This is a genomic window from Virgibacillus sp. NKC19-3 (assembly GCF_019837165.1).
Taxonomy (GTDB): Bacteria; Bacillota; Bacilli; order Bacillales; family Amphibacillaceae; genus Virgibacillus_L; species Virgibacillus_L saliphilus.
The window spans coordinates 2,363,887-2,421,557 of the sequence record NZ_JAGYHC010000001.1; the positions used below are offsets into that span (position 1 = coordinate 2,363,887).

Here is a 57,671-nt window from a genome sequence, read left to right on the forward strand (position 1 = left end):
ATTTTTACAGTAAAATCAACATTGATGATTTCAGGAAAAAACTCTTCCACTAGTTCAAGGATAATCGTTCCTAGCTCTGTTGGTATAAATCGTTTATTGTCTATACTAACGTATCCCCTGCGCTGGATGGTATCCAATGTAGGAGCATAGGTAGAAGGACGTCCAATACCCAACTCTTCCATTGTTCGTACAAGTCTAGCTTCCGTAAATCTCGGTGGCGGCTGGGTAAAATGCTGATTTGGTGTAATCTCAGTCGCTTCCACTTCCATCCCTTCGGATAAATCGGGCAACGTTTTATTTTCATCTTTTTTGTTATCATCCGTACCTTCTACATATACTTTCATAAAACCTTTGAACTTAATTTTCGAACCGGTTGCACGAAATTCTACGCCATTATTTAATAGATGTACCGTCATTGTATCCATCACTGCCGGTGCCATCTGGCTAGCTAAGAATCGCTCCCAAATCAGTTTGTATAATCGATACTGATCTCTTGATAAAATAGGCTTTAATGATCTTGGATCACGTAGTGCAGATGTAGGGCGCACAGCTTCATGGGCGTCCTGCGCACCTTCCTTTTTCTTATCTTCCTTGTTATGTCCAAGGAATTCTTTGCCGTATTTTTCCTCAATATAGGCTTTTGCTTCCTGCTTGGCCGATTCAGAAATCCGTGTTGAATCTGTACGCATATACGTAACTAAACCAGTAATGCCACCGGATTTCTTCCCTAAATCGATACCTTCATATAATTGCTGTGCCACCATCATTGTTTTCTTCGCTCGGAAGTTTAGCTTTCTGGCTGCCTCTTGCTGTAGAGAAGATGTAATAAAGGGCTTAGCAGGATTTCGTTTACGCTCCCGCTTTTTAACTTTATCGACTGTAAACTTCTTTTCCTTTAATGTGTCTACAATTTTTTTTACATCCTCTTCTGATTTCAGTTCCTGCTTTTTACCATCAACGCCATAAAAGGCCCCTTCAAATGTTTCTTTATCTTTCTGGAACATGCCTTCAATGGACCAGTATTCTTGAGGCTGGAAATTCTCAATCTCTTTTTCTCTGTCAACAATCATTTTCAATGCTACAGATTGTACACGACCTGCGCTTAATCCCTTTTTTACTTTTTTCCATAATAGCGGACTAATGTTATACCCAACTAAGCGATCCAGAATACGTCTAGCTTGTTGAGCATCAACTAAATCCATATCAATCGTCCGTGGATTTTTAAAGGCATCCTTTATCGCGTCTTTCGTAATTTCATTAAAAACAACACGACACTTGGAATTTTCATCGACATCCAGAATATGTGCCAAATGCCAAGCAATAGCTTCTCCTTCTCTATCCGGGTCGGCAGCTAGGAAAACTTTCTTTGCTTTCTTTGCGGCTTTTCTTAGATCTTTTAATATATCACCTTTTCCGCGTATCGTAATATATTTTGGTTTATAATTATTCTCCGTATCAACAGCCATCTGGCTTTTTGGCAAGTCACGTAAATGACCCATAGATGCTTTTACTTTATATTTTTTTCCCAAATAACGTTCAATCGTTTTCGCTTTTGCCGGCGATTCTACGATTACTAGATAATCTGACATGGTATTTCCTCCCAAATGAGGTTACAATAAATAATTTAGAAATCTTTCCTAATACTAAATACATCGTATAAATTTGTCAAACAAACTGTGACAAAAGCTTTATAAATAAATTGTGAACACAGTCCGCTTTTTATACGTAAAATAAATTCCTCCCTATGCTTTTCCAATCCTCTAGTATATCGTCAGGATCCATGGTCAACTTGGCACCATCTTGAATCATCCGATGACAGCCTTTGGTTTGTGGAACCATCAGCGATCCCGGTGCTGCATATACTTCTCTACCTTGGTCAAGTGCTTGATCCACTGTTATCAATGTACCACTTTTTTCAGTTGCTTCAATAACTAATGTTCCAAAACTTAAACCGCTTATAATACGATTTCTCTCAGGAAAATGATGCTTCTTAGGAGGAATATCCGGGGGATACTCAGATAATACTAATCCTTTTTCCACTATTTGTTTAAACAGTGCTGTATTTTGTTTCGGATAAATATGTTCAAATCCACCACCCAGGACAGCGATGGTGTTCCCCTCATTTTTTAAAGCATGTATATGGGCGTAGCTATCAATTCCCTTTGCCATACCACTTACGATTAGCCAATTTTTATCCAGTAGAGGATTTGTTAGATATTTTATTTTTGTCATGGCTTCATTGGAAGGATCCCTTGTACCAATCACGCTTAAACTAGGCACATGGGATAATAGAGACCTGTTTCCTGCGCCATATAAAACAATTGGCGGATCTTTTATAGTTTTTAACACAGGCGGATAATCTTCGTCAACTATTGTAATGATACTGTATATTTCTCTATCATATTTTATTTGTTCTGTAAGGTAATTATTATGAAGGTCTTTATAAAATAATGCAGCGTTTTTTATTGGAAGTTTATATAGTTGACTGATCTGAGAGGAGGATAATAAATAGAGTTGATGTAACTTAGGGTCATGGAAAAGGATCTTTCGAATGATTCTTCTTGTAATACCCCGACATCGATGTAAATAAATTAATTTATCACGAATTGACTGCAATGAATCACGTCCTCATTTATAGTGCGTAGAACCTCAAGCCCCAAGAAGCTGTATTGCCTGCTCTGGGGTTGGGGTCCCACTGTTCTAGATTAATGTGTTTTACATTTTTCCTGCAAGTTATTTTCTTTTAAAACATTTATCATTGTTTCACCAATTACAGCAGGCGTTTCAGCGACTTTAATACCAGCCTCTGTCATAACACGATTCTTTTCCTCTGCTGTGCCCTTACCACCGGAAACAATCGCGCCAGCATGACCCATGCGCTTACCTGGAGGGGCAGTTGCTCCGCCGATAAATCCAACGACAGGTTTTGACATATTTGCTTTCACCCATTCAGAAGCTTCTTCCTCTGCTGTTCCACCTATTTCACCAATCATCACCACTGCTTCTGTCTCAGGGTCTTCATTGAATGCTGTTAGAACGTCAATGAAATCCGTTCCGTTTACAGGGTCTCCACCAATACCTACAGCTGTTGTTTGGCCATATCCCGCTTCTGACAATTGATGAACAGCTTCATACGTTAATGTACCAGAGCGTGATACAACTCCAATATGTCCTTTTTTATGGATATATCCTGGCATAATACCGATTTTGCTTTCATCTGCTGTAATGACTCCCGGACAATTCGGTCCTATTAAACGGGTTTTCTTACCTTCCATATAGCGCTTTACTTTAACCATATCCATCACAGGAATATGTTCTGTAATACAAATGGCAAGATCGAGTTCTGCGTCCACCGCTTCGAGAATTGCATCTGCGGCAAAAGGTGCAGGCACATAAATGACGGAAACATTTGCACCTGTTTGGTCAACTGCCTCCTGTAAGGTATTAAATACAGGAACACCTTCTACTTCTGTACCACCTTTTTTCGGTGTGACACCACCAACGATTTTAGTTCCATATTCAAGCATTTGCTTTGTGTGGAACCTGGCTGTACCACCAGTGATTCCCTGGACAATTACTTTCGTATCTTTATTGACATATACACTCATTTTCGTCCGTCCTTTCTACAATGATAATCCCTTGTTATCTAATACCAATAGCATGAAAATTAGTTCACCATGGAAACAATTTTCTCTGCGCCATTTGCCATTGAACTAGCTGATGTAATATTTAATCCGGATTCATCCAGAATTTTTTTACCTTCATCTACATTCGTACCTTCCAGACGTACAACCAATGGAATTTCTAATCCTACTTCTTTTGTCGCTTCTACAACCCCTTCAGCGATAACATCACACTTCATAATTCCACCAAAGATGTTAACAAAGATACCCTTTACATTAGAATCGGACAAAATGATCTTAAATGCTGCGGTTACTTTCTCAGCTGTTGCACCGCCTCCAACATCAAGGAAGTTCGCCGGATCACCGCCATGATACTTAATAATATCCATTGTAGACATCGCTAATCCAGCACCATTAACCATACAACCAATATTTCCATCAAGGGAAATATAACTTAGATCGTATTTTGATGCTTCGATTTCTTTTTCATCTTCTTCATCTAAATCACGTAATTCCTGAACATCTTTTTGACGAAATAATGCATTGTCATCAAAATTTAATTTCGCATCCAATGCCAATACCTCACCATCACCAGTTGTAACTAATGGATTAATTTCTGCTGTTGAGCAATCTTTTTCAATAAACACGTTATAAAGACTGATCATGAATTTTACTGCTTTTCCTATTAATTCATCAGGAATATTGATATGAAATGCTAGTCTACGAGCTTGATAAGGAGATAAACCGATAACCGGATCGATTACTTCTTGAAAAATCTTCTCCGGCGTGTCTTTAGCTACTTCTTCTATTTCCGTACCACCTTCTTCAGACGCCATCATGACGACACGTGAAGTTGTACGATCGAGAACAACACCTATATAATATTCGTTTTTAATATCGCTACCCTCTTCAATTAGTAAGCGTTTAACTTCTTTGCCTTCAGGACCTGTTTGATGTGTAACTAATGTTTTACCAAGGATTTCGTTCGCGTATGTACGCACTTCTTCTTTATTTTTTGCAATCTTCACACCACCGGCTTTTCCCCGGCCCCCAGCGTGGATCTGTGCTTTAACTACGGTAACAGCACTTCCCAATTTTTCCGCAGCTTCAACGGCTTCATCTGCTGTATATGCTACATGTCCATCGGGAACTTTTACACCAAATTCACGTAAAAGGTCTTTGCCTTGATATTCATGAATATTCATTCTTCATCCTCCCATCAAATTCACTGCATTCCCATTGTATTAAAAAACTACAAATTTCACAAGAATAAGCGAATTTTTGCATTGTTAATATACACTTTATTTTCTTCTTTCAATGCTTTTATCAACCATTTTAATTATGTTAACACAACACGTTCCAACTACTGATTGACACTCCTATAACCCCATCTCTCTCGCACTAGCGATAAGTTGCGTGTTGTACTGGTGAAAATGATTTTCTATGATAAGGCGTCACGCCGCTTGTCATTAAGTTATCAAGGTGATGTTTTGTGCCATATCCCATATTTGATTCAAACCCATATGCAGGATATTCCTGATGTATTTTCTTCATAATCCGATCACGGCTAACCTTTGCTAAAATGCTTGCTGCCGCAATAGAGACACTTTTTCCATCCCCCTTTGTAATAGCTTCAGAGGTGCATGGAAGTCCCTTTAAATTCACCGCGTCAATTAATATGTGATTTGGTTTAGGGTTTAATTGATTTATTGCCTCATGCATGGCTAGTTTGGTTGCTTCAAATATATTGATTTCATCTATTTTTTTACTGTCTATAACAGAAACACCATAGCTAATAGCATGTTCTTTAATAACATGGAAAAAGTAATTTCTAGTCTGCTCACTTAACTTTTTCGAGTCATTTAAGCCAAGTAATTTAAAATCTCTTGGTAAAATAACAGCCGCTGCAACGACCGGACCTGCAAGCGGGCCTCTGCCAGCCTCATCAATACCCGCTATATATTCATATCCGTTCGCATAGGCACGTTGTTCAAATATGGACATTTCCATAAACTTTTTCTCTGCTATTTCTTCTTTCCGTTTCTTTTTTTCATAGGTTTTGATTAATTGCTGTACACCTTTTCGATCATCTGTTTTTAATTGGGTAATACAATCCTCATGTAATGCTCCCGAATCAAATAATTTCTTTAAAACGGCAATTGATCTATTCTCCATCATCACACCTCTCTCTATCGGCTTATCCATCTTACAGGGAAAAATGTTACGGAGAAGGTTCCAATGTAATGGAACCTAATCTCCCCGTACGAAGGTCTCCCAATACAATGTTAGAAACTTTTTCAAAATTCACCTCTCCACCACTTTCAAGTGCACCGCGTTGCTTCCCAATAGCGACAAAGATCTCCCACATATCTTCCATGTCACGATTAATAGCATAGCGTTCTTCTATTAAATCAGGATAATTTTCCTGCATATATTGAATAACAAATGCTGTAATATCTTGAAGTGACAGAAGCTTATCCTTTATCGTACCTATGGCGGCTAATTGGTACCCCACCATTTCATCTTCAAATTTAGGCCATAGAATTCCTGGTGTATCAAGCAATTCAAAATCTTTCTTTACTTTAATCCAAAATTGTTGTTTGGTAACGCCTGGTGTATCAGCTGTTTTCGCAATCCTTTTATTTGCAAGCCGATTAATCAATGTTGATTTGCCAACATTTGGAATGCCGATAATCATTGCTCGTGCAGGTCCTGGCTGAACTCCTTTTTTCCTCAAGTTTTCCATTTTTTCTTGGGTCAATTTTTTTGCTACTTGAGTGATACGATTTATATCTGCTTGATCATTTGCATTTATGGCAAGAGCTTGAATGTCATTCCTTTCAAAATAGTTAATCCATTTTTCTGTTTCTCGGTTATCTGCTAAATCTTTCTTCATTAACAGGACCATTTTTGGTTTATGTTGTAATATTTGTTGAAGCATTGGATTTTGTGATGCCAATGGAACTCTTGCATCAACCAACTCAACGACAAAGTCTACAAGCTTTACCTTTTCTTCTACTTCCCGTCTTGCCTTGGCCATATGCCCCGGGAACCACTGTATTGTCATATTCATCCTACTCTCCTACAATTTGCATTCGATCCACTGGCCAATAGATTAAATTTGTCTTTCCAACAATTTCATCCATGGAAACAACGCCTAGCATACGACTATCCGTTGAGTTCTTTCGATTGTCTCCTAAAACAAGCACATATCCTTCAGGTATACGCTCATAGCTACCTGGTAGGTTTTCTAGTACAAAATCGTTTGTATGCTGTTGATATATACCAGTTTGTTTTGTTATAAATGGCTCTTCCACCGCTTCACCATTAATGTACAGGACATTATTTTCATATGCAACATGCTCCCCGGGTAAGCCAATAACCCGTTTTATAAAATCCCTTTGTGTGGAAGCATGAAAAACAACAATATCAAATCGCTCTGGTTCTCTGATTTGATAAATAAATTTATTCACAATCATTTGATCCTTATCCTGCAATGTTGGTAGCATGGATGGACCATCAACAACAATCGGTGCAAAAAAGAACATTCGAATGATAAAAGCTAATGCAAAAGCAACAAGCAATGCTTTTAACCAATCGATCCATTCACTTTTTGATTTCGCCATGAACTCCCCTCCGACAACATCGCTATGTACGTATAGTATTATTTTAAACTTTATTTATTATAACATTCTTTTTGTAAGTATTAAGGAATTGAATAAAAAAAGGAGCTTGCACGTATTACCAAGCTCCTTTTAAAAATGACACTTATCCAGTTTTGAAAATGTATAAGTATACGAAAAAAGATACATTCCATTTTCATTATCTGCGTTCTTTAATACGTGCTGCTTTTCCGCGTAAATTACGAAGATAGTATAGCTTCGCACGACGTACAATACCACGACGGGAAACTTCGATTTTATCAATTCGTGGAGAATGTAATGGGAATGTACGTTCAACACCTACACCGTAAGAGATTTTTCTTACTGTAAATGTTTCACTGATTCCACCATTTTGGCGTTTAATTACAACACCTTCAAACACCTGAATACGCTCACGACTTCCTTCAACAACTTTCACGTGAACTTTTAACGTATCACCTGGGCGGAAATCAGGATGGTCGGTACGTAACTGATCCTTTGTGATGTCTGCAATAAGTTTTTGCATCCTGCTTCACTCCTTCCAAACCAATGCTCTTGTCTCACTAAGGAGCAGCGGAACATCGTTTATACGGCTTAAAGTATTCCTTTAAGCACAACAATTAATATACCATAAGACATAAGAGAGTTCAACTATATTTGTAAACGAATCTACAATTTTTCATCATCTTTAATACGCGTTATTAATTTTTTCTCTGTTTCTGATAATGTATGATTATCTAGTAGATCCCTTCGTCGCATGTAAGTTCTTTTAAGTGACTCACGCTTTCGCCACGTGGCAATATTTGCGTGATTGCCAGATAATAACACTTCCGGGGCAGTCATCCCTCGAAAATTAGCAGGTCTTGTGTAATGTGGGTGCTCTAATAATCCTGTTGAAAAGGAATCTCTTGATGCTGATTCTGTATTTCCGAGAACATCCGGCAATAATCGAACAATACTATCGAGAACTACCATCGCACCAAGCTCACCACCTGTTAAAACATAATCACCGATTGATATTTCATCTGTAACAAGATATTCCCTAATTCGCTCATCATAGCCTTCATAGTGCCCGCAAATAAATACAAGATGCTCAACATGGGCTAATTCTTCCGCTTTTTGTTGGGTATACCGCTCACCTTGTGGACTCATGAGAATAATCCGAGGTGATGTCTCTTTTTCATTTGTTACAGCGTCTACCGCATCAAAAATAGGTTGCGGTGTTAAGACCATACCTGCTCCACCACCATATGGATAATCATCCACTTTCCGATGCTTGTTCTCGCTGTAGTCTCGGAAATTAACCAGATTATAGCTGAACTTACCTTTATCTCGGGCCTTTTTAAGCATAGAGGAATCGAGAACACCTGTCATCATTTCCGGAAATAAAGTTAATATGTCAATATGCATTAATCCAGCAACCCTTCCATTGGTTCAATAACAACGTTTTGTGCTTTTACATCAATTTCTATCACGACGTCACTTATATAGGGGATTAATATATCTTTACCTCCAGGTTGTTTTACCACCCATACATCATTGGCACCAGGTGATAAAATTTCTTTAATTTCTCCTAAAACGCCCCCATCAACTGTATATACATCACAACCGATTATTTCGTGATAATAAAATTCATTCTCACCCAATTCGGTAAGTTGACCTTCTGTAATTTTTAACTGTGTCCCCTTTAAATGTTCTACCTCATTAATGGTGCCAAATCCTTTAAAAAAGATTAGATCATATCCCTTGTGTATACGATGCGCAGTAATAACTAATTCCACTTGTTTTCCATCTTCCTTAACCGCATATACTGTTTCCCCGACAGCAAACCGTTCTTCAAAATCAGTGATACGCATTACTTTAACTTCCCCATGGATTCCATGTGTATTGATGATTTTTCCAATCGTGAACATTTTCTCGGTCATTTAATCACCTACTAATTATCAACTTGAATTACGACATCGTCTTTAATAACAATCGCTCTTTCTCCCATGATTTCATCCCAATTCGAACCAACACCCACTTCAACAAGAGCCTCAACCTCTTTTTCAATAATTTCACTGCCCAATTCCAGCATATTTAACTGTTCGATTTTAAAATCAGCTAATTTAATTTTTTCTTTTCTATTATTGATTTCCTGCTGAAAACGATGAGCGATATCTTGTTTAGAGACACCTGCTTTATTTTCCAGCTTTCGTTGTTCAAAGCGCAATTGTTGACACTCTTGTTCAAGTCGCATTTTAGATTCATGGAAATTTCGCTGTAGTTTTTCTTTGCTTTTTTCTGTGACAATTTGTTTGATTAGGACATTCTTGATTATCTTCATTATTATTCCCCTCCCTCTCACAAATGTCTTCAATCTTATATGCCTTATCGTTTATGTATAAAAGGGAAAGAGGCAGGCACCTCTTCCCCTTACATAATATCCAAATAAATTCGCTTTTCTGCATCCGTTTTTGCCGCATATACGACTGTGCGTATTGCTTTTGCAATACGGCCATTTTTACCAATCACCTTACCAACATCGTCAGCATTCACAGTAAGATGATAAACGATCTTCGTATCTTCTTCTGTTTCAGTCACGACGATGTCCTGCGGGTGATCAACTAAAGATGTAACAATGGTTTCAATCAGGGCTTTCATGATATCACACTACTTTACGAATGATTTTTTCGATCGTGAAATTTCTTCATGATGCCTTCTTTTGAGAAAAGATTTCGAACGGTGTCACTTGGTTTTGCACCATTTGCCATCCAATTAAGAGCCTTTTCTTCATCTATTTTAACTTCAATTGGATTAACTACAGGGTTATATGTTCCAATTTGTTCAATAGAACGTCCATCACGAGGAGAACGTGAATCAGCTACAATAATACGATAAAATGGATTCCGCTTGGATCCCATACGTTTCATACGAATTTTAACAGCCATCTCTTACACCTCCAATAAAAGTATTACACAATTTTAGATTCTAACAGAAAATAGATAACCTGTAAAGGCTTTTTCCATTACATGCTATAGTGGCACAACCCAATCGTTTCTAACCGGGCGCCTTGGGCCTTTGTTCATTACATGAATGGAAGGTTCATTCCCTTGCCTTTTTTCCCTTTTTTCTGCGTGTTCGTCATTTGTTTCATCATTTTCTTCATTTCTTCAAATTGCTTTAACAAACGGTTCACCTGCGAAACGGAAGTACCTGAACCTTTAGCAATACGCTTTTTACGGCTCGCATTCATAATGCTTGGCTCTTGTCGTTCCTCCTTCGTCATAGATTGAATGATGGCCTCGACATGTACGAGCTGCTTTTCATCCAATTGCGCGTTTTTTAACCCTTTCATTTTACCGGCTCCTGGGATCATTGCCATTAAATCATCTAGCGGCCCCATGTTTTTTACTTGTCCCATCTGCTCTAAGAAATCATCAAAGGTGAACGACATGTTTCGCATTTTGCCTTCCAATTCTTTTGCCTGTTTTTGATCAACGTTTGTCTCCGCTTTCTCGATCAGAGACAAAACATCACCCATTCCGAGAATTCTAGACGCCATACGATCTGGATGAAATACTTCCAACTCGTCTAATTTTTCGCCCATACCAGCGAATTTGATCGGCTTATCCGTAACAGCTTTAATGGATAAAGCTGCACCACCACGGGTGTCACCATCAAGCTTTGTTAATACAACGCCGGAAATATCCAGCTGGTCGTTGAAACTCTCTGCCACATTTATGGCATCCTGTCCTGTCATTGAATCAACAACGAGTAAAATTTCATCCGGTTTCACATTAGTTTTAATTTGCTGCAATTCGTCCATTAGTTCATTATCAACATGCAGACGTCCTGCTGTATCAATAATTACATAATCATTATGTTCCGCTTTTGCCTGTTCAATTGCCTGGTTTGCGATATCAACCGGTTTAGCATCCGTTCCGCGTGAAAAAACAGGCATATTCATTTGTTCCCCAAGTGTTTCTAACTGGTCGATAGCTGCCGGACGATATATATCTGCTGCAACAAGTAACGGCGAGCGATTATGTTTTTTTCGCAAATGATTAGCCAATTTGCCTGTTGTTGTTGTTTTACCCGCTCCCTGAAGTCCAACCATCATAATGACGGTAGGGGAGCGATCAGCAACAGCAATTTTACTTTGTTCTCCACCCATCAATGCGGTTAATTCTTCTCTTACCACTTTGATGACTTGTTGGCCTGGTGTGAGACTTTCCATTACCTCTTGTCCAACAGCGCGTTCTTTAATACGGTTAATTAAATCCTTCACGACTTTAAAATTAACATCGGCTTCAAGTAAAGCAAGGCGAACTTCACGTGTCATCTCTTTAACGTCCTGTTCACTAACCTTCCCTTTGCCCGTTATTTTTTTAATTGTACCTTGCAGGCGATCAGCTAGTCCTTCAAATGCCATAGAAGGTGTCCCCCTAATCTAATTCTTTTAATTGATTTAACATATGCAACAAGTCACGCTCGTTATCAGGGACTGTCTCCTCCATTTTCTCAATAAGGGCAGCCCGTTGCATGAATTTCTCGTATAAATGCAATTTCTTTTCATAGGATTCAAGCATTGTTTCTGTTCGTTTAATATTATCATACACCGCTTGTCGTGAAACTAAAGACAAATCGGAAATTTCACCCAGCGAATAATCCTCTCGAAAGTACATTTCCATATAATCACACTGTTTAGGTGTCAGCAATGCTTGATAAAAATCAAATAAATAATTAATGCGCGTTGTTTTCTCCAGCAATCCACACACCCCTTGTTAAGTGAAATTCCTTTACAATACATCATAACGGGAAAACAGCCCCATTGTCAAGAAAGATTCTAATCTGATTCTTCTAAGACATCAGCAAATAACCCATATACAAAGGCATGTGCATTAAATTCTTGTAAATCCTCTACTTGCTCACCAAGGCCGACATATTTTACCGGTATTTTCAATTCATTACGAATTGCCAGTACAATTCCTCCTTTAGCAGTTCCATCCAATTTGGTCAACATGATCCCAGAGACATCTGTAGCATCAGAAAACGTTTTTGCCTGACTTAAGGCGTTTTGCCCTGTTGTTGCGTCAAGGACAAGTAACACTTCATGTGGTGCGCCTGGGATTTCTCGCTCAATAACGCGTTTCACTTTAGAAAGCTCATTCATTAAATTGACTTTGTTCTGTAATCTACCTGCTGTATCACAGATAAGTACATCTGCATCGCGCGATTTAGCCGCCTTTATTCCGTCAAATATCACTGCTGCAGGATCACTGCCCGCATTTTGTTTAATAACGTCAACATCAGCACGTTCGCCCCACACTTCCAATTGTTCAATGGCACCTGCCCGGAATGTATCGCCCGCAGCCAACACGACCTTCTTTCCTTCCTGCTTTAATTGATGTGCCAATTTCCCAATAGACGTTGTTTTTCCTACTCCATTAACACCAACAACCAATATGACCGATAGCGCGTTTCCTTGCATATTTAATTTCTCTATTTGTTCATCATCATCACCATAATAGATATCAACCAGTTTTTCAGAGATGACATCCTTTACCTCTTTCGTATCCTTTATGTTTTGGCGTTTTACTTCCATTTTTAATTCCTCAACCAAATCCATCACAGTTGTAACACCTACATCAGCAGATATCAGCACTTCCTCCAGCTCTTCAAAAAAATCCTCGTCAACTTTACGATAACGTGCAATCAAATCATTAATTTTTCCTGAAAATGAATTCCGACTTTTTTTCATACCTTCTTTATATTTTTCGGAGACTTTTTCCGCCTCCTCATTCTGTTGAAATTTATTTTTTATTTTTTGCATGAAACTCATATAAATAAAAACTCCCTTCTTAGGATTGGATCAACTCTTTTGTTTCTTCCAAACGAACAGACACCAATCGGGATACACCCGCTTCCTGCATGGTAACACCATATAGAACATCCGCTTCTTCCATGGTTCCTTTTCGATGGGTTATTACAATAAATTGGGTTTTTTCACTATGCATGCTAACATATTGCGCAAATCGACTAATATTTGCTTCATCAAGCGCTGATTCCACTTCGTCCAATACACAGAAGGGAACGGGACGAACACGTAATATAGAAAATAATAAAGCAATCGCTGTTAAAGCACGCTCGCCACCAGAAAGTAATCCGAGATGCTGCAATTTTTTCCCAGGTGGCTGTGCCACAATATCGACACCCGTATCCAAAAGATTCTTAGGATCTGTTAATTTTAAATCAGCGCGTCCCCCGCCGAATAATTGTTTAAATACAGTCTGAAATTCTTCTTTGATTTGAGTGAAGGTTAGATCAAATCGTTTTTGCATCTCATCATCCATTTCAGCAATAACCGCATATAGTGTTTCTTTTGCTTGAATAAGATCGTTTCTTTGTTCGTTTAAAAAGGTATAACGTTCCAAAACACGTTCATATTCCTCAATAGCCCCTAAATTAATGGGACCCAATTGATCGATGCTTTGTTTCAAACGTTTAACAATAGATCTTATTTCTTCCGGATTATCCGTTTTATCATATGTTTGTTTTGCTTTTTCATAAGTTATGGTGTATTCGGTTTGCAAATGAGACAAATGATTTTCGAGCTCAACATCAAGCCGATTGGCGTTGACTTCTTTTTGTTGAATGGCCTGAATGTAGTCTTGATGTTTTCTATGTTCTTCCTTTAATTCTCTTTCTTGATTCTGCATAAATTGCGTACGTTCCAATCGTTCCGAACGTTTCTCCTGAATAGCATTCGTTGCCTTTGTTTTCTCCTCCTTTTTGGACAGAATCGTATGTTCAATCTCCTCTTCTGTTTCTTCCATTTCACTAACCTCTATAAGCTGATTTAAGTCAGATGTATAATTCTTATGTTTCGTCTCTAACTCTGTTAATTGCTTTTGAAGTGTATTTGTTTTCTCACTTTGATTTTTCACACGCTCTTCCTGCTCAGCCAGTGTAACTTGCCTGCGATGTAAATCGTTTTGCAACTGTTCCTGGTTTTCTTTCCATGTTGCTTCTTGATTGGTTAACCTGTCAATTTCTTCTTTGATCTTAAGTAACTTCTGATTTACCTCCTTTAAATCTTGATCCAATTGTTTATTTCGAGAGTTCATTTCTTCTATATCTTGATCATATTGCTGATTTTCTTGATCATATAGTTCGAGATTATCATTCAGTGAAGCTTGTTTCATTTCGAGTTCTTTATATTCGGTTCGAAATTCCTCCAACCTACTCTGTACGGAAATAATTGCTTGTTCTTCCGTCTCCAAACGTTTCTCTTTTTCAGCTATTTGCTGCTTTTTCTCATCCACCCTCGTTTCAAATGTTGCAGCCTTTTTCCTAAATGCATTAAGCTTTTCTGTTATTTCCTGTAAATCCTTTTCTCTTGTAAACAAAGATTGATTTGTCTTCTTTTGTGCACCGCCGGACATCGCCCCACCTGGGTTTACTACATCCCCTTCAAGGGTCACGATGCGATATCGCCTCATGGTAATTGTTGCAATTTCATTTGCGTCCTTCAACGTGCCTGCTATCACAACATGTCCCATTAAATGTTTAACAGCTATCTGATAATTGGCCTCTGTTTGCACTAAATCTGCAGCAACACCAATAAAGCCTTGATGACTTTTTATTTTATTTAACATATCGCTGGTTATAAAACGTTCTTTAATTGATCCCAAAGGTAAAAACGTTGCCCTACCATTATTTGTTTTCTTTAAGCGTGAAATCGCAGCCCGTGCCGCAGTATCATCATTAACAATGATATGCTGGGCCTGACCTCCTAAAACCGTTTCAATAGCAGTAATATATTCTTTAGGGACATCCATAAGTTCAATTACTGCACCATGAATATGTGATAAGGTTCCTTCCTCTCGTGCCTTTAACACTGCCTTTACCCCTTGGAAAAAACCTTGGTAGTCCTCTTTCATTTCTTCCAACATTTCTTTTTTTGATCTTAGTTTTTCAATATGCTGATAGCCTTGATATAATTTCGTCTGGGATTCTTGAAAAGATGCTCGTTCCTGTTCCAGATCTTTTTTCAACTGCATAATAATTGTATTTTTTTCATTATAATGCTTTTCTTGTGCAGTAAAATCAGCTTTCATTTGATTTACGTTCTCATTTAATTCTCTCCTTGATATAATAAGATCCTGGAATTTCGCCTCTTGATTATTCTTTTTATTGGTAAGTTGCTGCAACTGCTGCTGAATGGATTGTTTCTCGTTTCGCTTTGCTGCCTGGCTATTTAGGTATTCGATATATTCGGATCTCATTTCTTCTATTTTTTCGGTGATATTTTCATTGCTTATGTTAAGCTTCTCTTTTAACTGATCTATATCCTGTTTCGTTTCTTGTTTCATCGCTCGCAGATCGTATAGCTGTTGCTTTTCCTTGGATAACTCTTCCTTTTGTTCAGCTATTTGAGTCACCATTTCATGCTTTTGTTCCTCAAGCTTTTGTTTGTTTTCTGCAAAATGCTTGGTTCGTTCATGAAGCAGTTGTTTTTTTCCTTCAAATTGTTCAAGTTCCTGTGTTGTGGTTAATAAATCTGCCTGTAATTCTTCAATGGCATCATCTATTTTTTGTATTTCCTGACGTTCTTTTTCCAATTCCGCTTCTTTTTGTTGTATGTATGTTTTCAGCTCTATTTCATTCGCTTTTTCCTTCTCCAGTTCTTTCAACATATGTTGCCATCGCTCATGGAGCTCTTCGATTTCAGTTATAAGAAGTGTTATTTCATTGTGCTTCAATTTTTCTATCAGGTCGTTATATTTTTTTGCCGTTTCTGCTTGTTGTTCCAATGGGTCGATTTGCTGCTGAATTTCATGGATGATATCCTCCACTCGATTTAAGTTTTCCTGTGTTTCCTCCAGCTTATTTTCCGATTTCTTTTTTCGTTCTTTATACTTTAAAACACCCGCTGCCTCTTCAAAAATCGTGCGTCTTTCTTCTGCTTTTGAACTTAGAATTTCTTCGACTTTACCCTGGCTGATAATGGAAAAAGCTTCACGGCCAAGTCCGGAATCCATAAATAAGTCTATAATATCCTTTAATCTGCAGAGTTGTTTATTTATATAAAATTCACTTTCTCCAGAACGATAAACACGCCTTGTTACACTCACTTCTTCATAATCCAGTGCTAGGGTCTGATCCTGATTATCCAACACTAAGGTAACCTCTGCTACATTTAACGGCTTTCTGGTATCACTGCCCTGGAATATAATATCTTCCATTTTTGCACCACGTAATGATTTTACGGACTGTTCTCCAAGTACCCAACGAATAGCATCCGTTATATTACTTTTCCCACTACCATTTGGGCCCACAACAGCTGTCACGCCTGGAACAAATTCCACATTAATTCGCTTGGCAAATGATTTGAAACCCACACTTTCCAGCCGTTTTAAATACATATACATTCTCCTAATTGAAAAGAATCGACAATACGGACGTTGTCTTTTAGTTAAGTGAAAAATAATTTGGTTTTTTACCGCATTTATTTTATCATAAAGAGAGGAACAAAAGAAGCGAAGAACCATTACATACATTCTGAGTATCGCTATTCATAAAAATAAGGGAGTGTTAACGTGAATTTAGAATATCCATCAAAAGAAAATTTAAAATTGTTGCTTCATGAATTAGCTGACCATTTAGGGGTTGTTAACCGGAAGATCATGGATCCGGATGACTATGATATAGATAAATATGATGATTTGAAGCTCATGTATGATATGATTACACAAAAAACCAACTTAAGTGCAGCTGAAAAACAAGCTTTTATAGAAGAATTGCGATCTGTAAGAAAAAGTTGAATCATTACATAAGGCAGGGGTAAAACAAAAATGCTTTATAAATTTTACTTTTGTTTTGCCCCTGCCTCTATTTTTCATGAATATTTATCGAGCGCTGCCTTTGCCGCACGTTGTTCTGCTTCTTTTTTGGTCCGGCCCATGCCAGCTCCCGCCATTTCATCTTTAATAATAACGTGAACAACAAACTCCCTATCATGTGAAGGGCCTTTTTCTTCGACAATTTCATAGGCAATGGATTGATTTTTATACTGCTGAACTAATTCCTGCAGTTGGCTTTTATAATCCATCGCATGCGAAAAAGCACCTGTGGTTATTTTCGGAATAACATGTTCGTTTAGAAAAGATAGAACTTTATCATATCCATGATCTAAATATAATGATCCCAGAAAGGCTTCAAATGCGTCTGCAAGTAAAGCCGGACGATCACGGCCACCCGTTTGTTCTTCCCCTTTACCAAGCAAAATATAATCACCAAACTGTAGATCACGTGCAAAATTAGCCAAGGAAGGCTCACAAACAATCGAGGCACGTAATTTTGTCATTTCTCCTTCGGGCATGTTCTTATTTTCCCGATATAAATACTGCGAAATACCTAATTCCAATACAGCGTCGCCTAAAAACTCCAACCGTTCATTATCCGAAAATGATTTTCCACGATGCTCATTCACATAAGATGAATGTGTAAAAGCTTGTCTTAATAAATTTTTGTCACTAAATGTAATGCCGATTTGCTTTTCTAATTGAGTAACATTCATACCCGATCTTCACCTCTGTCTCAAGGATGTAATAGAAAGTCCCGCGAATGCGGGACTTTCTATTTAGCTAGGACTGTAAACTATTTATGTAGTTTACAGCATCTCCAACCGTATTTATTTTTTCAGCTTCTTCATCTGCAATTTCCATATCAAATTCATCTTCCAACTCCATAACAAGCTCTACCACATCTAAAGAGTCTGCCTCAAGATCATCTTTGAAAGAGGCTGCCATGGTTACTTTGGAATCTTCTACATCAAGATTATCAACGATAATAGCCTTTACACGATCGAACACATCTGCCACTGACTTCACCTCCTTTCACGTAAATATAAACGCGCGTAAAAAGTGGAAAAACAAGCAACGAAGCGATTCGCTGCTTATCATTCGATAATATGTTGCGTAACTTTAATATGACTTAGTTAACTCATTTTTCGAAAGCTACATCACCATACCGCCATCAATATGAATGGTTTGCCCTGTGATATAATTGGCGTCCTCGGATGTCAAAAATCTTACAACATTTGCTACGTCCTCTGGAGTTCCCAGTCTTTCCAACGGAATCAACGCTTCTATGCTGGATCTCTGTTCGTCGGTTAATTCATCTGTCATATCGGTTGTTATAAATCCCGGAGCTACAGCATTTACAAGTATGTTACGCGCTGCTAATTCTTTTGCTGTTGTCTTCGTCAAACCAATGACACCTGCTTTGGCAGCTACATAATTCGCTTGTCCGGCATTTCCACTAACGCCGACAATCGATGCAACATTTATAATTCTGCCATTCTTTTGTTTCATCATTTGCCTCGTGACTGCTTTTGTACACACAAAGGCACCTTTTAGATTTGTATTTATAACTTGATCAAATTCTTCCTCTTTCATGCGCATTAATAAATTATCTTTATTGATCCCAGCATTATTTACCAAAATATCCAGGCTTCCAAACTGATGGACCACTTCCTTCACCATGTTTTTTACATCTGTCTCATTAGCCACATCGGCCTGAATGTTAAATGCTTTTACACCGATTTCTTCCAACTCTTTTACAACAGCTTTCGCTTTTGCTTCACTTCCAGCATAATTAACCGCTATATTTACACCTTGCTTGGCCAACTCAATTGCAATTGCTCGGCCAATTCCGCGTGACGCGCCTGTAACTAAAGCGTTCTTACCTTTTAACATTATGATTCCTCCCTGTACCATGAAATAAAATCATTCATTGACTCTATATCTTGTACTGCAAATGTAGGTATCCTGCGATTTATTTTTTTAACCAGACCACTCAACACTTTTCCATTACCAACTTCTACAAAGGCGTCAATACCTTGATCCATCATGTGTCGAATCGATTCTTCAAATCGTACAGGAGAATACAATTGTTTAATGAGAAGATCTTTTATTTGATTACTTTCCGTTACAGGTGCTGCTGACACATTAGCATAAATAGGAATACTAGCGGGCTTTATTTCCGTCTCATCCAAATATCTCGTAAATGCGGTATTTGCAGTTTTCATTAACCTGGAATGAAATGGCCCACTGACATTAAGCGGAAGAATACGTTTCGCACCATTTTCCTTTAAAATGGCAGAAGCTTGTTCGATCCCCTCTTTGGACCCGGAAATAACAATTTGTCCTGGAGAGTTTAAATTCGCAATATCAACAATGTAATCTTCACTTACTTGCTGCAGAGCGTTTTCTATTTCCTTTTCAGAAAGACCTAGCACTGCCGCCATTGTTCCTTGGCCTTTCGGGAAAGCTTCTTCCATTAATTTACCACGGGTGGCTACAAGGGGTAAAGCTTTTTCCAAAGGAATTGATCCTGCTGCAACTAACGCACTGTATTCCCCCAGGCTGTGACCTACCGTCATAACTGGTTGAATTTGTTCTTTTAAAAGTAATGTGTGTATCGCAATGCTCGATAACAACAGTGCGGGCTGTGCATTTTCAGTTTCTGTTAACTCCTCTTTCGGTCCCTCAAACATAAGCTTGGTAATATCTCTATTCAACGTCTGATTCGCTTCCTGATACAGTTCTTTCATGTCCGGGTAACGATCATAGAATACCTTCCCCATACCAACTGCTTGTGAACCTTGTCCTGGAAACATAAAAGCTACACGCTTCACTGAGATCCCTCCTTCTCTTCTTTGTCCAAGGATTCAACGGTCATTTTAATCCTATCTGTCACATTATATTCAACCATGTGACAAGCTTGTTTAATCGCATTAAAAACCGCTCTTTGATTGGATGATCCATGTGCTTTAATGACAGGTGATGCTAAACCAAACAGGCCGGCACCACCATATTCCGAATAATCCAGTTTTGTTTTTAGCCCTTTTAAATCACCTTTCACCATGCCTGCTGCCATTTTTGTTTTCATGGAAGACATAAACGTTTCCTTTAACATTGAAAACATTGTCATTGCTGTACCTTCAATTGTTTTTAATGCGATATTTCCACTAAATCCATCTGTCACAACGACGTCAGCCGCTCCACTTAGTATATCTCTGGCTTCCACATTTCCTATAAAATTAATAGGTGCATCTTTCATCAAGGAAAACGCCTTTTTTGTAAGGTCATTTCCTTTACCTTCTTCCGTTCCTACGTTCAAAAGGCCTACTGTCGGATTTTGTTGTGCACGTACTTTCTCCGTATAAATGGATCCCATTACTGCATATTGAACAAGATGATCAGGCTTTGCATCAACATTTGCCCCTACATCTAATAACAGGAAACCCTTCCCGTCGATAGTAGGAAGTGTCGGACTAAGCGCAGGCCGATCAATCCCGGGTATCCTCCCAACAACAAACAAGCCTGCACTCATTAATGCTCCGGTGTTTCCTGCCGAAATACAAGCATCAGCTCGGCCTTCATTAACTTCTTTTGCCATTAAAACAAGCGAGGATCTTTTTTTACGGCGAACCGCTCGAACAGGCTCATCTTCACTTGTTATTACTTCTTCTGTATGTATAATATCCATGTTTGTTGTATTGGATAAATGAGCGTTAATCATATTTTCATCACCTATTAAGGTGATATGCAAATCATCTATTTGAGAAATAGCTTCCATCGCACCCAGTACGATTTCCTTGGGTGCATGATCGCCTCCCATGGCATCAATTGCTAACCTCACTTAAGCGATTCCCCTTTCTGTTCATGTGTTTGATACATGTAAAATAGCCCTGTCAATACCTGCTCATTTTCTACAAAACTATTCACGTTAACGATTCTGAAACCTTTATCATCTTTCCCTTCCGTGGTCGCTTTGGCAATGACACGTTCACCTTCTTTTACCTGCCGCGTAAATTTAAGCTCTGTTTTTGCTGTGAGGGCCAGCTCATCGTTTATGACTGCGACAGCAAGTGAATTGGCCTGTGCAAACAAATGATGACCCCGCGCTATTTTATTACGGGAAAATACATGCTCTGATTTAATATCCAAAATGGAAATCGCCCGCTTATCCAATTCCAAATCAATAATTTCACCAATAACTTCTTCCATTGGTAATGCTTTAATTTGATTGTTTGCAACGGATTTAATCCGCTCCCGAAGTTCTGGAATGGACAGCTCCATGCGGTCAAGGCGTATCGTTTGAATACTTACTGCAAACTTTTGAGCAAGTTGCTCATCATTTATAAATGGTGTCTCCGCAATAGTTTCTTTTAAAGCTTGTTGACGTTCTGCTTTTGTTCTTTTCATATATATGGCACCATCCAACAACATAATCTAGCGTTTATGACTTGGTACTAATAGTAATATATAATACTGCTATTAATTATGCAAGGGGGGCTTTTAATCTAGTTTATCTGTGAAAAAAGAGCTGTTTTCCAAGTACTGATTTAGTTGATAAAATTCCTCATCTTCCTCCAGCAAATTTTTTTCAAGAATTTCTTGCGCATCATTACGCGCTGTCTCTAGTGCCCTGTAATCATGGATCATATCAGCAACTTTAAAATCCGGAATACCACTTTGTTTTTTCCCAAAAAAGTCCCCTGGACCCCTTAATTTTAAATCCTGCTCGGATAACTCAAACCCATTGGTTGTTTCTGTCATGACACGCATTCTTTCTTTTCCTATCTCGCCTTTTGGATCAGCGATTAAAATACAATAGCTTTGCTTATCTCCTCTGCCAACTCTTCCTCTTAACTGATGAAGCTGTGACAAGCCGAATCGCTCGGCATCATAAATGACCATAATCGTTGCATTTGGAACATCGACGCCGACCTCCACAACAGTTGTAGAAACAAGTATCTGAATGTCATTTTCTGCAAATTGCTTCATGACACCCTCTTTTTCTTCTGTAGAAAGCCTGCCATGCATTAGACCAATTTTTACATCATCTGGGTAAAAATCCAACAATTGGTTATAAAGGTCAACCGCATCTTGAATATCCAATTTATCGGACTCCTCGATCAGTGGGCAAATGACATACGCCTGCTCACCAAAAGAAATCTGTTTTTCAATGAAACCCAGTACTCTTTCAAATGTATTTTCCTTTGTCCAATAGGTTTCTATTTCTTTTCTGCCTTGTGGCATTTCATCAATTGCCGAAACATCCATATCTCCAAAGGCTGTAATCGCTAGTGTACGAGGAATCGGTGTTGCCGTCATGAATAAAACATCAGGATAAAGCCCTTTATCTCGTAAAGCTCGCCTTTGATTGACACCAAAACGGTGTTGCTCGTCCACGATAACAAATCCTAAATCATCAAAAATAACATCATCTTGTATAAGAGCATGGGTTCCAATGACAATATTAACTTGATGATTTTCAATAGCAGCTACTATTTCTTTTCTTTTTTTCCCTTTTACCGCACCTGTTAATAGAACGATCGTTGCTTTTTCTCCAAATAAGTTCGTTAATGAGTGATAGTGCTGTTCTGCAAGGATTTCCGTTGGAACCATTAATGCCCCTTGCTTTCCTGCAGTAATCGATGCGTATAGACATATTGCAGCTACAGCAGTCTTTCCTGACCCTACATCGCCTTGTAGAAGCCTGTTCATCCTGTATGGAGATTTCATGTCAGCTAAAATCTGGTTCAACGATGTTTGTTGTGCTTTTGTCAACTCAAATGGGAACAAATTCATAAAACCCTGTATTCTAACAGCATCATAGTGCTGTGCATTACCCTGAGTAGCTTCTCGTTTTAATTTCCTTAGAAGCTGCATTTTAAGTTGAAACAATAGAAATTCCTCATAGATAAATCGTCGTCTCGCATGTTTAAGTGCTATTCTATTTGTGGGAAAATGCATGGTTCTTAAAGCTTGTTTTCGATCAGGTAACTTATATGCATCCAGAAAACGCTCCGGCAGAAGCTCTGTCGTTTCATGTACATAATCCCTTAAAGCTTGCTGGATCGTTTTCTTTAATTTAGCACTCGATATTTCCCCTTTTATTGAGTACATCGGTTGAATGGTTGCCCGATCTCCCGCAGCACCTTTTTTATAATGGCTAACCGTAATTTGCAGACGATGCGCATCCCATTTCCCTGTTAATGTTACAGTGTCTCCCGGATTTATTTGCTTTTTGGCAAAGGCCCGATTAAACATCACCGCTTTTATAGCTACTTGTTCCACTTCTATAGTAAATGTAAGTCTGGACTTCTTTTTTCCATAAAAAGCGAGGGAGGGTTCATGAACAACCCTACCCTCAATGGTAACTTTATCCTCATGAATTAACTCAGCAAGCGGTTTAACTTCAAACACATCATATCGATAAGGAAAATAATGTAATAGATCTTCTATTGTATAGATATGTAACGCTGCTAAATCTGCAGCAAACTTTTCCCCTATGCCATTCATTTGTGTTACGGAGTCACGCAGCATGATTTATCACTCTTTCTATATAGACATTCCAAACAATTTTTCTTTTAACAAACGACCTGTCGGTGTGTCTGCCAGCCCACCTTCGCCGGTTTCACGTAAGCTGGATGGCATTTGTTTACCAATGCGATACATGGCTCCAATTACTTCATCACAAGGAATTCTGCTTGTCACCCCTGCCAGCGCCATATCTGCAGATACAATCGCAAGAGATGAACCTGCCGCATTTCTTTTTACACATGGAACTTCCACTAACCCTGCTACAGGATCACATACAAGTCCAAGCATATTCTTCAGTGTAATGGCAAATGCATCAGCTGATTGCTGCGCAGTTCCACCTGCCATTTCAACAATTGCAGCAGACGCCATCGCCCCAGCGGATCCTACCTCCGCTTGACAGCCTCCTGCTGCACCGGAAATAAATGAATTATTAGCAACAACAAAGCCAAACGCCCCTGATGTAAATAAATATCGGACCATTTGTTCACGTGTTGGATGTAATTGATTTTTCACAGCAAAAAGTGTACCTGGGACGCAGCCTGCACTTCCTGCAGTAGGCGTAGCACAAATTGTACCCATCGCTGCATTTACTTCGTTTGTACCCATTGCTTTACTAACGGCATCCATTAACAAATTGCCGGAAAGTGGCGTCTTATCACGCATATAGTTCTGAATTAAGACTGCATCCCCACCAGTTAATCCAGTAACGGACTCAACACCTTGAAGTCCGTCCTCAATTGCTTTCTCCATCACGTCCAAATTCTTTTCCATATTCGCGAAAACTTCCGCACGAGACAGATTTTTTTGATCCATTTCTTGAAGTATCATAACCTCAGATAGTAATATGCCCTTCGTATCAGCTATTTCTACCAATTCTGCTACACTACGAAACATAGGAAAACTCCTCTCCATAACCGATTGTTAGGCAAATTTGAGGGCGATTCAGCTAACAATTTTTGATATTTGTATAATATGATCGGCATTCTCTAATTCTTGTAAAATATGATCCTCCACATTTTGGTCTACTTCAATAACCATTAACGCCTCTTTTCCAACGTCTTTTCGATTAACCTCCATATGACCAATATTAATTTCATATTTTGCAAGAATTTTTGTAACTGATGCAATCGCACCAAAACGGTCATTATGCATAATCAAAATGGCAGGATGATTTCCGGATAAACGTAATTCAAATCCATTTAATTCGGTGATTTCGACCTTTCCACCACCAATGGAAATTCCCATTAACTCCATTTCTTTCGTATCATTTCCAATAATAATTCTTGCTGTGTTCGGGTGATTTGCCTTCGCGCTATCTTCGATAAATTCAATTTTTATATTTCTCGATTTTGCTATGTCTACTGCCTGACTCATACGAGGATCATCTGTTTCAAGACCAAGTAACCCTCCTACCAAAGCAAAATCAGTTCCATGTCCTTTATACGTTTTCGCAAATGATTCATATAAATGAATTTTTGCCCATTTTGGTTCTTCCCCAAATAAATTACGCGCAGCCTTTCCTATCCTGGCTGCACCTGCTGTATGTGAACTTGACGGTCCAATCATTACTGGACCAATGATATCAAATACGGAATTAAACTTCATTTTGATATACCCACCCTTTTGTCAGCTTATTGTAGATTATAACAAAAAAAACGATGACAATCATTATTTTGATTACACATCGCAATTCAAATTGAATTTGTACGCCTTATCATCTTTGAACAAGTCGTCAGGCGAAGATAGAAGTAAAGTCGCACTTATACCTGTGCCGAAAAAAACCGCTTTCTGTGAGATTTCACACTGCGCAACTCTCATAGGACGAGGGAGGATAGGGCTGCATGACATCGCATGAAGAAAATGGCTTTGTATTTTCGAGGAATCACTGTGTCCTTTCTCTGCTAGCTAACTTTCGATAGCATATTTATTTCTACCATAGATTCTGATGTTGACCCTTCATTTAAAATATTTCCTTTCATTTCCTGCAACTTTAGTTCCCATCAGACCGGGGCGATTTAACCTAAAGATGGAAATATCATGATCTGTTCGACCTGAAATGGTTAATTGAGATAAAATTTCTCCTACAACACTCGCAAATTTGAATCCATGCCCCGAAAATCCGGCAGCAATAGAAATATGAGCGTGTACCGGGTGCTTATCAATGATAAAGTGACCGTCTGGAGTTCTTGTATATTTACAAATCACGCCTTTCTTTAACGCTCCGGATGCTTTAGGCATAAATTTATCCAAGAACTCACGTATATGACCTTCATCGTTTTCATTTGATCCAAATTCACCATTCATTGTATCCGGATCTATGGCATCAACATATTCATGCCTTCCTACTTTTACCCCGCAACCACCAAAGCTTGGGAAGCCATAATATATTGCTCTGTTTTCACCATTTGGAATTTCAACCATGAAAGTAGGAAAGGCGTTTGCATTAAATAATGACTCATTTGCTTCAAACCAGGCCACAGGTTGACGTGAAGGAACGAGAGGTAGGTCAAGACCAACTTTAGCTGCTATTTTCCCACTCCAAGATCCAGCACTAATCACCAATTTATCAGCTGTAAATATGCTTTTTTCTGTCATTACCTTCACAGAATCATCATATGCTTCAATGTCTCTAACCGGGTCATTAATTGAAAATTCAGCGCCATGGTGTTCCGCTAAATCTCGATAAGCCTGAATACAATTTTCGCTAAACAAGAATCCCGAGTTTGGTTCATAAAAGGCATCATAGTTATCGGGTATTTGTAAACCCGGAAAACGTTCTTTCAACGCAGCGCCGGTAAAGCGTTCAACGTCCAGATTATACGCTTTCCCACTGGCAATTCCTTCATCAATAAAAGGAGCATCTCCTTTTTCACCAAATCCCATGGCGCCAGCTTGCATAAATATTTTATGATGTGTCTTTTTTTCTAAATCATTCCATAATACTTGAGACCGAAGTGCAAGCGGAACATATTCTCTTCCTTCTCCATATGCATGACGAATAATTCGAGTGTCACCATAGTGACTGCCTTGGTCATGTGGAGGATCAAAAGCATCCACCAGTAATACTTTGACGCCTTGTCTCGCTAAATAATATCCAGCAGCCATTCCCATCGAACCAGCTCCAACTACAATCACGTCATAATGATTTGTCATCTAAATTCCTCCTTGTTATTTACTTATACAATTTGGTTCAGCGAGGTTTCAACATAATATTCAATATCCAACATACTATTTCAATAATAAAAATTTGTTTAATATTTGAATTTATTATAAAATGAAATTATATTCTTGTATAATGATTAGAAACGATGGCTTCCATCATTATTACTGAATAGCAGAAACTGACTTCATTCTTAGGGAGGATCGTAAATGGAATTTAAAGACCTGCTTATTTTTCAAAGCGTTGCACAAAATGGTAGCATTAGTAAAGCAGCAAATGAATTAAGCTATGTTCAATCCCATATAACAGCTAGAATAAAGTCATTAGAATCAAATTTACAAACGGAATTATTTCATCGCCATAGCCGTGGAACAACATTGAATTCAGAAGGGAAAAAACTTTTATCCTACGCCGAGAAAATTTTATTCCTGGTAGACAAAACGAACAAGGCGTTCCATGATTCTGATAATCCTTCTGGCTCTTTAGAGATCGGAACAGTTGAAACCGTTATGAAACTCCCAACAATTTTATCCAACTATCACAAAAAATACCCCAACGTAGATTTATCACTAAAAACTGGTGTGACAAAGGACCTTATCAATCAAGTTTTAAAATGTAAACTAGACGGTGCTTTTGTAACAGGATTTGGTACACACCCAGACCTAGAACAAGTTGACGTTTTTCAAGAAAAATTGGTCTTAATATCCGATAATAAAGGCAGCCATTCTAACAACATTAAAAACATGCCTCTCCTCGTTTTTAATTCGGGTTGCAGTTATCGTGAACGTTTAGAAACTTGGCTTCGTGATGAAGGAATATTTCATGCAAAAGTGATGGAATTCGGCACATTAGAAACTATTTTGGGAAGCGTTGTTTCTGGGCTCGGCATCAGCCTAGTCCCCCATTCCGTAGTAAATCACCTAGAATTAGCAGGACTTATACATTGTCACTCCATTCCTAATCGATATAGTAATATTACAACCGTGTTTATTAGACGAGCAGATGCCTATCTAACAAATACGATGGAGAAATTCGTTGAGACGATTAACGATTTCAGCAGTATAGATCATCCGTCCTTATATAGTGTTACAAACGATGGGCCAGTCCCTTTATAGGAAAAACGAAATGGTTATCATTTTTACTAATAACAAATATCAATATTAGTCATTTTACCTGATGGCAGATACCGCTTATGATGGTGGTAAGAAATAACATCCTATAGTGTTTAATTAATACGGATGAAAGGGGGAAATGATCCATTAGACCAAATTTCTTCTGATTATGAAAAGCGTAATGACGGAGTAGTAAAAAATTCGTCATTATCCTTGGGAAACGCTGGCGTAATTTTTAAAAGTTAACACTGTAATCTATTTAAAATAAAGGGAGGATTCATTATGAGTAAAATCAATTTAGTAATTGCAAAACAATTAATTGAAAGCGCTGAAAAAGAGGCCGATAATATTGGTGTTTCCATGGTTATTTCCGTTTTAGACGAAGGGGTAATCTCATTGCCACACATCGTATGGATGATGCTTGGCTTGCAAGCATCGATATTGCCCAAAATAAAGCTTGGACTTCTGTTGCATTAAAAATGCCAACTTCTAATCTAGCTGAAGCAACGGTTCCTCACGCTGAACTATACGGAATAAATACCACAAATAACGGAAGACTTGTTGTCTTTGGCGGCGGTTTCCCACTAATAAAAGATGATAAGGTTATAGGCGCCGTAGGAGTTAGTGGGAGCTCTGTCGAACATGATGTTCAAGTAGCACAGGCAGCAGTAAACGCATTTGACAATTTAAATGTAAGTGTTGGGAACAACTAGCAAGAGCTCTCAAGTCCAAAGGAAAGTAAAGCGTTTCCCTAGCGAGCCTTAAATCCATCAACTAGGCCAGAGAAAGGTATTGTATCATATCTTTCTTTGGCCTTGTTTAATGATAAAAATGTCTAAAACGTTGCATGAACGAATGATTATTCAGAAACAGCCTATCCACCAATGCCAAACTATAGAAGCACATGAAAGCACCAATGATAAAGAAGACTTAGTGAGTGACCAGCCGTCAGGCGCAGACAGAGCCATAGTCACGCCACTTGAGTTAACCCACTCCGCATCAACCTCTTGTGTTGGACAGTACTTTATATCAATGTAACCCCAATATTTCATTCGCTTGATTGTCAATGAAAAGAAAAACCGTTATAATACTTATTTGTGGATTATTTTTATAATCGGGCGGGAGAGGGACAATTTAATGATGAGGAAAATATATGCCTTATAACAAGCAGGAATCAAAATTGCAACCAGAGGCGAATTTCCGCACCGAATGTATTGCAGGATTAACCGGTTATCTTACAACAGTATACATTGTAATTGTTAATGGATCGATACTTAGTGAAACCGGAATTTCTTTAGAAAGTGGAATGATAGCCACTATCTTTGTTAGTTTTATTGGAACGCTATTAATGGGGTTATTTACCAAATTACCATTAATTCTCATTCCTGGCATGGGAATTAACGCTCTCTTCGCCTATTCCATTGTAGAAGGAACGGGGCTCACCTTTCAGGAAGGTTTGGCAGCCGTGTTGCTAGCTGCTAGTATCTTTTTTGTGACAGCTTTTACGAAACTAGGATTTTTATTAAAAGAAGCTATTCCAGAATCGTTAAAGCATGGTATTACAGCAGGTTTAGGTTTATATCTTATTCTAATCGGACTAGAAAAAAGTGGTCTTGTCGTAGACGGAGATAATAGTGTCATTGCAATTGGAGATTTCACATCGCCAACAGTAATTGTTAGTTTATTAACATTATTCCTGGCAATATTTTTATTTATTAAAAATATTCCTGCTAACTTTTTGATTACAATGATTTGTGGTACTATCCTTGCTTCTTTCTTCGGTATTATTGATACTTCAGGGGAAAGCGGAAGTGCTATAGCATTCAATCAGCTGCAATTATTCTTTATCCCTTCGTTTTCAGCAGTTGGGAGCTGGCGTTTTGGTTGGCAGTATTTCCACTTGCCATGGTACTCATTTTCGAGAATATGGGATTACTTCATGGACAACTTGATATGCTGAATCGAAATGAAAGCTACAGCAAGGCTTATCGAGTAACAGCCTTTTCAACATTGACCTGCGCCTTCTTTGGCACATCACCTACTGTTTCATCGGCTGAAAATGCTGCGGTAATCGCAGCAGGTGGTAAAACGGGGAGAACAGCAATCATAGCAAGCCTATTGTTCCTAGGAACCTTGTTTGTCATTCCGTGGATAAGCCTAATTCCGAATACTGCCATTAGCCCTATTTTAATCATTGTTGGGATGATCATGGTCCAAAATATTCGCCAGATTCCCTTAGATAATTTAGCTGAAGCTATGCCAGCACTTCTAATCATTGTTATGATTCCATTCACATACAGTATTGCTGACGGGATGGCATTCGGATTTATTGCATATCCAATCGTAAAAATAGCAATGGGAAAACAAAAAGAATTAACTTCGGCTTTACTAGTTATTTCATTCCTATTCCTATTAGATTTCATTATGAAAGGTGTCGGAATATAAAAAGAAGATTGGACAAAATAAACGCGTGTAACTAAAAAACGAACATTGCACAAGTTAGCGTAGGAAATATACAAAAAACCCAGCGCGAGAAAAGGCATAGGTGAGGCACCTAAAGACGCGTGTAGCAATGATTTTGCGAGGAGTACTACTTCGCAATATTATTTGCAACACGACGAGCACAAGGGGGCTCACCAGCCACCCTAAGGTGCGCGACGTATATTTTTAGAAGCGATGTATATTCGGACTTTATTTGTAAAAAACTCGTTTGTTCCAACCTCTTTTTACTTTTTATTCCACGGAGAGGATATAGGAATATACTGGTTGATTGCCTTTATGAACTTCAACTTCTATATCTTCATACGCATCATCCATATAAGAAACAAGAGCCTCAACTTCCTTATCTTCTGTATCTTCCCCTGCAAAATGGTGAGAATCTCATCATCTTCTGAAATCATTTCATTAATTAATAATTTTACGACTTCCGTTTTGTTTTGATGTGATGCTTTAATTTTACCATCTGCTATTCCCATGAAGTTACCATTTTCAATCATCATGCCGTCAATCTGCGTATCACGCACTGCATATGTAACTTGTCCGGTTTTAACAAATTTTCTTGCTTCATTCATTGTTTTTTGATTCGTCGTAATATCAGATTGAGGGTGAAATGCTAATATCGCACTTATCCCTTGTGGGATTGTATTTGTTGGTACAACTTCTACATTTTCTTCTGCTAATTCTGCGGCTTGATCTGCTGCCATAATAATATTTTTGTTATTAGGTAAAATTAATATGTTTTTGGCATTTGCTTGTTTAATAGCATCGGTAATATCCTGTGTGCTAGGATTCATTGTTTGCCCACCTTCAATAACAACAGTAGCACCAAGGCTTTCCAATAATGTTTGCAAACCATTTCCGATTGCAACAGTCACAATTGCATATTCCGCTTTTTCTTTTGGTGTTTCTTTATTGCCTTTTTCTTCTACTAACGCCGTATGCTGCTCACGCATGTTTTCAATCTTCATGTTTGTCAAGCTTCCATATCGCTGTCCAATTGTCATAACTGTTCCTGGATACTCCGCATGTACATGAACTTTTACGATATCATCATCGGAGACAACTAATAAGGAATCTCCATGCTCACTTAATTCATTACGAAAATCTTCTTCGTTAAAAGGATGTTTAGCTATTTTCTCATCTTCAAATTTAACCATAAATTCCGTGCAATAACCAAATTCAATATCAGCTGTATCCATGAAATCCTGTGTGATTTTGTGGTGTTCTGCATTTATCATATCATCCATATCTATATCAGCGTCATTCTCAGGGAGCTTTTCCCCTTTTAACGCAGCAAGAAACCCTTCATAAATAGTAACCAGACCTTGTCCACCTGAATCAACAACACCGACTTCCTTTAATACAGGTAATAAATCAGGTGTACGTTTTAAAGATGCTTTGGCCTCCGTTATCACATTTTCCATTAAAGCGATTACATCGTTTTTCGTTTTCGCTTGTTTAACAGCTTCTTGTGCAGCATCTTTTGCAACCGTTAAAATAGTCCCTTCCACCGGTTTCATCACAGCTTTATATGCAGTTTGAACACCACTATCAAAAGCATTTGCTAAATCTTTCGCTGTAAGGGCTTGTTTTTTACCCATGCCTTTTGAAAAACCACGGAAAATTTGCGAGAGAATAACACCAGAATTTCCTCTTGCTCCCATTAATAACCCTTTAGCAAAGGCATTTGCTACTTCAGAGATATTATTACTATCCATCGTCTTAACTTCACTCGCTCCGGAAGTCATCGATAAATTCATATTTGTTCCAGTATCACCATCTGGTACTGGAAATACATTTAACGCATCAATTTTTTTGGCATTATCTGCTAAATGATAAGCTCCGAGCTGTACCATGTGCGCAAAAGTAACACCATCCAATTTTTGTACCGTCACAACTACTTCCTCCTCTAAAAAACAACTAAGCAAGGTTTTAATCCATCGCTACACGGACTCCTTGAATATATATATTTACTGAGTCAATGGCCAACCCCAATGAATGATTCAATGTGTATTTAACTTGGGATTGAACATTGTGAGCCACTTCAGATATCTTCGTTCCATAGCTTACGATAATATACATATCAATATGCAAGTGGCTTTCTTTCTGGCGTACAACAACACCTTTTGAAAAGTTTTCTCTTCTAAGAATTTCAGCAATTCCATCTCTAATTTGACTTTTAGACGCCATACCCACAATGCCATAGCATTCGACTGCTGCACCACCTGCAATTGTGGCAATAACCTCATTTGTAATTGTTACGTGACCATCATTTGTATTAAGTTCAATGGACATATTAAGCCTCCTTAGCCAACCGCTCATATACGCATATTTTACTACATTAAAAACAAATTTAAAAGCAGATACCAATTTACATAATTTTTACCTTATCACAATGGACGATTTGTTTTATTGTGTCAAGCTGTTTATCTTTATCATGTCAAAATATAGATCATCTTATAAAGCAACGTTGCCAGCAAAAACCATTCCAAGACAAACAATCCCCCAACGAAAGATTGCATTATGTCATGACTTGTGATAAATTAAGTAAGTATAAAAATGACATATGTTAGATTAGGAGGGATACCATGGCTAGAAAATGTGTTGTTACTGGACGTAAAACTCGCAGTGGAAACCAACGTTCTCACGCTATGAATTCCAACAAGCGTAATTGGAAAGCTAATGTGCAAAAAGTACGTATTATGGTAAACGGCAAACCTAAACGTGTTTATGTTTCTGCACGCGCACTTAAATCGGGTAAAGTCGAGCGCGTATAATATACTAACATTAAGTACAGGAAGCACACGTAAAACCTAAAAAGCACCAGTGTATACATATAGTGTATACCGGGTGCTTTTTTGATACCTCCAAGGACAATGTTTTATGGAAAACGGGCAATTCGTTTCAAAAAATAAGCTTCTGCCAAATTTGCCTGACAAAAGCTAGTCTCCATTATTTATCTTTTTTAAAAGCACCAATACAAACCCTGACAAATCCGCCAATAAATCTTGGGAGTTTAATCGTATAAAATTTCATGAGTTCGCCCTCCTCTAAAAACTACACTGGATTCATGTCACAACTCTTTACTAGTAATAATATGCCTTCTTTGTACGAAAAAGTACCATTATTTAAAAGAAGCCTGTTTGAAATACATAGTGTCGAGCCCCAGGAAATTGTTTGGCCAACTAATGAATACCTGAATCCGGATAAATGCAGCCCCCGTACATGTTGCGAAAACGGGATAAAAGAAATAATGGGGTAATTATCATCATGCCTGACAACATGCTCGCCCGGTAAGGTTAATTCTAAATAATTTGATTTATCTATCATAACTCCCTGAATACCTTTCGTTACAATGGAATATAGAAGTTGTATATTTACTAGTTCCTGATCGATTCTTCCACCAGTGACACCAAATAAATATATTTGATTCGGGCATAATTCATACGATTGTAGAAGCGCTAGCTCTATATCCGTTTCATCCTTTTCAGGGGGATATTCTACAAAGACTTTGGTGTTTTTTTGAATGGCATCTTTTTCTTCTTCGTTAATAGAATCAAAATCTCCTATTGCGTATTCGATCGGAATCTGATTTTTCGTTAATGTCCAAGCGCCTCGATCCGCACCTATCCAAATATCAACTTTGCTCATAAACTGTTGGAAATCAGGATGAAGCTCTATCGGACCATTCCCTACAATTGCTACAGATACCATAAATTCTACTTCCCATCTGCGGCATCTATAATATTTTTTATTGCTTCCTGTCTATCGGCATGGTTAAATACAGCGCTCCCTGCAACCAATACATCCGCTCCGGCATCTACACATTTTTTAGCAGTTTGACTATTTATTCCGCCATCTACTTCAATTTCAAAAGATACATTCATTTCCTCCCGCCATTTGGCAACTTGTTTTATTTTTTGAATTGTATTATCAATGAAAGTCTGTCCGCCAAACCCTGGATTTACAGTCATAATTAAAATGATATCCACGTCTGGTAATATAGGACGTAGCGTTTCAACAGGTGTTGCCGGATTAATAACAACACCTGCTTTGACTCCATTCTCTCTAATCTGCTGAACTGTTCGATGCAGATGGAGGCATGCTTCCTGATGGACAGTAATGATTGAAGCACCAGAACTCGCAAACATTGCTATATAATCATCCGGATTTTCAATCATTAAATGAACGTCCAAAGGCAATGAAACAATTGGCTGTATAGCACTTACAACCAAAGGACCTATTGTAATATTTGGAACAAAGTGGCCATCCATCACGTCCACATGAATATAATCTGCTCCGCTGCGCTCGACGTCTTTTATTTCTTCACCTAAATTTGCAAAATCTGCTGATAATATCGATGGTGCTATCTTGGTCATTGTCAATACCTCGGCTTTCGTGATTGATTATTTTTTAAAAAACGCAAATAGTGTTCATATCTGTATGCTGCTATTTCTTTTCGCTCTACAGCTTGTTTTACCGCACACTTTGGTTCTTTATGATGCATACAACCTCGGAATTTACAATCTGCTTTGATTTCTCTCATTTCCGGGAAACAGTCTGCTAGTTCTTCTACATCTATTTCACTTAAATCCAAAGAACTAAACCCTGGCGTATCTGCTACTAAGCCGTGTTGGATCTGCTGAAGTTCCACATGTCTGGTTGTATGCTTCCCTCTTCCCAGACTTTTGGAGATCTCGGCTGTTTTTAGCAGTAGAGATGGCTTTAAGGCATTTAAAATAGATGATTTCCCAACACCTGACTGCCCGGCAAAAACAGTTATATTATTTGAAAAGTAATGGGCAAAATTTGGTAAATGACTTGGCTCCTTTGTTGAAAGTAGTTCAACATCATAGCCGATTTCCTGATAGTCTTTTTGATAGCTTATCATGTTCGATCTCTCTTCATCTGAAGTAAGATCCATTTTAGTAATAAAAATAACTGGCTTAATATTCTTCGCTTCAATCAATACAAGAAACTGGTCTAACAAAACGGTACTAAAAGCAGGGTCAACGGCAGAACTGACAATAATAGCTTGATCAATATTCGCTATTGGTGGACGCACTAGTTCATTTTCTCTTTGCTTAATTGCCATAATATATCCTTCATTAGGGTTACTTATATCAAAAGTAACAAAATCACCTACCAGAGGTGTTATCTTTTTATTCCGAAAAAGGCCCCTTCCCCTGCATTGATATATATGCTCCTCTGCTTGAACATAATAGAATCCACTTAACGCCTTTATTATTCTACCCTCTGCCATTTATGCACCTTCTTCATCTTCATCTTCTTCACTTTCTTCATCGTCATACGAAACGGTCTCTTCTGTAAGTACTTCATCGTCACGCATAATTCTATACGCAGCGTCATCATTTGGGGCGATGGTTAAAGTAAATGTATACTCTGTATCTTCGGTAATTTCCTCTTCTTGATACACTTCATCTATATCATTGTTCATATCATCAATATAGATTTGAACGGTTTGTTCTTCCGGATCTTCCTCATCCCCTTCGGATTCTTCATCTGCCTCCGATTCTTCACTATCTTCATCCTCCAGATTGTATGGTACCGTGTAGGTTATAGAATGAGAAGCTGGGGATTGTTCTTCAGGCCCAGATGATATATATACATTTACCGTAGAACCTTCTTCTAATTCTGTATTAGCTTCAGGTTCTTGGCGAATCACTTCTCCCTCAGGTGTGCTGTCCGAATTCTCTTCCACCAGATTCATGGTTAAATTTTGATTATCTAAATAATCACTCGCTTCCTCTTCCGTCATTCCGGAAAGATTATTTAAACTGACTAATTCTGGACCAATACTTACTTCAAATATAACACTCGTTTCACTTGGTACAACGTCACTATCCGGTTTTGGTTGAATTTGAGTGAGAATTTCTCCAACCGGGCGATCGGAATGTGTGTCATAACTAATTATTTCTTCATAATCTTCTTCAAGTATTCGCTCAACTTGATTGTAATCTCTTCCGACATAATCATCAAAAGCCTCTGTTTCTTTCCCTTGACTAACAAATATCGTTATCGACGATCCTTCCTTAACAGTTCTTCCGGTTTGTGGATCTGTTTTTAATACAAGTCCCTCTTCTATTTCATCAGAATAACTTAATTCTTGTTCTGTCGTTAATTTAAGATTTTCCAATTCATCTTCTGCTTCACCAGCTTCCATTTCAGCTACATCTGGTACAGTAACATCATTCGGTTGTAAAAGAAAAAATGCAACCAATCCGGACACAAGTAAAATGAATAAAACGACAGCTATGATGATCCACTTTTTCCGACGCTTCTTCTTCGGCTTTTTCTTTTTTTTATCTTTTTTTGACTTCTTCTTATTTTTTTCATCTGGTGAATAGTTTTTAGTGCTTCCGGTTGTTTGATGAACCATCGTATCCTGATCTGCATTTTGCTCTGTCTGATTGTCTGTGATAATTGGAATTGCCTTCGTTTCTTCTCCAGCCTCAATAGGTGGTGAATAAACTTCTTCATTGATTTTACCGGGATCTAAAGCAGTTTCTATGGCATCCTCAACATCATAAACCGTCTCATAACGGTGAAAGGGATCCTTAGCTGTAGCTTTTAGAACAATATTCTCAACACTTTGTGGAACATCTGGATTAAATCTTCTCACAGATGGTGTATCACTCTGTAAATGTTTTAAGGCAATAGAAACTGGAGTTTGGCCAGAAAAAGGAAGTCTACCTGTTAAGAGCTCGAAAAGTACAATCCCAAGGGAATAAATATCGGACTTTTTTGTTGCAGTACCACCTCTTGCTTGCTCCGGCGATAAATAATGAACAGACCCTAAAATGGAATTCGTTTGCGTTAAGGAAGTTGCGCTTAATGCAATAGCAATACCAAAATCAGTCACTTTAGCTTGTCCATTAGCATCAATTAAAATATTCTGTGGCTTTATGTCCCTATGCACAATATCATTTGCATGTGCATGCGCAATTGCAGAAGTTAGTTGTTTCATAATATCCAAGGCTTTCTGAACTTCTATAGGACCATGCATTTGTATGTATTCTTTAAGGGTCATCCCGTCCACATATTCCATGACCATGTACAAAATTTGGTCTTCTTCTCCTACATCATAAATATTTACAATATTTGGATGTGAAAGACTTGTAGCTGATTGCGCTTCTCGGTCAAATCGTGCGATAAATTCTTCGTCATGGGCATATTCCAATCGAAGCACTTTTATGGCGACATCGCGATCCAAAATCGTATCTCGTGCTAAATAGACATTTGCCATGCCGCCTCCGCCAATTGTTTCTTTTATTTGGTATCGATCATTTAACAGGCGGCCGTTCAGCATGGATTTTCACCTTCTTTTAGAGTGGAATCATGCCAAACGATCAGGAGTGAAATATTATCTTCTCCTCCCCGTTCGTTCGCCAATTCAACCATTTGTTTCCCTATCTCATTTATATCACTATCAGTAGTTAAAAATGAAGCAAGTTCTTCATCTGAAACCTTGTTTGTTAAGCCGTCAGAACACAGTAGAACTCTGTCCCCATGCTTCCACCAAACAGATTGCGTCTCGGCGATCGCATTTTCTTCTGTTCCAAGTGCTCGCAGAAGCACATTTTTTCTTGGATGCTGTTCCGCATCATCTTTGGAGATTTGCCCGGAACGAACAAGTTCATTAACCAATGAATGATCCTCTGTCATTTGGTTAAAACCACTTTCACTATACAAATAACAACGGCTGTCACCAATATGCGAAATGGTAATAAATTCTTCTGTACAAATGGTCACCACAACCGTTGTTCCCATTCCTTCGTATTCCGAATTTGCAAGTGCATGTGCGTAAATGGATTCATTTATCTCTATTATAGCTTGAGAGATCCATTGTTCTGCTTCTTCTGCTGAATATAATTCGTTACTTTTCTTCCATTTCTCTTCGATTAAAGAGATTGCCATTTGACTTGCAACATCTCCCGCTTGATGGCCACCCATTCCATCGGCGATGATTGCCAATAACTGTCGGAATGAATTATAAAAAACGCCTCCAGCATCTTCGTTATAATTTCTAACCTTACCACGATCAGTCAGAAATTGTCCCTTCATTCTATCACCCCTTTGAAGAAAAACAGATTATAGTATATATAAAGTATTACACAAATCAGCTCATAAAAGAACATAATCATTTAACTTTTTTTAATCTGGTAATAAAGAACCCATCTGTTTGGCATGTTTGGGGAAATAATTGTAATCCATATTCCGTAATCCCTTGTGAACCTTGTACATTAGCTGGTAATTCTTCAAAGAAATGTGTATCAATTTTATAATCTGTATTTCGCTTTAAAAAATTTCTTACTACATGCTGATTCTCTTCTCTATCCACTGTACAGGTGCTGTAAACGAATAATCCTTCTTTTCTCAATAAAGGGGAAACGCTCTCCAATATATCTAACTGAATAGTTGCCAATCTGTGGATGTCCGCTTCTTGTTTGTCATACTTTATCTCCGGTTTTCCTCTGATAACACCCAGTCCAGAGCAAGGAGCGTCTATTAAAATCCGATCAAAACTCTCCGGTTCATGTTCTTCCTGTAAGTTCCTTGCATCCCCTTTTTTTGCATTAATAATGGACAGCTTTCGTTCGGAGGCTTTTTTATCAATTTGTTTCACTTTCTTTTGATGAAGGTCGTAAGCGTGAATCATTCCCTGATTTTGCATTATTTCAGCAATATGGGTTGCTTTTCCACCAGGAGCACTGCACGCGTCTAATACATGCATACCTGGTGAAACATGAAGCATTTCGGCTACAAGCATAGAGCTCTGATCCTGCACGGTAACATAGCCTTCTCTAAATAAATCTGTCTTTAGAATATTTCCCTCATCTATAATAATGCCTTGACTGGAAAAAGGGGAGGGTCTTACTTGAAATCCATGTTCCTCCAATCGTTTCATTGCTTTATCAAGCGTTATTCTTAAGGGCTGGATACGAACAGAATGATGCTTTCGAGATAAATTAGCTTCACACATTTCCTTGGTTGTTTGATAACCATAAAAAGAGATCCAGCGTTCGACCATCCACTCCGGATGACTTGTTTCTATTGCAAGCCTCTTCGCATAATTTGTGATCGAAGTAGTATCAGGCACACCTTTTCGTTGCATATTCCGAAGTACCCCATTTACAAAAGAAGCAACGCCTTTATGACCTCGTTGTTTTGCAATGCCTACCGCTTCATGAATAATGGCATGGTCCGGGACTTTATTCAGAAAAGTCATTTGATAAACGGACATTCGCAATAATTCCCTCACCCAAGATTCAAGCTTTTTCGTTGAATCAACAACGCTTTCTAAATAATAATCTAATGTGATTTTTCGTTGAATGGTACCATAAAAAATCTCTGTTAATAGTCTTTCATCCTGTGGACTTACGTTTCCTGACTTTAATTCATGGTCGATAAGTAAATGGCTGAACCCATGATCCTTTTCCACACGTAGTAATAAATCCAGGATTGCATTTCTTAAATGAAAATTACTCATATTAATCTCCCATTAGCGTACCTATTTTGATTCGTTCAACAGAACCCTGCAGATATTCGGCAACCGTCATTCGCTTTTTACCGGCGGGTTGGATTTCTTTGATTCGTATTCCTTTTTGATTCCCGCAAACCACAGTAAAGGCATCGTGATCTTTTCGAACAATTTCACCTGGCAATTCTACGTATTTTTCATTGTCTATTTCCCCCCACCAAAGCTTCATGATTTTACCAAAATATGTTGTGAAGGCAACTGGCCAGGGGTGCAAGCCTCTTATATGATTATAAATTTCCACATTGCTCTTTGTCCAATCGACTTTTTCCTGTTCGCGTTTAATATTCATGGCAAAGGTTGCTTTTGATTCATCCTGCTTGATTGGCTTTATGTTGCCGTTGAAAATGTTAGGTAAGCTTTCCATTAGTAAATTCGCACCTACCTCTGAGAGTTTCGCATGGAGGCTTCCGGCGTGATCCTCTCTATCAATCGGCACCGCTTGTTGGGCTAAAATATCCCCAGCATCCAGCTTTTCTGCCATATACATAAGGCTGATACCTGTCTCCTCTTTCCCTTGAAGAATGGCATAATGAATCGGTGCTCCGCCGCGTAATTCAGGGAGCAAAGAAGCATGAACATTGATGCACCCATGTTCCGGTGTCTCAAGCAATGCATTCGGTAGTATCTGCCCATAAGCTGCTGTAATAATAACATCAGGTTCATACGTTAGAATTTCTTCATAATTATCTTTTAGCTTTTCTGGTTGAAATACAGGAATATGATGTTTTTCCGCTTCTGTTTTTACTGGGGAAGGGGTGATTACCCTTTTCCTCCCTTTTGGTCGATCCGGTTGAGAAACAACGAGAACTACGTCATATTCCGATTTCACCAAAGCTCGTAAAATAGGAACCGAGAAATCCGGTGTACCCATAAAAACAATTCTCCTCAAGACAAAATCCCTCTTTCCCTTACATTAAATGATATGGTTGCATGTCTACCGTAATAAGCAAATCCTCTTTACGCATTTCTTCAGCAAACTGGCTAAGAATCTCATTGATATAGTGCCGTAGTTGCGGTTCATTTCTATATTTTACCATGCATTGATATCGATATCTATCCTTTATACGTGGTACCGCTGACGGCGTTGGGCCTAATACCACGGTATCATCTTTAACATTCTTTAAAAGCATTTGGACGATCTTTTGTGTTGTCTGAGCTGTTTTCACTTTATTTTGATGCGAAACAGTGAGTAGCGCTAAAAAAACATATGGTGGATATTGAAACGCTTTTCTCACAGCCATTTCTTTTTTATAAAATTCCTTAAAGTCATAGACACTTGCCAGTTCAATACTATAATGATCCGGTGTATATGTCTGAACGATGACTTCTCCAGTTAATTCATGCCTACCCGCACGTCCACTCACCTGTGTTAATAATTGAAATGTTTTTTCGGAAGAACGAAAATCTGGCAAATGCAACATGGAGTCAGCTGTTAACACCCCGACTAGGGAAACATTTTCAAAATCCAATCCTTTTGCTATCATTTGTGTTCCTAGTAATATATCTGCTTCTTTATTTATAAATTGGCGCAAGAGTTTTTCATGAGAGCCTTTTCTGCGTGTTGTATCCACATCCATTCGAATAACGCGTGCCTGTGGAATGACTTGGGTTAACATTTCTTCCACTTTCTGTGTTCCTGTGCCAAAATAACGAATTAAGTCACTACTGCACTCTGGACAGTTCATAGGCATTGGCTCCTCATAGGAACAATAATGACATTTAAGCCTGTTGGTATTTTTATGATAAGTCAGTGCAATATCACAATGGGGACATTCTTTAACATGGCCACATTCACGGCACATGACAAATGTCGAATACCCCCTTCTATTTAATAATAAAACAATTTGTTCCCCTTTTTGGATGCGTTGCTCGATACTTTCTTTTAGACGTCGGGAAAACATGGTTCGATTGCCCGCATGAAGTTCTGACCTCATATCCACAATTTCCACTTCAGGCATGTCCTTTTCGTTTGTCCGTTTCTGTAACGTTGCTAACTTATAAACTCCCTTTTGTGCACGGGCAAATGACTCCAATGTAGGGGTTGCACTTCCTAATATGACAGGACATTGATGGGTTTTGCCGCGATGAATCGCAACATCTCGTGCGTGATAACGTGGTTGATCTTCTTGCTTGTAACTCGTTTCATGCTCCTCATCAATAATAATAATACCGATATTTTCAAATGGCGCAAAAACGGCCGACCTTGCCCCGACAACTACTTGCACTTCTTTTCGCTGTATCCGACGCCATTCATCGTATTTTTCCCCGGCTGAAAGTGCACTATGCATGACAGCGACATTAGAACCAAATCTACCTTTAAAGCGATTAACCATCTGTGGAGTTAGGGAAATTTCCGGTACTAGAACAATGGCCTCTTTCCCATTATGAATAACATCCTGGATGGCTTGTAAGTAGATTTCCGTCTTTCCACTTCCTGTGACCCCGTGCAGGAGAAACACATCATGCTGCTTTTCTGCTATATCTTCCTGAATGGGTTTAATAGCTTGCCGCTGTTCTTCCGTTAACTCCAAGGCTTGCGTTCTTGAAATGTTCGCATCATCGTATGGATTACGATATATTTCAGATTGATAAGACTCTAGAAGTGATTTATCCAACAACGCCTTTACAGTACTGCTTGTAGTATTCATCTTTTTAAGCAGAAGGCTTTTTTCAATTGGTTCCGGATTATCTATAAAATAAGCCAATAGTTGCTGTTGCTTTTTGGCATTGTTGGACAAATCCTGTATAGCTTCTTCTAATAAATAGGACGGACGAGCAGGCTGAACCATGGTCACTTGTTTCTTTGTTACTTTTGATTTGACAAGATATTCAATGGAAATGTCCCCATCCTGTACGGCTTTTTGAATCTGAGTATAATTGATTGTTGATGCTTCCAATTCCTCGTAAGCAACGATATCGCGCCCTGCAAAAAGATGCTCCAAATTATTTGGTAATGTAGCGTTCGTCAATCGCATGATTTCTTTTTTATATTGAGCTTTTAATACCTGTGGCAGCATCACTTGTAGAGACGTGATATAAAGGCTTAGTGTTTGATTTGCAATCCAATGCCCTAAATTCAATAATTCCGGTGTTAATGCAGGTGTTAAATCGAGTACGTCTGTGATTTCTTTTAACTTATCAAAAGACGACTCGGAAACTTTTCCCACAACAAATCCCATCACTTTTCTTGGGCCGAATGGAACAATGACACGCATTCCATTTGTAAGTATAGCCTGAAATTTCTCCGGGATAAGATAGTCGAATGTCTGATTAATGGAACTAGCTGGTACATCAACAATAACTTTAGCGATATTCACTGTGCTTCATCCTTCATATCTCGATCGATAAAGGTTAAAATTTTTTCCGCAATTTCTTGTTTTGTAGATAGTTCTATTTCTTCCTGCCTTTGGTGCTTGTTCACATACGTTACAATATTTGTATCCCCACCAAAGCCGGCTCCTTCTGTAGAAACATTGTTAATGACAATCCCGTCCAGATTCTTTTTCGTTAATTTTTGCACGCCGTATTTCAAAGGTGTTGATGTCTCAGCTGCAAAACCTACTAAATATTGATTGGTCTTTATGTCTCCAAGTGATTGAAGGATATCTTTGGTTCGCTGCATTTCGATAAACATATCATCCTCCTGCTTTTTCATTTTTTCATGATGCACACGTTTTGGACGGTAGTCCGCGACCGCTGCCGCTTTAATAACGATGTCACTAGCGGGGAAATGTTGATGCATTGCCTCAAACATTTCTTCTGCAGTTGTAACATCCTCGCGTCGTATCGCAGTCGTTGCAACTTCCATCTCTGTTGGTCCGGCCACAAGTGTTACTTCCGCTCCACGTTTAGCAGCCGCTTCCGCCAAAGCGAATCCCATTTTCCCTGAAGACCTATTCGTAAAAAAGCGGACTGGATCTATTTGTTCACGTGTAGGACCTGCTGAGACCAAAACCTTTTTACCTTTTAAAAACGGATCAATAGATTGGTGATTGTTGATAACATTTATTATCTCTGCAGGTTCTTCCAATCGCCCTTTTCCTACATACCCACATGCTAAATAACCATCTCCCGGTTCAATAAAATGATATCCCCACTCCTCTAATTGTTTCATATTACTGATTACTGCAGGGTGAGCATACATATGTACGTTCATTGCCGGTGCAATATACACATCAGCAAGGGTGGCCAATAATGTCGTTGAAAGCATATCATCAGCAATTCCGTTTGCTATTTTCCCGATAATATTTGCAGTTGCTGGGGCAATTATTACAATATCTGCCCAGTCTGCAACATCAATATGCGCAATTTGAGTAGGGTCTTTTTCATCAAATGTATCTACATAAACGGAATTTCGGGATATAGCTTGAAATGAAAGTGGGGAAACAAATTCAGTAGAATTCGGTGTCATCATCACACGTACATTTGCCCCTTGCTGGGTTAATTTACTTGTTAATGCGATGGCTTTATATACGGCAATTCCACCAGACACCCCTAAAAGAACATTCTTACCTGCGACCATCTTATAATCTCCTCCTTTCGAATCAATCTTCTTTCTTTATTTATAACATAAATTTCACAGGCCGTCCTTCACAAATAGTTAAAACCCCCGCAAATAGAAATAAGCGAGGGGATTTATTTATTCTAAGAAGTTATAAAATTTTAGCGTTGTGGAGAATTCATCATCCAAATAAGCCTTGCCCAGCCCCGACGTCCAACACCTATCAAACTTCGCATTTCTCCATTACGATAAAGAAGACTTACTGATTGCGGGGCCACAGGCGTAGGCAGAAGGAAAGTCTCAACTTTGCCCTGTGGGTGGTTGACCGTCAGAAGCTTAGTCAACTTTCCCCCTGTGGTAAAAGCAGGCATCGGTATGAAGGAGAAGGAAGTTCAACTAAAAACACTACGCTGTAGAGACACACCTAACCATCCACAGCGCTACATGCAGTTTGTATGTTGCTAATCGGGCGCTTCCACCTTTGTTTTATTCATCTTCCTTAACTGTTAATTTTTCTGCGATGACCTCTTCAAGTGCGATACCAACATACTTGCTTGACTTCGGATTCTCGATTAATGGCATATCCGTATGACTCATTTGTCTTGCCCGTCTTGCTGCTAACGTTACAAGGGTGTATTTCGAATTAATTTTTTCCTGCAATGCATCAATTGAGGGTTCTAACATCATGATATTTCATCCTCCAATATTTGTTTATACTGTCTTGCAATTCGTTCTCTTTTCAAATGTTCACTTTGTATAATTGATTGAATCTTTTTTACTGCAAGTTCTACTTGATCATTCACAACAACATAATCATAGGCGTCCATCAATTTAATTTCATTTCTTGCTTCTTTCAGGCGGTTTCGCACTAATTCTGTTGACTCTGTACCACGATCAACAATTCGATTTTTTAACTCCTCCAGGCTGGGAGGAAACAGAAAAATAAATACGCCTTCTGGAAAGTTTTCTTTAACCTGTAATGCTCCCTGCGTTTCTATTTCCAAGAACACATCGTGTCCACTTGCCAGCGTCTCTTCTACGTATGCCCGTGGTGTACCGTAATAATTATTAACATATTGAGCATATTCTAAAAGCTGGTTCTGCTCTACTAAATTTTTAAATTCCTGTTTGGTTTTATAGAAATAATCGACTCCATCCGCCTCACCCGGTCGTATATCTCTTGTCGTCATTGATATAGAATATTTCAAATCGGTCTTATGGTTAAACAGCTCTTTTCTTACCGTTCCTTTCCCAACACCAGATGGACCGGAAAGAACAAATAAAATTCCCTTCTCTTCAATCAAAACTTCTCCTCCTAAGTGACGCGTGAATTATTCGTCCGAATCCTCTTCATGGCTTAATACGCGCTGTCCAACAGTCTCAGGTTGTACAGCAGATAAGACGACATGGTCACTGTCTGTTACGATAACTGCACGTGTACGTCTTCCATATGTTGCGTCAACTAATTTATTATTATCTCTAGCTATGGTGACAATTCGTTTAATCGGTGCAGATTCCGGCGATACAATCGATATTATTCGATTCGCAGACACCACATTGCCAAATCCGATATTAATTAATCGTAAACTCAAATTTGCTCCCCCTTACCAATTAAACCTGAATTTCATTCTATCATACGAATGATAAAAGTACATCACATACAGGCTATTCTATATTTTGCAGTTGTTCTTTCATTTTCTCTATTTCTCGCTTTAATGATATGCTATATTCACTAATTTTCGTATCTGTAGATTTGGAACCAATCGTATTAGCTTCACGATGCATTTCCTGTGTAATAAAGTCCAACGTTCTGCCAATTGGTTCTGCGGTGTTTAGCGTTTCTTTAAAATGCGCTACATGGCCGAGGAGGCGTACAATCTCTTCGGTTATGTCACCTTTTTCTGTAAGAAGAACAATTTCCTGATGTATGTTTGCCTCATCAATTCTAGTATCGTCTAAATGTTCTCTGATGCGTTTTTGGATTCGCTCCCTGTATTCCTCCATTACTCTTCTTCGGTCTGTTTGTAATGATGAGACGATCGTATAAATGGTAGTTAATCTTTCCTTCAAATCATTACTTAAAAATGCCCCTTCTGCTTGCCTCATCACCCGTACCTGTTCACACGCCTCGTTTGTACATGCCAGAATCGCTTCGTTTAATCCATCCGGATATTCCTCTGCTTCCTGAATTGTAATTAGATCCGGAACAGCAGCCAGGACTTCAGCAGGAATATCCCCTATTAAATGATAACGCCTCGTTGCTTCACCTAGCTGATCCATGTATTGATCCATTAATTCCCAGTCTGTTTTCACCGTTTTTTTAACAAAACCTTCCCCTTCAATACGGATATAAACTTCTATTCTTCCACGTTCAAAATAAGATTGGATTATTTTTTTTATTTTGTCTTCCAAGAATAAAAAGGAACTAGGAATTTTTGCAGTAAAATCCAAATAACGATGATTTACACTCCGAATTTCAACTGTTACCACTGTATTTGCTAAATGATAAATACTAGTCCCATATCCAGTCATACTCATTGCCATGATTACCACATCCATTGTCATTAATATATATTATAACGTTGATTCACCAAAAATGAAAACCCGAATTGTGATTTTAACACAATCCGGGCATATATTATTTTTTTGTATAACCAAATAAAACAGTTGGTATCGCGCTTAATACCAGGATAAATATCCAATCTCTTAAGCTTAAAAAAATTGTATGGAATATTGGTTGTAGCGGCTCCCAATAGATAACAACAAGCAATAATAATAAAGAAGATAACACTGCTAGTACTAAGTAAATATTTTCAAAGGGATTTCTGGAGAAAATCGAGTTCTCACTGCGACAGTCAAACACATGAATTAACTGGGCCATTACCAAGGTTGTAAAAGCTACTGTTTGCCCGTAAACCAGGTTATCCGGATTGTTCTGATATGTTAACATAAAAGCAATTAATGTTACGAGACCAATCATAATCCCTCGGCTAATAATCTTATACCCCATCCCACGGGCAAATACTCCTTCCCGTGGATTTCTTGGTCTTCGTTTCATCACATCCCCTTCTGCTTTATCCATGCCTAATGCCATTGCCGGAAGCCCATCTGTCACAAGATTAACCCATAGTATTTGTACAGGCACAAGGGGGAGAGGGAGTGCCAAAAGCATAGCAAACAGCATAACCAATATTTCACCAACATTCGATGCTAATAAATACCGGATGAATTTACGTATATTTTCATATATATTTCGTCCTTCTTGAATCGCCGATTTAATCGTTGCAAAATTATCATCCATCAGGACTAGCGATGAAGCTTCTTTCGTAACATCGGTACCGCTCATTCCCATACTAATACCAATATCACTGGCTTTTATTGCTGGTGCATCATTTACCCCGTCCCCTGTCATTGCTACAATATGTCCTTTCTTCTGAAAGGCTTTAACAATTTTTAATTTATGTTCCGGTGTGACTCTTGCAAATACAAATGTATCATCAATAACATCTTCTAGTTCGGAGATGGAGAGCTGATTTAATTGATGACCTTCCAATACTCGTCCGTGTTCAGGGAGCAGATGCAGTTTTTGTGCAATGGCACTAGCTGTTTTTACGTGATCACCTGTAATCATTACTGTTTTTATTCCAGCCTGCCTACATTCTTCAATTGCTGATTGTACTTCTTTTCTTGGTGGATCAATCATTCCATACAATCCGATAAATGTAAGATCGTCTTCAATAAAGGCTGTATTTAATGATTCATCTTTCGGAATAGACTTTATACCAATTGCTATGGTTCGCAAGGCTTTTTCCGCCATCTGATCTACAGCCTGATTAATATTGCTTTTGGCGGCCTTGTTTAAAACTTTTCTTCCCCCTTCTTCCATGTGAAATGTGGATCTGGGAAGCAGAACATCAGGCGCTCCCTTTGTTATTAAAAAACGCATATTATTTTCATCTTCTACAATGACGCTCATTCGTTTTCTATCTGAATCAAAGGGTATCTCTTTGACCATACGATACTTATCACCAAGTGATGATGTTAAGCCCATCTTTCTGGCAGCAATTAAAAGCGCCCCATCCGTTGGGTCCCCATCCACATTATATTTTCCTTTTTTCACTTGTAACGAAGCGTTATTACAAAGCATTCCATATAAAAGCATTGCTTCCAAATTTGGAAAATCCGTATCAATTTTATCCTCTTCTAAAAAATAATCTCCTTGTATATCATAGCCATCACCTGTTACATATAGTTGACTACCATTTACATAGACTTCTTTTACTGTCATTTGATTTTCTGTCATGGTACCTGTTTTATCTGAACAAATAACCGAGGCAGACCCTAGTGTTTCCACAGCAGATAATTTTCGTACAATGGCACGTTTCCTAATCATGCGCTGTACACCTAATGATAGGGCAACTGTAACAATAGCCGGTAATCCTTCCGGAATGGCGGCAACCGCTAATGAGACACCTGCTAAAAACATACTATAAACTGGATGTCCCTGGAATACTCCAACTCCAACGACTAAGGCTGTTAACACTAGAGCGACAACAATTAATATTTTCCCCAGCTCTGCTAACTTATTCTCCAGTGGTGTGCTCATCTTCTTTGTACTAACCATTAAGGAAGCAATTTGACCCATTACTGTATGCATACCGGTCCCAACAACAATACCAACACCGGACCCTCTCGTGACCAGCGTACCCATAAATCCCATATTAACCTGATCCTGTGCTTCAAGATGATTGCTTTCAATAGCAGTAGCATGTTTCACAACAGGAAGGGATTCCCCTGTCAGCGCTGATTCCTCTGTTTCCATACTATTTGATTTTACAATTCGAATGTCAGCAGGAATGCGATCACCACTGTTCATTTTAACGACATCCCCTACAACGATATCCCTTGAGTTTATTTTTTCCCAGTTTTCATTTCGCAGGACATTCGCCATCGGGGCCGATAATTCTTTTAATTTATCAAGGGATTTCTCAGCCTTTTGTTCCTGAAAGTACCCAATACACCCATTTACCAGCACAATGACCATAATCGCGATTGCATCAATATATTCCCCAAGCAATCCAGCTATTAAAGTTGCGGCAAGTAACACCAATACCATAAAATCCTGAAATTGTTTTAAAAAGAGTAACCATCTTGGTGTATGCTTCTGTCCTTCCAGAATATTAGAACCATACTGCTTGCGGCGCTGTTCCACTTGTTTAACGTTAAGCCCTCGATTTGACGTGACATGCAACTTCTGTTCCACGCGATCTACATCTAATTGATACCACCTCATACTGCATTCCTCCAAATTCGTTACAACATGCAATGCTATATTTTGAATGTATGACAACCTACTAATGGATATTTATGCAGACCTGTCCCAAAACATGCTATAATTACTCGAGAGGTGATTGTATGCCATTCGACGGAATTGTTACACGAGCAGTAACAAACGAATTAAAAGAAGAAATCATTCCAGGAAAGATTACAAAAATTTATCAACCTACAAATACAGAACTCATTTTCACCATTCGGAGCAACGGAAAAAATCAAGCATTATTATTTTCCATTCATCCGACATATGCGCGTCTGCATATAACAGATGACACGTATACCAATCCAAAAGAACCACCCATGTTTTGTATGATTCTCAGGAAACATTTATCTGGTGCAGTCATAGAGGAAGTGCAGCAATATGGAATGGAGCGTATCATCACTTTCTCTATTAAAACGAGGAATGAAATTGGGGATATTGCCTATAAAACCCTTATTATGGAATTAATGGGGAAACATAGCAATGTTATGTTAGTAGATAAAGAAAAAGGCCATATTATAGACAGTTTGAAACATGTTTCTATCACGCAAAACCGCTACCGGATTATTCAACCAGGACAAGATTATAAGCTTCCTCCCATGCAAGACAAAGTGAATCCATTGGATATCAATGGGGAACAATTTAAGAAACAACTTGATTTCAATGCAGGAAAACTGGATACACAAATGGTTCATGCATTTGTTGGTTTCTCCCCAGTTATCGCCAGGGAAATCATTAACCGTGCCAACTTGGGCTCCACCAATAAATACATGGAGAAATTCATGGAAATCCAAGAAAAAATACAACATCACAGATACGCTCCCGCTATCTACCGAAATAAAAAAGAAGACTTTCACGTGCTTCCCCTTACATTCCTTGAAGGGGAAAAGGAAAGCTTTCTATCCACGAATAAGATGCTCGATACATTTTATTCCGGAAAAGCGGAGCGTGATCGTGTCAAGCAGCAAGCCAAGGATTTATATCGATTTATAAAGAATGAGAAAGATAAAAACAATCGAAAAATGAAAAAGCATAAGCAAACGATGAAAAAAGCAGAAAGTGCAAATCATTATCAAAAACTGGGTGAGCTCTTGACTGCACACATGCATCTGGTAGCACAAGGAGATACAAGTATTTCAGTAACGGACTATTATGACCCGGAGCAAAACGAAATAACAATAGATTTAAATCCAACGCAAACACCAAGTGAAAATGCACAGGCTTATTTTAAAACCTATCAAAAACTTAAAAAGTCCAGACAAGTAATAGAAAGGGAAATGATTAAAACCAAGAACGAAATGGAGTATCTGGATCAACTCCTACAGCAAATTGACGTGGCCAGTGTGGCAGATATAGAAGAAATTCGGGATGAACTACGTGAGGAAGGTTATTTAAAAAAACAAACGAAACAGAAGAAGCATAAAAATAAACCGAAAAATCCAGTACCGGAAGCGTACAAGGCAACAGATGGCACCACCATTCTTGTCGGTAAAAATAATAAACAAAACGAATATGTCACAAGTAAACTGGCAAATCGGGATGAAATTTGGCTTCATACGAAGAATATACCAGGCTCACATGTCATTATTCGTTCCAATGATCCCAGTGAAGAAACGCTTACAGAAGCAGCACAAATAGCAGCCTACTTCAGTAAATCACAGAACTCTTCCTCCGTTCCTGTAGATTATACAAAAATACGACATGTGAAAAAACCGAATGGGGCAAAACCTGGATATGTAACCTATGATAATCAGAAAACACTGTTTGTTACCCCACATCAAAAAACGATAAAGGCGTTGAAGAAAAAGTAAGATGGCTTGCTTTATTAGCACATCAAGTACCTCATTTAGGAAGGATGGCTCAAGTCACATATTGAAGGCGCTCCGTTATTTCGGGGCGCCTTCAATAGCTTACACTGCTTTTGGATTTAATTTCACTTCGATATTCCCTCTTGTTGCTTTGGAATATGGACAAACTTGGTGAGCTCCTTCTACAATTTCTTTTGCTTCTTCAGGGCTTGCACCTTCCACAGTAACATTGAGAGTAACGCCCAATTTATTACCACCGTCCGCGGCATCTTTCATAAAACTTACTTCGGCAGTCGTTTCAGACTGAATATCTTTCTTTTTTTGACTAGCTACTAAGTTTACAGCAGCGTCAAAACATGCTGAATAACCAGCCGCGAAAAATTCCTCCGGGTTAGCTCCTTTCCCTTCTTTATTATTTGCTGGGTTCTCTAGATTCACATCTATTAAGCCGTCACTTGTTTTCACATGGCCATCTCTTCCATTTTTTGCCGTTGCACTTGATGTAAATATTACTTCACTCATGGATAACACTCCTTTTTGACTAGTTATATCTATCTCTTCCTCAATCGGACATGGATTAAACATTTAAAGAAATGTTTTTTTCGTTAATGCATGTATAAACCGGTCCACCTGAGGTAATTCCCGAACTCCCTCCTGATAGCAGACCCACGTATCTCTTGTTATTTGTTTCCCATTAAGCTTTAATGAAATATGTGGGTATTCTTCTTTCATGGAATCAGAAACACTTTCAGGTAATACGGCCATACCCAGCCCTTGTTTCATAAATTGCTTACAGGTTTCAATCTGATCAACTGTAATGGTTTTCAACGGTTTTATTTTATCCTGATGGTAGTAAAGCCAATTATCCACAAGTTCATGCAAGCTATCGTCACTGCTAAACGAAATTAAAGGACGCTCCTTCATTTTATTTTTCGGAAAAGGCTTTGTATCGAAAATATATAATGGATCATCAAATAAACGTACACAAGTACTTTCTTTCAACTTTTCCCCTCGAATAATACAAGCATGGTAGTTTTTATGATTACGTTTAATGTCTTCACTAATTCCTGTTACAAGATCGATAGCCACCTTTGGAAAAGCATCATTAAATTCACCGAGAATAGCCGGTAAAAAACGCTGACTAATAAGAGAAGAACAAGCGATTGATAAGGTACCCTTGACTTCTTCACTTGATGCTGCAAGCTCATTTTTAATTGCCTTTTCCTGTTCCATAATGGAGATGGCGTGGTTGATGATCATTTCTCCAGCAGGGGTTAACACGAGACGTTTTGGTGTTCGAATAAAGATGGTTTGTCCAAAGTATGCTTCTATATATTTTAATCGTTGTGTTATCGCAGGCTGTGAAATCAATATGTCTTTAGCTGTTCCACGAATGGTCCCAATCTCATTTAATCTTATCAATAATACATAATCATCAATCTTCATTTTCATCTACCCCCTGCATGATAATATATGTTTATCACTTTTGATTATAAACGAATATTTTACTTATTGCATCAGGGAGCATATAATAATATATGAAAAGAGGTGGCTTCATGAAGGAAAAAGAAGACGTTCAACGTGTATTTTCAAAAAAGGCAGAGGCTTATGCGGCGAGTAGCACGCATTCCTCCGGAAGTGACCTGTCTTTATTAACGGAGTGGTTGAACCCACAATCTACAATGAATGTTATTGATATAGCAACAGGTGGAGGCCATGTGGCCAAACAACTGTCAACAGTCGTAAATCGAGTCATTGCCACAGATATAACCAAGGAAATGTTAGAAAATACAGCTTCCCATTTATCCTCTTTTACAAATATAGACTATGTCATTGCAGATGCAGAACAGTTACCTTTTTTGGATCACTCCTTTGATATTGCCACATGCCGAATTGCAGCACATCATTTTCCCAACCCTGTAACATTTATCAGTGAAGTGCACCGTGTATTAAAGCCGAATGGAAAATTTTTGCTGATCGATAATGTAGCTCCTGAAAAGGCGGAATTTGATGATTTCTATAATACTTTAGAAAAAATGCGTGATTATAGCCATGTTCGCTCTTTGAAGATTTCTGAGTGGAAACAATTTCTACGTCAACATAACTTATCCATTATAGATCAACAGGTAAGGAAGAAAACATTACCATATAAGTCATGGATTAATAGGACAATGGAAACGAAAGAAGGCATGGATCAAGTAAGCAATTTTATTATAGATGCCCCCGAAGAATTACAACATTATTATCACGTAAAAATGAATGATGGAACAATTCAATCCTTTGCCATTGATGAATGGATGGTTCTATGTACAAAGAAATGACCTCTCATTGGTCATTTCTCTGTACAACTCAAAGATTATCTTTTCATTATCTGACCTGAGACAAAGAACCTGTCCCTTATGTCCCTATCGCATTTCGCCATGCTATTAATTCTCTTTTTTCCTTTTCTTTTATTTTACCATCCTCGGTTAAAGCATCTACTAATGGATCAAAGCCTGTAATTGTTTGAAAGGCTAATTTAGCATCGGAAAATTGTTGAATGGACTTCTGTAATCCGTACGTGAAAATGGCCAATACCCCGATCACTTCAGCTCCTTCATAGCGCAAGGCTTTTGTAGCATCAATAGATGAGGTTCCGGTAGAGATAAGGTCTTCAATCACAAGTACCTTTTGTCCTTTTGTAAGCATTCCTTCGATTTGGTTTTCTTTGCCATGCGCTTTTGGTTTGGAACGAACATAAACCATTGGCAGATTCAGTCTGTCAGCAAGCCATGCTGCATGAGGGATGCCTGCAGTAGCACAACCTGCAATAATATCAGGTTTCTTCTCCATTTTTTCGATCATTTGCATAAAGGCCTTTGAAATTTTATTACGTACCGCAGGATGAGACATGCTCAATCGATTATCACAATAGATAGGCGATTTAATCCCTGAAGTCCATGTAAAGTATGCAGTTGTATTAATTTGTACAGCTTTAATAGCTAATAGTTCCCTGGCCAATTCATGGGTTAATTCCATGGTTCCACTCCTTCACTGCTTGATTGTACGCTCGATATGGTACGGTTGCTTTTGTCACACTTCTTCCTATCACTAATACATCAGAGCCATGATCCCGAGCAAAGCCAGGTGTTGCTACTCGTTTCTGATCATCCGAACTTGATTCCCGCAGCCGAATACCCGGCGTTACCGTTAGGAAATCAGCACCACATGCTGCCTTCATTTGCTTTGCTTCATAAACCGAACAAACGATGCCATCTGCACCATTTTGTTTTGCCAGTGACGCAAAATGCACAGCATTTTTATCAAGTTTTCCTGGCAATAAAAGTTCCTGATTCATCGTTTCATTACCCATAGAAGTTAATAGACTGACCGCAATCAGTTTCGTTTGATGCCCATTGCTGCAACCGGAATCAAGCCCTTCTTTCGCACTTCTGATCATTTCACTCCCACCCAGTGCATGAACATTTACCATATCAACATGGAGTTCAGCAATGTTTCTCATTGCCTTCCTAACCGTTGTTGGAATATCATGTAATTTCAAATCAAGAAAAATCGGATGATGATTTTCTTTTAATTTTTCTATAACATGTGGACCTTCTCGGTAAAATAACTCCATACCTACTTTGACTGGAATTCCTTGAAGGTCATTTGCTTCCAGGAATTGTTTGGAATCAACCCAAGTTGGAAAATCCAACGCCAGATATATAGATTTGTTCATACAATTTGTGCCCCCTTTTCGATTACATTCTGTAGGGAATGAAATCCATAGTTTCTCAATACCATAGGCAATTCATCCATTATTTCCGGACAAATAAATGGATTTTGAAAGTTAGCTGTACCGACTGCAACTGCACTTGCACCGGCTAAAAGAAATTCCAACACATCTTCCACATTGCTAATTCCTCCCATACCGATTATCGGAATAGAAACTTGTTGTTTCACTTCATAAATCATTCGGATAGCTATGGGTTTAATTGCCGGGCCAGATAAGCCCCCTGTTTGATTCGCCAACAAGGGACGTTTTTTGGCTACGTCTATTTTCATTCCTGACAACGTATTAATCATGGATAACCCATCTGCTCCAGCCGCTTTCACAGCTTTCGCCATTACAACAATATCGGAAACATTGGGAGAAAGTTTCACATATACGGGCAAATTACTGACCTGTTTCACCTTTTTGGTTACGTTCGCTGCCATATCAGGGTCCGTACCAAATTGAATACCACCTTTTTTCACATTCGGACAGGAAATATTCAATTCCAGTGCATATACATCGTCAGTTTGGTTAAAAGCTGCTGCCACCTCTTCATATTCTTCTATTGTACTTCCTGCTATATTTGCGATAATTGGAATGTCGTAGTTTGCCAGAAAAGGAACTTCCGTTTCTATTATTTTCTCAACGCCGGGATTTTGCAGCCCAATTGCATTAAGCATGCCGGATGCTGTTTCAGCAACACGAGGGGTATGATTGCCAAACCGCTCGTTTCCGGTTGCTGCTTTCATGATAACCGCACCTAATTTTCCTAAGTCATAAAAGTCACTGTATTCACGTCCAAATCCAAAACAGCCAGAGGCAGGCATGATTGGATTTTTCAAATGCAAACCAGGTAATTCAACTGCTAAATTCATCATAATGCCACCTCCTTAGCACGAAAAACAGGACCATCTTTACAAATTTTATAATATCCTCTATCATTCGTTCTCGGTATTACACAAGCCAAGCATGCCCCAATTCCACAACCCATCCGTTCCTCCAACGACACATACCCCTGTTTATGTTCTAATTTTTTTGTAACGGCCTGCAGCATGGGCATTGGCCCACAGGAATAGTAACGATCAACATCCTCTATTTTATCAAGAACATCTGTAACGAATCCTTTTTCACCATAGGAACCATCATTTGTGACCATCCATGTTTCACCAAGTGCTTGAAATTTTTCCCGGTAAAAAACATATTCAGCGGATTGAAATCCTAGTAGAGAAATGATTTTCATATCTTGTTTCGCTAACGTTTTACCCAGATAATAGAGCGGCGGGACACCGATACCTCCACCTACTAGTAGAATACGGGAGCATTCTTTATCCAATTTAAACCCATTTCCGTTAGGACCTAACACGTCAAGTGTCATTCCTTCCTGATACATAGCCAACCGCTTCGTTCCGGTACCCTCCTTTTTAAATAGGATGGTGACGGTTTCCTTTTCCCTATCTACATCTGCAATAGATATTGGTCTGCGTAAAGAGAGCCCATCAATAAATAGATGGAGGAATTGACCAGGTATTGCTGTTTGGCTAATATAGTAATTTTTCAATACCATTTCTATTGTGTTTCGTGCAATAGGCAGTGATGATTGAATATACATTACTTCTTTTCTCATAACTGTATTGCCTCTCTGTTTATCATAGCTGGAACATCTGGCTCCAGATTATCTAATTTTGCTTGTTGGTTTCTCATGAATATCCTCCTGATAAGCAATTCTCCCTTCAACTAGTGTCAAAATTGGTAAACCTTTAACTTCCCAGTTATGAAACGGAGTGTTTTTTCCTTTAGACTGAAAACTTTCCTTATCAATGACTGTTTCTTTTTCTAAATTTATCAACGTAATATCTGCCACTGCATTTTCTTCAAGGATACCATAGGGCAAATCAAACACTTGGGCAGGTTTAATGGTTAACCAATCCACTAATTGCTTTAGTGTCATTTGTTCCGCTTTGACAAGGTTGGTATAAAGCAATGAAAATGCAGTTTCCAAACCTACAATTCCAAAAGGAGATGTTCGAAAGCCTGTTTCTTTTTCGTCTTTTGCATGTGGCGCATGATCTGTTGCAATAAAATCTATTGTCCCATCCAATAATCCTTCTAATAATGCCTTTTGATCTTCTTTTGCTCGCAGTGGTGGGTTCATCTTCAAATTAGCATCATCTTGCGTGATAGCTTCCTCATTAAGTAACAGGTGATGCGGCGTCACTTCAGCAGTTATATGTATACCAGCTCTTTTTGCATCACGAATAATTCTCACAGACTCTTTCGTACTGACATGACAGACATGATAATGACAACCTGCCTTC

The 57,671-nt window shown here is 38.5% G+C and carries 55 protein-coding genes and 3 pseudogenes (2 of these 58 only partly in view); 7 read left to right on the plus strand and 51 right to left on the minus strand.

Annotated elements, in window-relative coordinates; all coding sequences use genetic code 11:
* From topA to smc, 17 genes are all read right to left on the minus strand, one after another.
* On the minus strand, nt 1-1,589 hold the 5' portion of the coding sequence (gene topA / locus KFZ56_RS11450; protein WP_222642057.1) for a type I DNA topoisomerase. The gene continues 493 nt to the left of window position 1, outside the view; only the first 1,589 of its 2,082 coding nucleotides appear in the window; its start codon is at nt 1,587-1,589; its stop codon lies beyond the left edge, outside the window.
* A 130-nt stretch (nt 1,590-1,719) separates the two neighbouring features.
* Nucleotides 1,720-2,616, minus strand: coding sequence for a DNA-processing protein DprA (dprA, locus tag KFZ56_RS11455; RefSeq protein ID WP_222642058.1), 897 nt, complete (start codon nt 2,614-2,616; stop codon nt 1,720-1,722).
* Nucleotides 2,617-2,705: 89 nt separating this feature from the next.
* On the minus strand, nt 2,706-3,608 hold the full coding sequence (gene sucD, locus KFZ56_RS11460; protein ID WP_222642059.1) for a succinate--CoA ligase subunit alpha: 903 nt from the start codon (nt 3,606-3,608) through the stop codon (nt 2,706-2,708).
* Nucleotides 3,609-3,667: 59 nt separating this feature from the next.
* The gene (gene sucC / locus KFZ56_RS11465) at nt 3,668-4,828 is read right to left on the minus strand and encodes an ADP-forming succinate--CoA ligase subunit beta (RefSeq protein WP_222642060.1); all 1,161 of its coding nucleotides are present in this window, start codon (nt 4,826-4,828) and stop codon (nt 3,668-3,670) included.
* Between the two features lie 196 nt (nt 4,829-5,024).
* Entirely contained in the window at nt 5,025-5,798 is a 774-nt protein-coding gene (rnhB, locus tag KFZ56_RS11470) for a ribonuclease HII (RefSeq protein ID WP_222642061.1), read from the minus strand.
* 46 nt (nt 5,799-5,844) lie between these two features.
* The gene (gene ylqF, locus KFZ56_RS11475; protein WP_222643976.1) at nt 5,845-6,690 is read right to left on the minus strand and encodes a ribosome biogenesis GTPase YlqF; all 846 of its coding nucleotides are present in this window, start codon (nt 6,688-6,690) and stop codon (nt 5,845-5,847) included.
* A 7-nt stretch (nt 6,691-6,697) separates the two neighbouring features.
* Nucleotides 6,698-7,249 carry a signal peptidase I gene (gene lepB, locus KFZ56_RS11480; protein ID WP_222642062.1) on the minus strand — a complete coding sequence of 184 codons (552 nt, stop codon included), beginning with the start codon at nt 7,247-7,249 and terminating at the stop codon, nt 6,698-6,700.
* Nucleotides 7,250-7,445: 196 nt separating this feature from the next.
* A complete protein-coding gene (rplS, locus tag KFZ56_RS11485) occupies nt 7,446-7,790 on the minus strand; it encodes a 50S ribosomal protein L19 (protein WP_222642063.1) in 345 nt (114 codons plus the stop codon).
* A gap of 143 nt (nt 7,791-7,933) precedes the next feature.
* Entirely contained in the window at nt 7,934-8,674 is a 741-nt protein-coding gene (gene trmD, locus KFZ56_RS11490) for a tRNA (guanosine(37)-N1)-methyltransferase TrmD (RefSeq protein WP_222642064.1), read from the minus strand.
* The gene (gene rimM / locus KFZ56_RS11495) at nt 8,674-9,189 is read right to left on the minus strand and encodes a ribosome maturation factor RimM (protein WP_222642065.1); all 516 of its coding nucleotides are present in this window, start codon (nt 9,187-9,189) and stop codon (nt 8,674-8,676) included. The genes trmD and rimM overlap by 1 nt, the downstream gene beginning before the upstream one ends.
* Before the next feature lie 11 nt (nt 9,190-9,200).
* Nucleotides 9,201-9,590: a YlqD family protein gene (locus tag KFZ56_RS11500; protein WP_222642066.1), complete on the minus strand. Its 390-nt coding sequence runs from the start codon at nt 9,588-9,590 to the stop codon at nt 9,201-9,203.
* Between the two features lie 89 nt (nt 9,591-9,679).
* Nucleotides 9,680-9,907 carry a KH domain-containing protein gene (locus KFZ56_RS11505; RefSeq protein WP_222642067.1) on the minus strand — a complete coding sequence of 76 codons (228 nt, stop codon included), beginning with the start codon at nt 9,905-9,907 and terminating at the stop codon, nt 9,680-9,682.
* 14 nt (nt 9,908-9,921) lie between these two features.
* Entirely contained in the window at nt 9,922-10,194 is a 273-nt protein-coding gene (gene rpsP / locus KFZ56_RS11510) for a 30S ribosomal protein S16 (protein ID WP_222642068.1), read from the minus strand.
* Nucleotides 10,195-10,331: 137 nt separating this feature from the next.
* Nucleotides 10,332-11,678, minus strand: a complete 1,347-nt coding sequence (gene ffh, locus KFZ56_RS11515; protein ID WP_222642069.1) for a signal recognition particle protein — start codon at nt 11,676-11,678, stop codon at nt 10,332-10,334.
* Nucleotides 11,679-11,691: 13 nt separating this feature from the next.
* Nucleotides 11,692-12,015 carry a putative DNA-binding protein gene (locus KFZ56_RS11520; protein ID WP_222642070.1) on the minus strand — a complete coding sequence of 108 codons (324 nt, stop codon included), beginning with the start codon at nt 12,013-12,015 and terminating at the stop codon, nt 11,692-11,694.
* Between the two features lie 77 nt (nt 12,016-12,092).
* On the minus strand, nt 12,093-13,088 hold the full coding sequence (gene ftsY, locus KFZ56_RS11525; RefSeq protein WP_222642071.1) for a signal recognition particle-docking protein FtsY: 996 nt from the start codon (nt 13,086-13,088) through the stop codon (nt 12,093-12,095).
* A 19-nt stretch (nt 13,089-13,107) separates the two neighbouring features.
* Nucleotides 13,108-16,674, minus strand: coding sequence for a chromosome segregation protein SMC (gene smc / locus KFZ56_RS11530; RefSeq protein WP_222642072.1), 3,567 nt, complete (start codon nt 16,672-16,674; stop codon nt 13,108-13,110).
* A 174-nt stretch (nt 16,675-16,848) separates the two neighbouring features.
* Between smc and KFZ56_RS11535 the strand changes: the two genes are divergently transcribed.
* On the plus strand, nt 16,849-17,073 hold the full coding sequence (locus tag KFZ56_RS11535) for a DUF1128 family protein (protein WP_222642073.1): 225 nt from the start codon (nt 16,849-16,851) through the stop codon (nt 17,071-17,073).
* A 74-nt stretch (nt 17,074-17,147) separates the two neighbouring features.
* Here the strand turns inward: KFZ56_RS11535 and rnc are convergent, their stop codons facing one another.
* The 10 genes from rnc to solA all read right to left on the minus strand — a co-directional run bounded on the left by rnc (nt 17,148) and on the right by solA (nt 26,799).
* A complete protein-coding gene (gene rnc / locus KFZ56_RS11540; protein WP_222642074.1) occupies nt 17,148-17,828 on the minus strand; it encodes a ribonuclease III in 681 nt (226 codons plus the stop codon).
* 67 nt (nt 17,829-17,895) lie between these two features.
* Nucleotides 17,896-18,132, minus strand: a complete 237-nt coding sequence (gene acpP / locus KFZ56_RS11545; protein ID WP_222642075.1) for an acyl carrier protein — start codon at nt 18,130-18,132, stop codon at nt 17,896-17,898.
* A 135-nt stretch (nt 18,133-18,267) separates the two neighbouring features.
* A complete protein-coding gene (gene fabG, locus KFZ56_RS11550; protein WP_222642076.1) occupies nt 18,268-19,008 on the minus strand; it encodes a 3-oxoacyl-[acyl-carrier-protein] reductase in 741 nt (246 codons plus the stop codon).
* Nucleotides 19,008-19,949 carry an ACP S-malonyltransferase gene (gene fabD, locus KFZ56_RS11555; protein WP_222642077.1) on the minus strand — a complete coding sequence of 314 codons (942 nt, stop codon included), beginning with the start codon at nt 19,947-19,949 and terminating at the stop codon, nt 19,008-19,010. The genes fabG and fabD overlap by 1 nt, the downstream gene beginning before the upstream one ends.
* Entirely contained in the window at nt 19,946-20,956 is a 1,011-nt protein-coding gene (gene plsX, locus KFZ56_RS11560) for a phosphate acyltransferase PlsX (protein WP_222642078.1), read from the minus strand. The genes fabD and plsX overlap by 4 nt, the downstream gene beginning before the upstream one ends.
* Nucleotides 20,953-21,522, minus strand: coding sequence for a transcription factor FapR (gene fapR, locus KFZ56_RS11565; RefSeq protein ID WP_222642079.1), 570 nt, complete (start codon nt 21,520-21,522; stop codon nt 20,953-20,955). Before fapR ends, plsX begins: the two co-directional genes overlap by 4 nt.
* Before the next feature lie 93 nt (nt 21,523-21,615).
* Nucleotides 21,616-23,649 (minus strand): ATP-dependent DNA helicase RecG, encoded by a 2,034-nt coding sequence (gene recG, locus KFZ56_RS11570; protein WP_222642080.1) that lies wholly within the window; start codon nt 23,647-23,649, stop codon nt 21,616-21,618.
* Between the two features lie 15 nt (nt 23,650-23,664).
* Nucleotides 23,665-24,540: an L-serine ammonia-lyase, iron-sulfur-dependent, subunit alpha gene (sdaAA, locus tag KFZ56_RS11575; RefSeq protein WP_222642081.1), complete on the minus strand. Its 876-nt coding sequence runs from the start codon at nt 24,538-24,540 to the stop codon at nt 23,665-23,667.
* A 48-nt stretch (nt 24,541-24,588) separates the two neighbouring features.
* On the minus strand, nt 24,589-25,251 hold the full coding sequence (gene sdaAB / locus KFZ56_RS11580) for an L-serine ammonia-lyase, iron-sulfur-dependent subunit beta (RefSeq protein ID WP_222642082.1): 663 nt from the start codon (nt 25,249-25,251) through the stop codon (nt 24,589-24,591).
* 351 nt (nt 25,252-25,602) lie between these two features.
* Nucleotides 25,603-26,799, minus strand: a complete 1,197-nt coding sequence (gene solA, locus KFZ56_RS11585) for an N-methyl-L-tryptophan oxidase (protein WP_222642083.1) — start codon at nt 26,797-26,799, stop codon at nt 25,603-25,605.
* A 216-nt stretch (nt 26,800-27,015) separates the two neighbouring features.
* Between solA and KFZ56_RS11590 the strand changes: the two genes are divergently transcribed.
* The 3 genes and pseudogenes from KFZ56_RS11590 to KFZ56_RS11600 all read left to right on the plus strand — a co-directional run bounded on the left by KFZ56_RS11590 (nt 27,016) and on the right by KFZ56_RS11600 (nt 30,363).
* Nucleotides 27,016-27,921: a LysR family transcriptional regulator gene (locus tag KFZ56_RS11590; protein ID WP_222642084.1), complete on the plus strand. Its 906-nt coding sequence runs from the start codon at nt 27,016-27,018 to the stop codon at nt 27,919-27,921.
* Nucleotides 27,922-28,200: 279 nt separating this feature from the next.
* Nucleotides 28,201-28,631 (plus strand): annotated as a pseudogene (locus KFZ56_RS11595) (GlcG/HbpS family heme-binding protein).
* Nucleotides 28,632-29,071: 440 nt separating this feature from the next.
* Nucleotides 29,072-30,363 (plus strand): annotated as a pseudogene (locus KFZ56_RS11600) (NCS2 family permease).
* Nucleotides 30,364-30,651: 288 nt separating this feature from the next.
* Here KFZ56_RS11600 and fakA read toward each other — a convergent pair.
* Nucleotides 30,652-32,312, minus strand: a pseudogene (gene fakA / locus KFZ56_RS11605) (fatty acid kinase ATP-binding subunit FakA).
* Between the two features lie 37 nt (nt 32,313-32,349).
* Nucleotides 32,350-32,712, minus strand: coding sequence for an Asp23/Gls24 family envelope stress response protein (locus tag KFZ56_RS11610; RefSeq protein WP_222642085.1), 363 nt, complete (start codon nt 32,710-32,712; stop codon nt 32,350-32,352).
* A gap of 293 nt (nt 32,713-33,005) precedes the next feature.
* Here KFZ56_RS11610 and rpmB point away from each other — a divergent pair, with 293 nt between their 5' ends.
* Nucleotides 33,006-33,194 (plus strand): 50S ribosomal protein L28, encoded by a 189-nt coding sequence (gene rpmB / locus KFZ56_RS11615; RefSeq protein ID WP_222642086.1) that lies wholly within the window; start codon nt 33,006-33,008, stop codon nt 33,192-33,194.
* Nucleotides 33,195-33,369: 175 nt separating this feature from the next.
* Here rpmB and spoVM read toward each other — a convergent pair whose 3' ends face one another.
* The 15 genes from spoVM to KFZ56_RS11690 all read right to left on the minus strand — a co-directional run bounded on the left by spoVM (nt 33,370) and on the right by KFZ56_RS11690 (nt 49,773).
* On the minus strand, nt 33,370-33,453 hold the full coding sequence (gene spoVM / locus KFZ56_RS11620; protein WP_209461542.1) for a stage V sporulation protein SpoVM: 84 nt from the start codon (nt 33,451-33,453) through the stop codon (nt 33,370-33,372).
* A 21-nt stretch (nt 33,454-33,474) separates the two neighbouring features.
* Nucleotides 33,475-34,131, minus strand: a complete 657-nt coding sequence (locus KFZ56_RS11625) for a thiamine diphosphokinase (RefSeq protein WP_222642087.1) — start codon at nt 34,129-34,131, stop codon at nt 33,475-33,477.
* A gap of 5 nt (nt 34,132-34,136) precedes the next feature.
* Nucleotides 34,137-34,796, minus strand: coding sequence for a ribulose-phosphate 3-epimerase (rpe, locus tag KFZ56_RS11630; protein ID WP_222642088.1), 660 nt, complete (start codon nt 34,794-34,796; stop codon nt 34,137-34,139).
* Nucleotides 34,797-34,798: 2 nt separating this feature from the next.
* On the minus strand, nt 34,799-35,680 hold the full coding sequence (gene rsgA, locus KFZ56_RS11635; RefSeq protein ID WP_222642089.1) for a ribosome small subunit-dependent GTPase A: 882 nt from the start codon (nt 35,678-35,680) through the stop codon (nt 34,799-34,801).
* Complete coding sequence (gene pknB, locus KFZ56_RS11640; RefSeq protein WP_222642090.1) at nt 35,681-37,747, minus strand: Stk1 family PASTA domain-containing Ser/Thr kinase; 2,067 nt, start codon at nt 37,745-37,747, stop codon at nt 35,681-35,683.
* Entirely contained in the window at nt 37,741-38,502 is a 762-nt protein-coding gene (locus KFZ56_RS11645) for a Stp1/IreP family PP2C-type Ser/Thr phosphatase (protein WP_222642091.1), read from the minus strand. The genes pknB and KFZ56_RS11645 overlap by 7 nt, the downstream gene beginning before the upstream one ends.
* A gap of 76 nt (nt 38,503-38,578) precedes the next feature.
* Nucleotides 38,579-39,928: a 16S rRNA (cytosine(967)-C(5))-methyltransferase RsmB gene (rsmB, locus tag KFZ56_RS11650; RefSeq protein WP_222642092.1), complete on the minus strand. Its 1,350-nt coding sequence runs from the start codon at nt 39,926-39,928 to the stop codon at nt 38,579-38,581.
* A gap of 1 nt (nt 39,929) precedes the next feature.
* Nucleotides 39,930-40,868 carry a methionyl-tRNA formyltransferase gene (gene fmt, locus KFZ56_RS11655; RefSeq protein WP_222642093.1) on the minus strand — a complete coding sequence of 313 codons (939 nt, stop codon included), beginning with the start codon at nt 40,866-40,868 and terminating at the stop codon, nt 39,930-39,932.
* A gap of 19 nt (nt 40,869-40,887) precedes the next feature.
* On the minus strand, nt 40,888-43,296 hold the full coding sequence (priA, locus tag KFZ56_RS11660; protein ID WP_222642094.1) for a primosomal protein N': 2,409 nt from the start codon (nt 43,294-43,296) through the stop codon (nt 40,888-40,890).
* A complete protein-coding gene (coaBC, locus tag KFZ56_RS11665) occupies nt 43,293-44,501 on the minus strand; it encodes a bifunctional phosphopantothenoylcysteine decarboxylase/phosphopantothenate--cysteine ligase CoaBC (protein WP_222642095.1) in 1,209 nt (402 codons plus the stop codon). Before coaBC ends, priA begins: the two co-directional genes overlap by 4 nt.
* Nucleotides 44,502-44,966: 465 nt before the next feature.
* Nucleotides 44,967-45,167: a DNA-directed RNA polymerase subunit omega gene (gene rpoZ, locus KFZ56_RS11670; protein WP_222642096.1), complete on the minus strand. Its 201-nt coding sequence runs from the start codon at nt 45,165-45,167 to the stop codon at nt 44,967-44,969.
* Nucleotides 45,164-45,784: a guanylate kinase gene (gene gmk / locus KFZ56_RS11675; protein ID WP_222642097.1), complete on the minus strand. Its 621-nt coding sequence runs from the start codon at nt 45,782-45,784 to the stop codon at nt 45,164-45,166. Before gmk ends, rpoZ begins: the two co-directional genes overlap by 4 nt.
* Nucleotides 45,785-45,811: 27 nt before the next feature.
* The gene (remA, locus tag KFZ56_RS11680) at nt 45,812-46,072 is read right to left on the minus strand and encodes an extracellular matrix/biofilm regulator RemA (protein ID WP_222642098.1); all 261 of its coding nucleotides are present in this window, start codon (nt 46,070-46,072) and stop codon (nt 45,812-45,814) included.
* 73 nt (nt 46,073-46,145) lie between these two features.
* Nucleotides 46,146-47,024, minus strand: coding sequence for a YicC/YloC family endoribonuclease (locus KFZ56_RS11685; protein ID WP_222642099.1), 879 nt, complete (start codon nt 47,022-47,024; stop codon nt 46,146-46,148).
* Nucleotides 47,025-47,118: 94 nt separating this feature from the next.
* Nucleotides 47,119-49,773 carry a calcium-translocating P-type ATPase, SERCA-type gene (locus KFZ56_RS11690; protein ID WP_222642100.1) on the minus strand — a complete coding sequence of 885 codons (2,655 nt, stop codon included), beginning with the start codon at nt 49,771-49,773 and terminating at the stop codon, nt 47,119-47,121.
* A 122-nt stretch (nt 49,774-49,895) separates the two neighbouring features.
* Here KFZ56_RS11690 and KFZ56_RS11695 point away from each other — a divergent pair, with 122 nt between their 5' ends.
* On the plus strand, nt 49,896-51,605 hold the full coding sequence (locus tag KFZ56_RS11695) for an Rqc2 family fibronectin-binding protein (protein ID WP_222642101.1): 1,710 nt from the start codon (nt 49,896-49,898) through the stop codon (nt 51,603-51,605).
* Nucleotides 51,606-51,704: 99 nt separating this feature from the next.
* Here the strand turns inward: KFZ56_RS11695 and KFZ56_RS11700 are convergent, their stop codons facing one another.
* Nucleotides 51,705-52,124 carry an organic hydroperoxide resistance protein gene (locus KFZ56_RS11700; protein ID WP_222642102.1) on the minus strand — a complete coding sequence of 140 codons (420 nt, stop codon included), beginning with the start codon at nt 52,122-52,124 and terminating at the stop codon, nt 51,705-51,707.
* Nucleotides 52,125-52,187: 63 nt separating this feature from the next.
* Nucleotides 52,188-53,048, minus strand: coding sequence for a LysR family transcriptional regulator (locus KFZ56_RS11705; RefSeq protein ID WP_222642103.1), 861 nt, complete (start codon nt 53,046-53,048; stop codon nt 52,188-52,190).
* A 110-nt stretch (nt 53,049-53,158) separates the two neighbouring features.
* On the opposite strand from KFZ56_RS11705, the gene KFZ56_RS11710 reads away from it, so the two are divergent.
* The gene (locus tag KFZ56_RS11710) at nt 53,159-53,923 is read left to right on the plus strand and encodes a class I SAM-dependent methyltransferase (protein ID WP_222642104.1); all 765 of its coding nucleotides are present in this window, start codon (nt 53,159-53,161) and stop codon (nt 53,921-53,923) included.
* A 76-nt stretch (nt 53,924-53,999) separates the two neighbouring features.
* Here KFZ56_RS11710 and pyrE read toward each other — a convergent pair whose 3' ends face one another.
* The 5 genes in view from pyrE to pyrC are tightly spaced (at most 48 nt apart) and all read right to left on the minus strand, a layout consistent with a single transcriptional unit that may run on beyond the window.
* A complete protein-coding gene (gene pyrE / locus KFZ56_RS11715) occupies nt 54,000-54,620 on the minus strand; it encodes an orotate phosphoribosyltransferase (RefSeq protein WP_222642105.1) in 621 nt (206 codons plus the stop codon).
* Entirely contained in the window at nt 54,604-55,320 is a 717-nt protein-coding gene (gene pyrF, locus KFZ56_RS11720; RefSeq protein ID WP_222642106.1) for an orotidine-5'-phosphate decarboxylase, read from the minus strand. Before pyrF ends, pyrE begins: the two co-directional genes overlap by 17 nt.
* Entirely contained in the window at nt 55,317-56,231 is a 915-nt protein-coding gene (locus KFZ56_RS11725; RefSeq protein WP_222643977.1) for a dihydroorotate dehydrogenase, read from the minus strand. Before KFZ56_RS11725 ends, pyrF begins: the two co-directional genes overlap by 4 nt.
* The gene (locus tag KFZ56_RS11730; RefSeq protein WP_222642107.1) at nt 56,231-56,980 is read right to left on the minus strand and encodes a dihydroorotate dehydrogenase electron transfer subunit; all 750 of its coding nucleotides are present in this window, start codon (nt 56,978-56,980) and stop codon (nt 56,231-56,233) included. The genes KFZ56_RS11725 and KFZ56_RS11730 overlap by 1 nt, the downstream gene beginning before the upstream one ends.
* 48 nt (nt 56,981-57,028) lie before the next feature.
* Nucleotides 57,029-57,671, minus strand: partial view of a dihydroorotase gene (gene pyrC, locus KFZ56_RS11735; RefSeq protein ID WP_222642108.1) — the final stretch only. It continues 662 nt past the right edge of the window; 643 of the gene's 1,305 nt are visible here — the last part of the coding sequence; its start codon lies off the right edge, out of view; its stop codon occupies nt 57,029-57,031.

Excerpts from the sequence above, each read along its gene's own strand:
- ylqF (WP_222643976.1), bottom strand. The coding sequence starts at position 6,690 with ATGACAATACAGTGGTTCCCGGGGCATATGGCCAAGGCAAGACGGGAA.
- pknB (WP_222642090.1), bottom strand. The coding sequence starts at position 37,747 with ATGCTGAACGGCCGCCTGTTAAATGATCGATACCAAATAAAAGAAACA.
- KFZ56_RS11705 (WP_222642103.1), bottom strand. The coding sequence starts at position 53,048 with ATGAAGATTGATGATTATGTATTATTGATAAGATTAAATGAGATTGGG.
- fapR (WP_222642079.1), bottom strand. The coding sequence starts at position 21,522 with ATGAAAAGAACAAAAGCAGAACGTCAACAAGCTTTAAAAGAAACTATT.
- rplS (WP_222642063.1), bottom strand. The coding sequence starts at position 7,790 with ATGCAAAAACTTATTGCAGACATCACAAAGGATCAGTTACGTACCGAC.
- rpe (WP_222642088.1), bottom strand. The coding sequence starts at position 34,796 with ATGACCAAGATAGCACCATCGATATTATCAGCAGATTTTGCAAATTTA.
- ffh (WP_222642069.1), bottom strand. The coding sequence starts at position 11,678 with ATGGCATTTGAAGGACTAGCTGATCGCCTGCAAGGTACAATTAAAAAA.
- solA (WP_222642083.1), bottom strand. The coding sequence starts at position 26,799 with ATGACAAATCATTATGACGTGATTGTAGTTGGAGCTGGTTCGATGGGA.
- fabG (WP_222642076.1), bottom strand. The coding sequence starts at position 19,008 with ATGTTAAAAGGTAAGAACGCTTTAGTTACAGGCGCGTCACGCGGAATT.
- rimM (WP_222642065.1), bottom strand. The coding sequence starts at position 9,189 with ATGACCGAGAAAATGTTCACGATTGGAAAAATCATCAATACACATGGA.
- coaBC (WP_222642095.1), bottom strand. The coding sequence starts at position 44,501 with ATGGTCGCAGGTAAGAATGTTCTTTTAGGGGTGTCTGGTGGAATTGCC.
- rpoZ (WP_222642096.1), bottom strand. The coding sequence starts at position 45,167 with ATGATGTTAGAACCCTCAATTGATGCATTGCAGGAAAAAATTAATTCG.
- KFZ56_RS11690 (WP_222642100.1), bottom strand. The coding sequence starts at position 49,773 with ATGAGGTGGTATCAATTAGATGTAGATCGCGTGGAACAGAAGTTGCAT.
- KFZ56_RS11645 (WP_222642091.1), bottom strand. The coding sequence starts at position 38,502 with ATGAAGGGACAATTTCTGACTGATCGTGGTAAGGTTAGAAATTATAAC.
- KFZ56_RS11610 (WP_222642085.1), bottom strand. The coding sequence starts at position 32,712 with ATGTCCATTGAACTTAATACAAATGATGGTCACGTAACAATTACAAAT.
- smc (WP_222642072.1), bottom strand. The coding sequence starts at position 16,674 with ATGTATTTAAAACGGCTGGAAAGTGTGGGTTTCAAATCATTTGCCAAG.
- KFZ56_RS11590 (WP_222642084.1), top strand. The coding sequence starts at position 27,016 with ATGGAATTTAAAGACCTGCTTATTTTTCAAAGCGTTGCACAAAATGGT.
- trmD (WP_222642064.1), bottom strand. The coding sequence starts at position 8,674 with ATGCATATTGACATATTAACTTTATTTCCGGAAATGATGACAGGTGTT.
- sucC (WP_222642060.1), bottom strand. The coding sequence starts at position 4,828 with ATGAATATTCATGAATATCAAGGCAAAGACCTTTTACGTGAATTTGGT.
- KFZ56_RS11625 (WP_222642087.1), bottom strand. The coding sequence starts at position 34,131 with ATGGTATCTGTAGCAATTGTAGGGAATGGTCCGATAGAGCTTCATCCT.
- KFZ56_RS11725 (WP_222643977.1), bottom strand. The coding sequence starts at position 56,231 with ATGAATTTAGCAGTTGAATTACCTGGTTTGCATTTGAAAAATCCAATC.
- ftsY (WP_222642071.1), bottom strand. The coding sequence starts at position 13,088 with ATGAGTTTCATGCAAAAAATAAAAAATAAATTTCAACAGAATGAGGAG.
- KFZ56_RS11685 (WP_222642099.1), bottom strand. The coding sequence starts at position 47,024 with ATGGCAATGAGTATGACTGGATATGGGACTAGTATTTATCATTTAGCA.
- KFZ56_RS11695 (WP_222642101.1), top strand. The coding sequence starts at position 49,896 with ATGCCATTCGACGGAATTGTTACACGAGCAGTAACAAACGAATTAAAA.
- rpsP (WP_222642068.1), bottom strand. The coding sequence starts at position 10,194 with ATGGCTGTTAAAATTCGTATGAAACGTATGGGATCCAAGCGGAATCCA.
- KFZ56_RS11710 (WP_222642104.1), top strand. The coding sequence starts at position 53,159 with ATGAAGGAAAAAGAAGACGTTCAACGTGTATTTTCAAAAAAGGCAGAG.
- pyrE (WP_222642105.1), bottom strand. The coding sequence starts at position 54,620 with ATGGAATTAACCCATGAATTGGCCAGGGAACTATTAGCTATTAAAGCT.
- KFZ56_RS11700 (WP_222642102.1), bottom strand. The coding sequence starts at position 52,124 with ATGAGTGAAGTAATATTTACATCAAGTGCAACGGCAAAAAATGGAAGA.
- rsmB (WP_222642092.1), bottom strand. The coding sequence starts at position 39,928 with ATGAGTAATTTTCATTTAAGAAATGCAATCCTGGATTTATTACTACGT.
- KFZ56_RS11505 (WP_222642067.1), bottom strand. The coding sequence starts at position 9,907 with ATGAAAGCCCTGATTGAAACCATTGTTACATCTTTAGTTGATCACCCG.
- pyrF (WP_222642106.1), bottom strand. The coding sequence starts at position 55,320 with ATGAACAAATCTATATATCTGGCGTTGGATTTTCCAACTTGGGTTGAT.
- recG (WP_222642080.1), bottom strand. The coding sequence starts at position 23,649 with ATGCTGCGTGACTCCGTAACACAAATGAATGGCATAGGGGAAAAGTTT.
- rnhB (WP_222642061.1), bottom strand. The coding sequence starts at position 5,798 with ATGGAGAATAGATCAATTGCCGTTTTAAAGAAATTATTTGATTCGGGA.
- rpmB (WP_222642086.1), top strand. The coding sequence starts at position 33,006 with ATGGCTAGAAAATGTGTTGTTACTGGACGTAAAACTCGCAGTGGAAAC.
- rnc (WP_222642074.1), bottom strand. The coding sequence starts at position 17,828 with ATGAATGTTACTCAATTAGAAAAGCAAATCGGCATTACATTTAGTGAC.
- sucD (WP_222642059.1), bottom strand. The coding sequence starts at position 3,608 with ATGAGTGTATATGTCAATAAAGATACGAAAGTAATTGTCCAGGGAATC.
- rsgA (WP_222642089.1), bottom strand. The coding sequence starts at position 35,680 with ATGGCAGAGGGTAGAATAATAAAGGCGTTAAGTGGATTCTATTATGTT.
- sdaAA (WP_222642081.1), bottom strand. The coding sequence starts at position 24,540 with ATGTTTCGTAGTGTAGCAGAATTGGTAGAAATAGCTGATACGAAGGGC.
- sdaAB (WP_222642082.1), bottom strand. The coding sequence starts at position 25,251 with ATGAAGTTTAATTCCGTATTTGATATCATTGGTCCAGTAATGATTGGA.
- KFZ56_RS11500 (WP_222642066.1), bottom strand. The coding sequence starts at position 9,590 with ATGAAGATAATCAAGAATGTCCTAATCAAACAAATTGTCACAGAAAAA.
- spoVM (WP_209461542.1), bottom strand. The coding sequence starts at position 33,453 with ATGAAATTTTATACGATTAAACTCCCAAGATTTATTGGCGGATTTGTC.
- lepB (WP_222642062.1), bottom strand. The coding sequence starts at position 7,249 with ATGGCGAAATCAAAAAGTGAATGGATCGATTGGTTAAAAGCATTGCTT.
- KFZ56_RS11730 (WP_222642107.1), bottom strand. The coding sequence starts at position 56,980 with ATGAGAAAAGAAGTAATGTATATTCAATCATCACTGCCTATTGCACGA.